Below are 57,173 nucleotides of genomic sequence, written 5' to 3' on the forward strand. Positions count from 1 at the left end.
CGTCGGCGACGTCCTGCCAATCGGTGAACAGCCCGCCGGTTGCCTGCGCGCCGCACTCGATGACATGACCGGCGAGACTGCCGGCCGAAAGCCGGTCGTATTCATCGGCCTGCCAGCCGAACTCGCGCATCAGCGGCCCCAGCACCATCGCCGAATCCACCACGCGGCCGGTGATGACCACTTCGGCGCCGTTTGCCAGCGCTTCCGCAATCGCACCGGCACCGAGATAGGCGTTCATCGAGGCGAATGCCTTCGGCAGCGGCGCACCGGAAAACATCTCCGTCGGCTGCGCATCCTTGATGTCCTGCGCGAAGGGCGTCAGGTCGTCCCCGGTAACCACGGCAACGTCGAATTCGAGCCCCGCTTCGGCGGCTGCCGCCAGAAAAGCATCGCGACAGGCAAGCGGGTTCATGCCGCCGCTGTTGGTTATGAGCTTGATGCCCTGGCGCTTGATCTCCGGCAGGAGCGGTTTCACAGACGCGAGCCAGTCGGGAATGTAACCGCCATCGGGCGCCTTGGCCTTGGCGCGGGCAAGCAGCGCCATCGTGACCTCGGCAAGGTAGTCGCCCACCAGATAGTCGACATTGCCCTTCTCCACGAGCTGCCTTGCACCAAGGATGGTATCGCCCCACGCGGCCGCCGCCCCGCCGATACGTACGATCTTTTCTTCAGTCATTTTGTCTCGCTCCCGCGGTTCAGACGGCCCAGCGCGGCTTGCGCTTTTCGAGGAAAGACGCGACACCCTCGCGGCCCTCCTCTCCCAACAGGCACGAAGCGAAACCCTCTGCCGCGCGGTCCAGCATCTCGTCGCGCGTCAGGTGCGGCGCTGCCAGCACGAGTTCCTTGGTTGCCGCGTTAGCGCCAGGCGCGCACAGGCGCACGCTCTTGCGCAGCCCCGCCTCGAGCGCGGCGAAGTCTTCACCGGTCGGCACCACGGCGTCGGCGATACCCAGCGCCAGCGCCTCGTTGCCGTCGAAACGCGCGGCCGTCAGCATGATCCGCCGCGCCTTCGCGAGCCCGATCCGCTGGACGATGAGCGGCGCGATCTGCGCCGGCGGGATGCCGAGCATCGTTTCGGTCAGCGCGAATTTCGCGTCGGCGGTGACGGCAACGAAATCGCCGGCACAAACCAGGCCGAGCCCGCCAGCCATCGCGGCGCCCTCGACGAGCATCACCGTCACTTGCGGCAGTTCGTTTATGGCATGAAAAAGCTCGCCGGCGCGGCGGCTGAATGCGGCGACGTCGGCCTGGCTCTGCCCGCCTTCTGTGATCGCGCGAAAGCCCTTCAGGTCGCCGCCGGCGCAAAAGGTGCCGCCCTTGCCGCGAAAGGTCACGCCACGAATATCGCGGTTATCGGCGAGCGAGCGGGCCACCGCATGCAGCTCTTCGGCCATCTCGTTGGACAGCGCATTGCGCGCTTCCGGCCGGTTCAGCCATACGGTCAGCCAGCCGTCTTCCTGTTCCAGCAGAAGGGTTTCGGTTTGCGGTAGCGCGGACATCGGTTTCCTCCCGAGGATATGCAGGTTGCCATTACGATACAGAACGAACGTTCTGTTTGTCTAGATGGCAGCGTTGCGTTTATAGATTTGCCGATGACCACGCCTGACGCCGCCTCCGACAGACCGGAACCACCCATCGCCTCGCGCAAGGAACAGCAGGCGATCGTTGCCCGCGATCGTATCGTGCGCGCCGTCATCGACTGCCTCGACGAGCATGGCTACGCGGAAACCAGCATCAACCGCATTCAGGAGCGCGCCGGAATTTCGCGGGGCGCGTTGACTCATCACTTCCCAAGCAAGGAAGAGTTGATGGTCGTCACCGCCGAGCGGCTGTTGCAGCCGACGCTAGTGCCGCCACGCAAAGGCCCGCGACAGTTCGACAGCGCAGAGCAGCGGATTTCGGCCGTCGAGGCGGACATCGTCTGGATGTGGGAAAGGCTCGTCGACACGCGCGAAGGCCGCGCCCTGCTTGAAATCCTCGTCGCAACCCGCACGGACGTCGCGCTCAAAGGCCGTATCTCCGAGACCTTCGTCCGCTGGAACCGGGCGATCAACGAGTCACTGGCCGCCAACTATCTGCTCCACGGGCTGGCCGAGGACGAGCAGCGCGAGCTCTGGACGATGTGCCGCGTCTTCCTGCGCGGCCTGAACACGCAGAGCCAGTTCGAACCGGACCACCACGCACGTAGCGCGCTCGTGCGCAGCTTCGCCAGGATGATCGCCACGCGGTTCGTCTGACCGCGCCGGCGACAGGTGCTCAATCGGCGGTGAAGCGGTCAAGCGCGTTGCGGGTGATCTGCTCGGTGAAGGCGTCGCTGCGGGTCAGCCCCATGATCCATTCGCAGCTACCCGCCGTCAGCACTTCGCCCTTGCCGCGTTTCATGCCCACGACCATGCCCGATCCGTACTGGAACTTGCGCCGCGCGACTGGCGTCTCGTCGGCTGCGAGTTCGGCAAGTCCGTTCAGGTCGCCGTCACGGACATAATAACGCACGCCCTCGCCCTCATGCTCGTACTCGAAGAGGACGGCGGGGCTCATGGCGAGGATATCGATCTCATCCGGTACACCGGGCGCTTCGACCGGATAGGGAAGACCCTGCTTGAAGGTATAGTCGAGCCCGTCAACCTCGTAGCCGAATATGCCAGCCTCGGCGCCGAAGACATCGGCATAGCGCAGGTCGGTACCGGAAAACGCCCAGTGCTCCGGTCGGTAGACGGTGAACCCGCGCGACCCGCGCGGCGCGAAACCGCCCCAGCTACCATACATGCCATGGCACCCGTTCACGCCCACCGTGGACGCGCCCGGCCAGTTGACGCCGCCGCTTTCCCACGAGGCTGTCAGCAGATGCTTGCGCTCAGGATCGTCACGCACCGGGTCCATGGCAGGCGCCTTGAACTTCCAGCAATGCTGCTGGCGGCCGTCGTCCTCAAGCCTGATCTGCCACAGGAAATTGCCGCCGAAGCGCGAAAATCCGCCGCCGCGCTCGACGAAATGCTCCACCGCCTTGCGCATATCCCAAGACCAGTATTCGTCATGGCCGACAGTCACGAGACAGGAATAGTCGTCGAGAATCTCGGGACGGTAATGCAGGTCGGTCTGGGTGATGATGTCGAAATCGTAGCCTTCGCGCTCGGCCCAAACGGCAAAATGCCGGTCGAACTGCGCCCACCCCGCAGCCGCGTAATATTGCCCCCAGCCGCCGGAATAGCCCCATTCCTTGGATGGAAAACGCGGCGCGTCGTTCATGTCGGGAAGCGGCGCGACGGTGATGCGGGCCGCTCCCTTGGGCAGCCATATCATGCCTCGGGTCCACGGCCTCCGGAGCGAGAGGATCGGCGACCCCTCGTTCCTCTTCGGCCCCCACGTGCCGAAATAATGGTTGGCCCCGCCCCAGTCGTTGTAGGCCGTCCAGGTGCCTGTCGCGAGCATGAACAGGATTTTCCCCTTGCGGGTTTGTGCCGTCGGCCGCACCACGACGAAATGATGCTGGACGAAGCGCTCGCCGTCCTTGCGCATGCAGGTGGAGACCACGCGGTAGAAGCCGGAACGCTGGTCGCGGGGTATTTCCCAGCGGTGAAGCACCGGCCAGTCGCAGCCGTCCATATAGGCGGTCTCGGAGGTCTTGGTAAAGCTGCCGGGCAGTCCGAAGGCCTCGTGCACCATCTCGGGGCGGAAGCCGTCGCGATAGATCTGGATCGACCATTCGTCGGCGGTGGTGGAACCGTGAAACTCGACCGTCTCGCCCGGATCGTAAGACACCCGGTCAGTGTAGACGAACACCTCCGCCAGGTCGGGATCCTCGCGCGGAAACTGGAAACGGTAGTCGGACAGGAAATGCTCGTCCGCGTAGCCCTTGCGTACAGCCCATGGCCGCACGGCATGCGGTCCGATTTCGGGAAATTTGAACGGCTGTCTGCTCATGATTGCTCGATGGCTCCTAGTTCAGCGCAAGGGTGGGTGGACTTGGTCGTGAGGCGGCTTCCTGAGAGAAGGGCCCGCCCTCCATCTCGGAGAGCCGGCGCAGCAGGTTGCGCCCACCCTCGATGAGATCGAGCCGGACGGCCATGCGCAGCGCGTAGGCCTCGCGCTTCTTAAGCGCATGCAGGATCGCGACATGCTGATGAACATCAGGGTAGAACGGTCGCGCATCGGGATAGAGTTCGGAGAGCATCGGCCCGACACGCATCCACAGACGCTCGAGCATCTGCACGAGCGTCGGCATGCGCGCATGTTCGAACATCGTGAAATGGAATGCACGGTTTGCTTCGAGCGCGGTACGCCAGTCACGGCGCGCCTCGGCTTCGACAAGCATGTCGTGCAGTCCCTCGAGCCGCGCGAGGTCGACAGGGCGCATGTGTGACATCGCCCGCTCCGCCGCCATCGGCTCCAGCTCGAGCCGTATGTCGCGAATGTCGACATAATCTGCAAGCGAAAGCCGCTGGACGCGGATGTAGAAGCGCGGCTTGATCTCGACGGCGCCGTCGCGCGCCAGTTGCACAAGCGCCTCGCGCACCGGGGTTTCCGACGTGCCCATGCTGCGGGCCAGATCGCGAACCTTCAGGCGCTGATGCGGCAGGAGTTCCGCTCGCATGAGCGAGAGACGAAGCCGGCTATAGACCTCCTCGGCAAGCAAGGCCGCACCCTCCTTGGAAAATCGGCTCGCGACTGGCTTCAACCGACCTGCCATGAACGCAGCGGGTCAGTTTATCGGATATATCAGGCACCGCAAAATCCCGCATGTCAAGCGGCAGCCAGCACTCATAATGATACGTAATTCGATAAACTTCGCGTTGCACACTCCCACAGCTTCACGCGAAGCGGCCTTTACCACGAAACCCGGAAAGGCTTGCACTTGGCCAATTTTGTCTGATTTCGCCTGACGTTCGGATGAGCATCGCTTATTTTTAGATTCCGCCGATTAATAACACCTATCTGCCACCTTGCCTGGCGATAATAGGAAGATAATCAAATTACTTGAGCTTTCTGATATATCGTGTACCGTCTGCATATGGAGCGTCCAACCGCTCCCATTGACACGCACGACGATACGGAGCTTGCCGATGGCCCAGGAAGCCTTGCCGCAGACGAATGGCGCCTCCATCGATATTCGCGCCCTCGAGAAGCGGTTCGGCAACGTGCGCGCGGTGGATGACGTCTCCCTGACGATTGAAGCGGGGAGTTCGTTGCCCTGCTCGGGCCCAGCGGCTCCGGCAAATCGACCGTCCTGATGAGCATCGCCGGCTTCGAAAGGCCGACACTCGGGAAGATCATCATCGACGGCGTCGATTGCACCACCCTTCCGCCCAACAAGCGGAATATCGGCATGGTATTCCAGCACTACACGCTCTTTCCGCATCTCAGCGTTGCCGACAATGTCGCCTTTCCGCTGAAGATGCGGGGCATTTCCCGGTCGGAGCGGCGGCGCCAGGCCGAGGCAGCGCTCGAGACCGTGCGCCTTGCGGGCTATGGCGACCGCATGCCTAAGCAGCTTTCGGGCGGCCAGCAGCAACGTGTCGCGCTCGCCCGAGCGATCGTCTATCGCCCGCGGGTGCTGTTGATGGACGAGCCTCTTTCCGCGCTGGACAAGAACCTGCGTGAAGAAATGCAGCTCGAGATCAAGCGGCTGCATTCCGAACTGGGTCTGACCGTCGTGTTCGTCACCCACGATCAGGGCGAGGCGCTGACCATGGCTGACAGGATCGCCATCCTCAAGGCCGGCAAGCTGCAACAGGTTTCGCCCGCGCGTGAACTCTACGAGCGGCCCTCCAACCTGTTTGCCGCCGGCTTCATCGGCGAAATGAACATGTTGCCTGTGGAATGGGACGGCCAGCGCGCACGGCTCGTGCAGGGCGAGGAAATCGTTTTGCCCGATCAGGCAGCCATCACGCCGGTTACCCCAGGCCCCGCGGTTCTCGCGGTGAGGCCGGAACGCCTGTCCTACGCACGCGCCGGCACCGCAGGCACCTGGGCGGCAACGGTCCGCGATGTTGTCTACGCAGGTGCCGGCACGCTGCTGATAACGAGCCTTGGGGATGGCACGGAAGTGCGCCTTCGCATACCGAGCGCCGGTCAGGAACCGGTCAGCCCCGGCGATGCGATCGGCCTGACCTGCCCGCCCGAGGCAATGCTGCTGTATCCGCAGGAAGGTGCCTGATGGCGCCGCCCGGCTTCCTCGAGGCGGACGGCCGCAACATGTCGCGCGCCACGGTGCTGATGCTGATGGCGCCGTTCTTCGCGCTGGTCATCTTCGCATTTCTCTACCCGCTGGCGAACCTGCTTTCGATCTCGGTCCTTGAGCCGCAGCCGACGCTCGAGCATTACCAGCGCGTAGCCGAAAATCCCGTCTATGCCCGCGTGCTCTTCCGCACGTTGCAGATCGCGCTGCTCGTGAGCCTGCTGTCTCTTGCCCTGTCGCTTCCCGTTGCCGTGCTCATGGCAAACTCGCGCGGCCCGAAGGCGATCTTCCTGACAGCCTGCATCCTGCTGCCGTTCTGGTCTTCGGTGCTGGTGCGGACTGCCGCATGGGCGATCCTGCTGCAGCGTAACGGCATCATCAATCAGACGCTCCAGTTCATCGGCATCACCGACGAACCCGTTCGGCTGCTCTACACGCAGGGCGCGGTGGTCGTCGCCATGACCCATGTGCTCATGCCGTTCATGGTGCTGCCGATCTATGGCGCGCTCAGGAACATCCCTGCCGATTATTCACGCGCGGCGGCGATCTGTGGCGCGGGGCCGCTACGCACCTTCTGGGAGGTGACGCTGCCGCTAGCGATGCCGGGCATCATCGGCGGCTTCATACTCGTCTTCCTAACCGCGCTTGGCTACTTCATCACGCCGGCGCTGCTCGGCTCTCCGCAGGAGATGATGATTGCCACGCTGATCTCGCAGCAGATGCGGGAAAATCTCGACTGGCCGTTCGCCGCAGCCCTCGTCGGCGTGCTGACGCTGATCGTCACCGTCATCACCCTCGCCTTCAGCAAGGTCTTCCGCTTCGAACGGATGCTGGGAGGCCGCGTATGAACGCCCGCTCCCTACTCCTGAACGCGTATGTCTATGCGGTCCTGATCTTCATACTGCTGCCCATCATCATCATCCTGCCGATGTCGGTCAGCGAATCCAACTATCTCGCCTTTCCGCCGGAAGGCTTCACGCTGCGCTGGTTCGAGGACTATTTCGGCGATCGCCGCTGGATGGAGGCGACCTGGTTCAGCATCAGGATCGCGACCTTGACCGCGATCGCCACGGCGGTGATCGGCACGATGGCGACCTATGCGCTGGTCCGTGGCGCCGGCCGCATGGGCACGCTCTTCCAGACCCTGCTGATCGGCCCGATCGTCGTGCCCCACATAGCGCTCGCCGTCGCACTCTACCTGTTCTTCCAGAATACCGGGCTATCCGGCACCACGCTTGGCTACGTCATGGCGCACTCGCTGATCGCCATGCCGTTCACCGTATTCACGGTGGCGGCCGCCCTGTCGAGCATCGACCCTGCGCTTGAGGATGCCGCCATGAGCTGCGGCGCCTCGCGCTTCACCGCGTTTCGTCTCATCACCTTGCCGATGATCCTGCCCAACGTGGTCTCGGGCGGCCTCTTCGCCTTCATCATCTCGTTCGACGAGCCGGTGATCGCGTTCTTTCTCGCCGGCATCCGCGACAAGACACTGCCGCGCATGATGTTCGACGACATCGAACAGAACCTGACACCGGTGATCCCCGCGATCGCGGTCCTTCTGACACTTCTCTCCATCGCCGTGCTGATCGGCGCCGGCATGCTCAAGCGCATGGCCGACCGTCGCGGCGCTGGCGGATGAATCCTGAAGCATACAGGGGAACTCAGCAAAGGAGGCTGAAATGAAAATGAGGAACCATATCAAGGCAATGCTTGGTGCGACGCTGCTGCTCGGGGCAGCAGCACCGACGATGGCCGACGAGGTCGTCATCGCCACCACGGGCGGGCTTATGCGCAACATGCTGGAAGAGCATATGTACCTTCCCTTCCAGGAAGCGACCGGCACCGAGGTCATCCCGTTCGACATCGAAGTACCGGACCAGTGGGCGCGTGCGGAAGGCATGGTGCGCAGCGGCAACATCGAATTCGACATCGTCACCGCCACCGGGCCCGATCTTGTCGACAAGGCCGACATCCTGCTCGACATCCCCTGCGCGGACATGCCGAAAGTTGTCGAATTCGCGCTGGAAGGCGCCTGCGAGGCCAAGGGCGTTGCCCGCACGACCGGCGGCATGGTTCTGACCTACAATGCCGAGGTGTTCGCCGACGAAGCGCCCAAGAACTGGGCGGATTTCTGGGACGTAGAGCGCTTCCCCGGACCGCGCGGCCTTCCAGACACCGGCGATCGCGACTGGTGGGTGCCTGCCGTGGCGCTGCTGGCCGACGGCGTAGCCAAGGAAGAGCTCTTCCCGCTCGACCTCGACCGCGCCTATGCGAAGCTGGACGAAATCCGCCCGCACATCGCCGTCTGGTGGAAAACCGGCAATCAGGTGCAGCAGATCATGCGCGACAATGAAGTCGTCATGACGATGTCCTATTCGGGCCGTTCGCTGGCGACGATCAAGGATGGCGCTCCCTTCGCGATGGCTTGGGATGGCGCGCTGCGCGATACCGGCTATTTCGCGATCCTGAAGGATTCACCCAATCCTGAGGGCGCACTGGCCTTCATCGACTTCTTCTACGGCAACTCCGAAGGCCATCCGGAATTCATCCGCAATGTCGGCTATGCAACGTCCTCGACGGCGGGCCTCGCCCAGTTGCCGGAAGACGAACAGAAACTGTTCGCCACGTACCCGGCAAACTACGAGGTTCTCGTGAAGCCCGATTTCGAATGGATCGGCGCGAACCGCGACATGCTGCGCGAGCGCTGGACGGCGTGGCTGACACAGTAAGGCCGCATCCCTCCCATACTGGCGGCCGGCGTAATGCCGGCCGTCTCTTTTTGGGCAGTTGCTTCAGTCGGCCAATGCGAGGAAGCGCGCCACCAGAAGTGGCTGCGGCTGCATCATCGCCAGCCCCGGCACCGTGCGGCAGCCGATCCTTCCGGCAGCGGCCAGCATCGGCGTGATCGCCGGAGTCATGATGACCTCCGCGACCGTGCTGGATGACCTGAGGAGGCTAGACGACACGGGCATCGCGTCCCCTTCGTGCATGCCAAGAGACGTCGCATTGACCACGAGGTCGAAGGCCTTGTCCGGCAGGTCGTCCTCGTCGGCATGGACGTGAATATCGGCTTGCGGGTTTCGCTCGCGGATCGCATCGGCAACTTGCCTGGCACGCTCCATGTTTCGATTGAGGAGGTGGATCGGCCCTGCCCCGGCTCCAGCGAGCGCGAAGGCTATCGCTCGACCTACGCCACCGGCTCCAGCCTGCAGCACCGACTTGCCAGGGATTTCGACCTGATGTTCGGCCAGCCCTGCGAGAAAGCCTTCGCCGTCTATATTGTGTCCGACCAATCTTCCGTCGGCGTCGCAGCGCACGAAGTTGACGGCACCGATGTCGCGCGCCGCGTCAGTCAATTCGTCAACGAGTTCCACCACGGCGATCTTGTGGGGGATGGTGACGCCAAAGCCGACGATGTTGTCGATCCGGCGGATCATGTCCAGCATGCCGACGAGATCGCCGGGCTTGATCGACAGTGGCGACACGGCCACGTCGAGCTTCAGGTCCGCAAAGGCACGATTGAGCACGTCAGACCCGACGATGTGGTCAACCGCATCGGCCAGGATGAACATGATCCGGGTTTTGCCGGTGATCTTCATCGGCTTCGTCTCAGCGCGGCATGGCGGCTGCGCCATAGGTTCCGTAGCGGGAATGCACATCCCTGAGCTCCTGCTCGTCGAGCAGCACCGGCTCACCGATCTGGCAGGCAAGGATGTACTGCCTTGCCAGCGTTTCCAGCTTCACGGTCAGGTCGAGCGCATGCTGCAGGCTACGGCCCATGGCGATCATGCCGTGATTGGCCAGAAGACAGGCAAGATGCCCCTCGATCGCCTCAAGCGCGACATCGGCCAGCCCCGGCGAACCGAAAGGCTGGTAGCGCGAGCAAGGTATCTCGTTGCCGCCGAAGCTCGCGATCATGTAGTGGAATGGCGGGATGGGCTTGCGCAGGCAGCTCAGCGCCACGCAGCAATCGGCGTGGGTATGCACCACCGCTTCCGCCTCCGGCCGCGTACGAAGAATCCCCGTGTGGAACCGCCATTCACTGGAAGGCTTGCCTGCCCCGCGCACCACACCATCCAGCGAAATGTGCACGATCTCGTCAGCCGTCAGCCAGTTGCTGCGCCCCCCGTCGGCGTGATAAGCGCGCCGTCGCCGAACCGCACGCTGACATTGCCGGCGCTGCCGTGGTTGAGGCCCTTGTCCTCCAGAAAACGTACCGCCTGCACAATGGCTTCGCGCGCGCTTTTTCGTCGGGCTGCATGAGCTTCTCCTGGATGATATATCATAAGTTATTCGAATTACCGTTCGCCGACAATCTCGATCGGGCAAATCGCCGCTATAAAGTTTCGCTTCTTGCTGGTAGAAATTCGAATTGACTATCATTTTGGAGGCTGTCGGCGATGCTCGGCATTGTGGCGGATGATTTCACCGGCGGACTGATGATTGCCGGCTACATAGAAGGTGCCGGCATCGCCTGCCCGGTCCTCTTCGACAAAAGTGAGTTGAACGCCATCGAGCCGGCGGGAGTCGTTGTCGTCGCGACCCGAACGCGCCTCATCCCCGCGGCGGAAGCCGTTGCGGAGGTTGACGATATTGCCGGACGCCTTGACGCGGCGGGATGCGACAAGGTCGCCTACAAGGTGTGCGCCAGCTTCGATTCCACGGACGACGGCAATATCGGCCCGGTTGCCGACCTGCTTGCCCGACGCTATGGACAGTCGCCATTGCTGCTCAGCGCGGGCTTCCCGCGCTTCGGCTCGACCGTTCACCAGGGCTATCTGTTCTACCGCACCCGGCTCGTCTCCGAATCCATCAAGCGCTTCGATCCGCTGACACCGATGACGGACCCTGACCTCGTGCGCGTGCTTTCGCGCCAGACCAGCGCGAAGGTCGGCCTACTGCCGCACGCCGTGCTGCACGCCGGTTTCGATGCCGCGCAGGCTGCAATCGGGGCACTCGCCAGCGACGGCGTGGATTACATCATGGTCGACTGCTCGGATGATTCCGACGCGCGGATGAGCGCGCGGCTCGCCGCGCCGATGCGGACCACGGTCGGTAGCGATGCCCACATCATAGCGTTCGCGCAGGCCGTCGCCGAAAAATCCGCCGCCGGAGCCACCCCTGTACCCGCTCATGCCGATGGGCCGGCGGCCGTGCTGGTCGGCAGTGTCGGCCCGGTTGCAATGGCTCAACTTGGGGCTTTCGCGGCGCGGTATCCGGTCCTCACCCTCGACCTTCTCGACGAACGGCCTGAAGAAGCCATTGTCGACGAGGCGCTGACTTGGGCGGGCACACACATGGGAGATGCTCCCTTCGCCGTCACCACCGCCGACGAAACAGAAGCCGTGGAGCGGGCGCAGAAAGCTCATGGCACGCTGCAGGCCGCGCGCAAGGCCGAGCGTTTGCTGGCAGCCATTGCCAGGGGTGTGGTGGATAGGGGCGTGCGCCGGCTGGTGGTTGCAGGCGGAGAGACCTCCGGATCGGTGGTCGAGGCGCTTGGGGTGCGCCGGGTCCGCGCTATGCCGGAATCGGAACTGGGAACCGGGTTCTGCATCGTCGAAACGCCGCTGCACCTGTCGCTCTTCCTCAAACCAGGTAAACTCGGCGCCGACGACATATTTCTGCGCGCGGTCGACGCGATGCGTGCATAGCTCACTAGGAAAAACGGAGCCCGCCGGTTTGACAGACGCCCAAGCGCCCCGCCCGGACTTCTCGCCGTCTCGCCCGATGCGCAGGCGCGGCGTCGAGCGCTACAACATACTGCTGGACGCAACCGAGCGGCTGCTGGCTGACAGCAGCGACGAGGACATTTCGCTGGCGCAGATCGCCGACGCCGCCGAGGTGCCGCTCGCCTCCGTCTATCACTTCTTCCCGAATCGCAACGCCGCCTTCGTCGCGCTGGCCCTGCGTTTCAACGAGGAGATCTACCAGACCTCCATAACGCCGCTCACCGACCCCGAACCCCAGACGTGGCAGGAGCTGCTGCACATGATCCACGCCCGCGCGGCCGCGTTCCAGAACGGCAGGCCGGCAGCCTTGCGGCTGTTCCTTGGTGCCGGCGTAAGCGTGGCCGTCCGCAACGCCGATCTGTCCGGCAACGCCCGCATCGCCCGCAGCCGCGAACGCTTCTTCGAAGCCTATTTCCACATGCCCTTCATTCCCGATTTCGTCGAAAGGCTCGAGGTCGCCGGCGCCAGCATGGATGGCATCTGGGCGCTTTCCTATGGCCGGCATGGCCACGTCACGGAACACTATCGCCAGGAAGCGACTGCCGGTGCCATCGATTATCTGCGCCGTTTCCTGCCGGAATTCCTGCCGCGCAAGCCGCTGACGCAGAAGGCGCTGGAGCGTATATTCATCCCCATCGAGCACATGGCGGCAAACCCCTTCGCGCGTTGAAGCGCGTCAGCCGGTCAGCGGAAAGTGGCACGCGGCACTGGTGCCGCCAGCCTTCGGGGTGAGCGCGGGCTCGCGCTCGGCGCAGAGTGGTTGCGCACGCGGGCAGCGCGTGCGGAAGCGGCAACCTGACGGCGGCGAAGCCGGGCTTGGAACATCCCCCTCCAGCACCTGGCGCGCGCGGGCGCGTTCCTTCTGCGGGTCCGCCAACGGCACGGCCGATAAAAGTGCGCGTGTATAGGGATGGCTCGGCGCGTCGTAGAGAGCGTCGCGGTGGCCGATCTCCATCACCTTGCCGAGATACATCACCGCCACCCGGTCGCACAGATGATGCACGACGGAAAGGTCGTGGGCGATGAACAGGTAGGAGAGGCCGAACTGGTCCTGAAGATCCTTGAGCAGATTGAGCACACCTGCCTGGATCGAAACGTCGAGCGCTGACACAGGTTCGTCGAGGATGATGAGCTCGGGTTTCAGCGCGAGCGCGCGCGCAATGCCGATGCGCTGCCGCTGCCCGCCGGAAAACTCGTGCGGATAGCAGTCCGCATGTCCGGGGTCGAGCTTAACCAGGTTGAGCAGTTCGTCCACGCGCGTGCGTTTTTGCGCGGCCGACATGCCGACAAGGCGCAGCGGCTCGGCGATGATGTCGCGCGTGGTCATGCGTGGATGAAGCGATGCATGCGGGTCCTGAAAGACGAACTGGATGCGCGCCCGCAGCGGCCGCATCTCCCGCTGATCGAGTGTGGCCAGATCGACGTCGCCGAACCGGATTTCGCCTGAAGTGGGTTTCAGCAGCCGCGAAACGCAGCGCGCCAGCGTTGACTTTCCACAACCGGACTCGCCGACAAGACCCAGCGTCTCGCCGGGCATGATGTCGAAGCTGACATCCGAGACGGCGCGCACTGCGCCCGTCGGACGGCTGAACAGCTCGCCTCGAACGGGAAATTCCTTGACCAGATTGCGAACGGACAGCAGCGGCGCGCGCTCAGCGTCCGTCGGCCCATCATGGCCGTGTGCGACGGGATCAAGCATCGGCGCCGCTCAACTGCATGAGCCTGGTCGAAACCAGCTCTTCCGCACGATGGCAGGCGACCGTCACCGCCCCCACTTCACGCAAGGCCGGACGCTCGGTGCGACACTGCTCGACCGCATGGGCGCACCGTGGATGAAAGGAGCATCCGGCTGGCCTCGCGCTGATCGGCGGCGGCGAACCGGGAATGGCGGTGAGCCTGTCCACCCGCGTGCCGGCTTGCGGCAGGCTTGCAAGCAGCCCTGCGGTGTATGGATGGCGCGGCGCTGCAAACACGTCATCCACCGAGCCACGCTCCACCACCCGCCCCGAATACATGATCGACAGGCTGCGCGCGGCGCCCGCCACCACGCCGAGATCATGCGTGACCAGAACGATGCCCACGCCCTTGTCGCGGCGCAGACGTTCCAGTAGTTCCATGATCTGCGCCTGGATGGTGACGTCCAGCGCAGTGGTCGGCTCGTCGGCGATCAGCAGATCTGGTTCGTTGGCCATCGCCATCGCAATCACGGCGCGCTGGCGCATGCCGCCGGAGAATTCGTGGGGGTATTGGGTGGCTCTCCGTTCGGGTATCGGGATTGCGACCAGCCGCAGCAGCTCGACCGCCTGCTCGCGCGCCTGCGTCCGCCCTACCTGCGGCTTGTGGATGCGGATCGCCTCGGCGATCTGGTCGCCGACCGTGAGCAGCGGGTTCAGCGCCGTCATCGGATCCTGAAAGATGTAGCCGATGCGGGCGCCGCGTATCCTGCGCATCTGGCGATCACTCAGTCCGACAAGCTCGCGCCCGTCGAGCCTGATGGAGCCCGAAAGCCGCGCGCCCGGCGACAGCAGGCCCATTACGGCCAGCATGGTTACGCTCTTGCCCGAGCCGGATTCGCCGACGACGCCGTGCAGCTCGCCCGCGTTGACCGTAAGGTCGACGCCGCTGACCGCCTCCAGCGCTTCGCCGTGGCGACCCGCGAAGGCAACGCTGAGATCGCGTATCTCGAGAAGCGGCGCGGTCATTTCGACCTCGGGTCGAGAAAATCGCGCAAGCCGTCGCCAAGGAAGTTGAAGCCCAGCACGATCGACAAAATGGCAATGCCCGGCCCGGCTGCAATCCACCAGCGGTAGAAATGCAGCGCGCCGTCTGAGATCATCTGCCCCCATTCCGGCGTCGGCGGCACTGCACCGAGGCCGATGAACGACAGACTGGCGGCCAGCAGCACCACTTGGCCAAAATCCATCGTGGCGTTGACGATGATCGGGCTCCAGCAAAGCGGCAGGATGTGTTTTGTCAGCACGCGCGGCCTCGTGGCCCCGGCCGCTATCGCGGCCTCGACATGCTCGCGCTCTCGAACCGACAGCACTTGCGCGCGCATCAGCCTTGCGTAAATCGGCCACCAGACGATGACCATGGCGATCGCGGCGTTGCCGAGGCCAGGCCCCAGTGCGGCCGTCACCGCCATGGCAAGCAGGATCGGCGGGAACGAAAGCGTCACGTCGACCAGCCGCATGATGATGCTATCGACAAGGCCTCCGACGAAGCCGGCGATCGCTCCGAGCGTTCCGCCGATGACCACGGCACAGAAAATCACCAGCGCGGCGATCGGCAAGGAATGGCGGACGCCGTAAAGTGTGCGCGTCAGCACGTCGCGTCCCAGCGCGTCGGTCCCCAGCCAATGCGAGGCGTTTGGCGGCTGGAAGCGCCCACCCGCAAGCATGGTCGGATCGTAGGGCGTCCATAGCGGGATGGTTATGCCCACGACGACCCACAACAGGACGATGATCCCGCCGAAGACGACGGGCAGCGTTGCCCATTGCGGCAGCATCGCCCGCGGCCCTGCGTTGCGCGTCACGGCGGCGCTCATGAACTCTCCTGCTGCGAGAGTTTCACGCGCGGATCCACCAGCGCATAGGCGATGTCGGTCAGCAGATTGGAAATGAGGAAGGCGGCCCCGCCGACGATGGTCACCCCGACGATCGCGGGATGGTCGAGGCCCCGCGCGGCGGCCACCGCATAGGAACCGATGCCCGGCCAGGAAAAGATCGTTTCGGTCAGGATCGCGCCGGTGATCAGATAGGCGAAGGAGAAGCCGAGGATCGTCAGCGTCGGCAGCATGGCGTTGCGCAACGCATGATGGATCAGCACTCGAAGCGGGCCAGCCCCCTTGGCGCGCGCCGCGAGGATGTACTCCTGGCTGAGAACGTCGAGCATCGAGGCGCGCACCATCCGCGAGACGATGCCGGTAACGGTCCAGCCGAGTACGCTGGCCGGCAGCACCAGATGCATGAGCACGCTGCGGAATCCGGCCCAGTCGCCGGCTAGCAGCGCGTCGACGGTGTAGAAGCCGGTGACGAAAGGCGGAGCGACGGCTCGCGTGTCGATACGTCCCGGCCCCGGCAGCCAGCCGAGTTGGACCGAGAAGATGAAAAGGACGAGCAGACCGGACCAGAAGACCGGCGCCGATGCACCGACGAGTGCGAAGAGCCTGGCGATATTGTCGATCGGCCCGTCGCGGAAGCGCGCCGCCAGAACGCCCAGCACGACGCCGAATATCGTGCCGAGAAACATCGCTGCGATCACCAGTTCCAGCGTCGCGGGCAGGCGCACCATCAGGTCCTGCGCAACCGGCTGGCGGGTGCGGAAGGAGGTGCCCATGTCGCCGGTCACGAGGTTGCCGAGGTAGATGAGGTAGCGCTCGGGCAGCGAGCGATCGAGGCCCCACCGCTCCCGCGCGGCCTCGACCACCGCAGGATTGTTCATCTGCCGTTCGCCGATGATCGATGTCAGGGGATCGGCGGCGGTGAAGTAGGTGAGCAGGAAGGCGACCGTTATCACCCCCAGCAGAAGCAGGGGCATCGCGATGAGACGCCTGACGATATATGTCGTCATCCCGATGCCCCTTTGCAGGCCGTGCGTTTACTTGCGGCCGATCTCTGCCAGCGGCAGGTTGCAGCACGCGCTGTAGCGTACGCCTTCGATCTCGCTGCGGTAAGCCAGAATGAGGTTGGGGCTTACCACCGGCACGATGATGCGGTCCTTGATCATCTCCAGCGCGATCTCGCTATAGAGCCGGTTCATCTCGTCTCCGGAGGCAGCGAGCGCCTGCTGGAAAAGGTCTACCTCACTCTTGTTGACGAGATCGACCTTGCCCTGTCCGCTGGCGTTCCGCTCCCAGTAGGTGTCGGGCAGCATGCCGAAGAACTGCACATACTGGGCCGAACCGTAATAGTCAGGGGCGTAGAATCTGGCACTGAACGGAATGCCCGGATTGGCGATCTGCTCACGCCATACGGCCGAAGCTACCGGCTGGATGTTGATCTTCACATTGATGCGCGCGAGATCCTGCTGGATCTTCTGCATCAGCAAAGTCAGATCGACACCGTAGACGTTGAGGGAAGCGACCGTAATGTCGAGCGTAAAGCCGTCCTCAAGCCCCTTCGAGGCGAGGATTTCGCGCGCCTTGTCGAGGTTTTCCTCCGGCATCGGCAGGCCTTCGGTCCCCGGGAAGCCGTTGGGGATCGGCGAAGCCTGCAGCTCGCCCTCGCCGCCGACGGTGAAGTCGATTGCGCCCTGGTAGTCGATCGCGTAGGCGAGCGCCTGCCGCACCTCCAGATCGAGCATGTCGCCGCCCTCGGCACCCGGCGAGAACATCACATAGATGAAGTTGTAGGACGGCACGGTCTCGATCGTGATGTCGGGCGAATTGATCGTTGAAGCGGTATCCGGATCGACCTGCATGGCAATGTCGGCGCCGCCGCTCTGCAGCATCTGCGCCTGGGACACGGCATCGGCGACGTGATCGATGACGATCTCGCCGATCGGCGGCGCATCCCCCAGTAGTTCTCGTTCACGCGAAAGCGCAATTCGTCGTCCGGCCGGTAAGTGTCGAGCACATAGGGGCCGCTGCCGGCCGAGTTTGCCAGAAACCAGGTCTCCGCCTGGTCCGCCGAAGAGGCGTCTTCACCCGCGGTCGCGCCGTTTTCGGATGCAACGTCGCTATTGATGATGCCGACATAAGGCGCGGCCAGAATGCCGATGAATTCCGAGTTCGGGCTTTCCATGTTGACGATGACGGTCTTCTCATCCGGCGTCTCGATGGACGCCACCCCGTTCATCATGAAGGATGGATCGGCCTGCAGGTTCTTGAGCCGCTCGAACGTCCATTTGACGTCCTTCGCCTCAACCGGGCTGCCATCGGAAAACACCGCTTCCGGATCGAGCTTGAAGGTGAACTGCGTCTGGTCCTCATTGGAGGTCCATTCCGTCGCGAGAAGCGGCTCGACCGAGCGATCGTCGGCGGCCAGCTTCACGAGCCCCTGATAGGTGGAGCTAAGATATATCTGGCACGTGTCACAGAAGGCCCGGTGTGGGTCGAGCGAGTTGATCTCGAGATTGCGTGCGATGACGAGCGGCTGGTCCTGCGCGGCAGCCGACCCGGACAGGATGGCGGCGGCGCCGGCACCTGCAAGCAGAAGTGTGCGTATTCCGGTTCTCATGACAGTCTCCCATTGTTTTTGGTCATCAGGGTCCCGTTGCCCTGTTTTTTCTTTTCGGGACCCGCCAGTGCCTAGTTGATATTCTGCAAAAGCTCCTTTGCGACCGCCGTCACACCGTCGGCATCGAGCCTGTAATGCGCATAGAGCGCCGCCGGCGGCCCGATCAGCGAGAACTCGTCGAGTATCCCGTGCCTGCGGAAGGGAATCCGCTCTTCGTCGACCAGCACCTCTGCGACGGCCGAACCGAGCCCGCCGATGATATTGTGCTCTTCCACCGTCAGGATCGCGCGTGTGTCGCGCGTCGCTGCCCGAATGGCCTCTTCATCGAGCGGCTTGATCGTATGCATGTCAATGACCCGCACGCCGACACCGTCTGCGGCCAGGCGGTCGGCCGCTGCGAGCGAAGCATGGACCTGAGAACCGGTCGTGATGATCGTCAGGTCGTTGCCGTCGCGCAGCTTCGTTGCCTTGCCGAAAGCGAAATCAGCAGGCACGTCCTGATAGACCTCGGCGTCGCGCCCACGACCGAGGCGGATATACATCGCGCCCGGATGATCCACCGACGCGCGCAATATCGCGCGCAACTGGTTCGCATCAGCCGCGCAGACCACTGTCAGGTCGGCCACGCTGCGCATCATGCCGAGGTCTTCGGTGGAGTGGTGGCTGGTACCGTAGAACCCCATCGAGATGCCCGAATGGTGCCCGATGATCCGCACCGGCATGCGCGGATAGGCACAATCCGTCTTGATCGCCTCGGCGCCGAGGATCGCCGCGAACGATGCAAATGTCGCGACATAGGGCACGAGCCCGCAGGAGGCCATGCCGGCTGCGGCCGTTATCATGTTGCGCTCCGCAATGCCGAAATCGATGAAGCGATGCGGATGGCGGTTGGCGAAGTCGCGCGTGCGACTTGAGTTGGCGAGATCGGCGGTGGCGACGACGATACGCGGGTCGGTCTCTGCCAGGTCCGCGAGTTCGTCGCCAAGAATGAATGCCGGCATCGACTTCGCCGGCGTGCCGCGCACGGACTTCTCGTCCTTCAGCCGAAGCTCGTTGTCGTCGCCGCGAAAGAGCGTGCTCTGGTCCTGTCCTGCCGCGCCCATCATGCCTTCTCCTTCTCGAGAGGCTGGAGCCCGGCCTCGATCTCCGACCAGGCATCGTCGTAGTCGGCGCCGACGAGGTTGCCGACGTGCCAGTCGAGCGACAGCTCCATGTATTTCACGCCGCGCCCTTTGATCGTATCGGCGATGATCATCTGCGGCTTGCCCTCGCCCGCCGGCTTCAGCGCGCCGAGCGTTTCGAGGATCGTCGGCAGGTCGTGCCCGTCGATGCGCGTGACCTCCCAGCCGAACGAGCGGAAACGGTCGTCCAACGGCTCGACGGACATGACCTTTTCCGTCGGTCCATCGATCGAAAGCTGGTTGCGGTCGACGATGCCGACGAGCCCCTGGAGCTTGAAATGACCGGCGGCCATCGCCGCTTCCCAGATCTGGCCCTCGTTCAGCTCGCCGTCTCCGAGCATGCAATAGGTGCGGTAGACGCGGCCCGCGACCCTGCCCGCGAGCGCCATTCCCAGCGCAACCGAAAGGCCGTGCCCCAGCGAACCGGACGAAAAGTCGATGCCGGGAATCTTCTTCATGTCCGGATGGTCGCCGAACGCGCTGCCCAGCCGGGTGAAGTCGTCGAGCTTGGATGGCGGATAGAAGCCGAGATCGGCCAGCACCGGGTAAAGCCCGATGGCCGCATGCCCCTTGCTCAGCACGAAGCGGTCGCGATCCTCCCATTTCGGGTTGGCCGGATCGATACGCAGATGCGCGTAATAGAGCGCGGAGAAAAGTTCGGCCGCAGAGAACGTGCTGGAATAGTGCCCTGCACCGGCGATACGCGTCAGGCGAAGCGTTTCAAGCCGGATGAATTTGGCTCGATCCGCCAGATGGGCCACCGAGAAATTCCGGCGGTCGGCATGGTGCGACTGGGCGCTCACGGCAATACACCTCCCATGGGATACATGATATATCTAACGCAAGTCCGGTCAACCGGCTTTCGCGGCCAACTCCTCGTGAACGTGCGCAACGGCCTTGAATGCCTCCTCGGTGATCTCCAGCGTCTCGTCGATGATCTCGCTGGTGTGGGCCGCCGACAGGAACATCGTGTGCGTCGGATGGAAGTAGACGCCGCGATTGAGCGCTTCGAGGCAGAATCGGCTGCCGAGACTGCGATCCTCGTCGCCCTCGAACAGGAAAACCGGCATCTGCGCGGGCCCGCTCTGCCGCAGCGCCAGGCCGTATTTCCGTGCCTGTGCCTGCAGCCCCGCACGAAGGCGCTCGCCCGACGCGCTCATCAGGCCAACCGCATTCGTGTCCCGCAGCTTGGTGATCGTGGCGATCGAGGCCGCCATCGAAACGCCTGCCGTCCAGAATGAGCCAGTCGTGAAAATCGACTTCGCTCCCTCGCGGAAGCGGTCATTGCCGGTAACCGCAGCAAGCGCGCGGCCATTGGCAATGGCCTTGCTCCATGCCGAGAGATCGGGCTTTACGCCGACCAGCTCCCAGCTACCGCCCATGTCGAGCCGGAAACCCGCGCGCACGTCATCCACGATCAGCGCGGCGTCGGCCTCGTCCGCGACCCTGCGCGCGGCATGCGCGAATGCGCGCTCGGGCAGCACGTGGTCCTTGCCGAGGTCGTGCTTGAAGGCGGATACGATGATGGCCGCGAGATCGCCTTTTACCGATCCCACCGCCGCCTCCAAGCTGGCCGCGTCGTTATAGTCGTAATACACCAGATGGGCGCGATCCTCTTCGGTGACCCCGGCAACCGAGGGCGTGCACCACGGTATCGCCCCATGATAGGCGCCGCGCGCCACCAGCACCTTGCGCCGTCCGGTTCCGGCCCGCGCGATCGTCACGCAGGCCGTGGTGGCGTCCGTGCCGTTCTTCGAGAACATCGCCCAGTCGGCATGCGCGACAGTATCGACCATGAGTTCAGCGAGTTCGACCAGCCGCGGTGTCGGCCCATTGAGCCCGTCGCCCTGCGCCCGCTGGCGCGCCGCTTCCTCGACATCGGGATCGCCATAGCCGAGGATCATCGGCCCCCAGGCGCACATGTAGTCGATATAGCTGCGGCCATCCGCGTCCCAGATGCGGCAGCCCTCGCCGCGCGAAAAATATTGCGGATAGCCGGCCGGCACACGGGTGGCATTCTGATGTCCCCACATCCCGCCTGGGATGACCTTGTCCGCGCGCGCCCTGAGTGCCGCATCGATAGATTGCTGATCCATGTTTCCTGCCCGCATCGCATTGCTCATAAATTTGATATATCATGTATCTCATCATGGCAAGCGTTCGCCGTCATGACTCGACCAAGATGCTGGACCTGCCAAAACCCCCAATGGTAGGTACGATTGGAATGCGGGCGTTCCGCACTGGAGTTGACGATTACATGCAAGGCCCACCGGACATTCAGTCGAAGAGCCTCTCCGCTCAGATATACGCCCAGTTGAAGTATCAGCTCATGGCCGCGCGCCTCCAGCCAGGTGACCGGTTGAAGATACGCGACATGGCGCACAGCCTTGGAACAAGCGAGACGCCGGTGCGCGAGGCGCTGCTTCAGCTCGTGCGCGACGGCGCGCTGGAAATGAAGCCGGGTTACTACATTCGCGTGCGCCGGCTGACCTTGCGCGAATACCTGGAACTCCGCGAGATCAGGCTGCTTCTCGAGCCCCACGCGGCAGTAAAGGCCCTGCCGAACGTGGACGATGCTTTCATCGCCGAACTCGAACAGGTCCACGAGACCTTGATCCGCGCCGAACTGGAGAAGGACTATCCGACGGCGCTGCTGGCCAACTACGAGTTCCATTTCTCCGTCTATCGCAGATCGGAAATGCCGCAGCTCATAGACATTCTCGAACGGCTGTGGGTGCAGATCGGACCGCTGCTCAACTTCCTCTACCCGTTCGGCCACCCGAGCTACGACGGACCACACCAGCATCTGAATGTGATTGCCGCGTTGCGGAACCGGGATGCGGACGCACTGGCCGATGCATTCCGCGACGACCTGATCGAAGGTGTGGCCGCAGCTTCCTGAAATACCTCGAAAGCATCGAGCCCGAAAAACAACCCTGAGGCCGATGGGCAAACAGGTCGATTGAAACCCGTACCGCTCTCTGGCATTGCGTCATCCGCTACCGCGCGTGGACGCACGACATGCGGTGGAGGGGATAAAGCATCATGAATGAAGCCGCATATATCGACTGGATCGGCGTCGATTGGGGCACCACCAACCTGCGGGCCTGGGCCATGCGGGGCAGCGAAGTCGTGGCCACTGCCGCCGCCCCGATCGGTATGGCGAGCCTCACGCGCGACGGGTTCGAGCCGGCGCTGCTGAATGTCATTGAAAAATGGCTCGCCGCGAGCAGAATGACACCGTTGCCCGTCATTGCCTGCGGCATGGTCGGCGCCCGCCAGGGATGGCAGGAGGCACCATACGTCGCCGTGCCCTGCGCGCCCTTGGTGCGCAACGCCATGATACCCGTCGGCTGTGAGGACGATCGCATTACGGTCACGATCATCCACGGACTGAGCCAAGCGAACCCGGCAGATGTGATGCGTGGCGAAGAAACTCAGATCGCCGGCCTTCTCGCCATGGACCCGGATTTCGAGGGCCTGGTCTGCCTGCCGGGAACGCACAACAAGTGGGCCTTCATCCGCGGCGGAGAGATCGAACGCTTTCGTACGTTCATGACCGGCGAGCTGTTCGACATAATCGCAAGGCAATCGGTCCTGCGTCACGCGTTGGGCGACGCCTCGGCGTTCGACGATGAAGCTTTCGACGCGGCCGTGCTAAAGGCAGCCGCAGACCCAGCGGCACTTTCAGCCGCCCTGTTTTCGATCCGCGCCGCATCGCTGCTCGAGGGAACCGCACCGGATGTCGCTCGCGCCCGCCTGTCCGGGCTGCTGATCGGACTTGAGATTGCCGCGCTCGGCGACGAAGTTCGCACCGCCAGGCCGGCCATCGTCGGTTCGCACACGCTGTCCAGCCTTTATGAACGCGCTATCCGGCTCAACGGCGGCGATGCGCAGCGGCTGGACGGCGATGGTCTGGCGCGCGCAGGCCTGCAAATGGCTCATGACCTCATGATTGTGGAGAAGACGAATTGACCTTGCCGCTGATCGCTATCCTGCGGGGCATCCTGCCCGAAGAAGCCCGCGACGTTGCCGAGGTGCTGATCGGCGCCGGCATCACGCGCATTGAGGTGCCACTCAATTCGCCCGATGCGCTGCGTTCGATCAACACCATGTCGAAAGCCTTCTCCGCAGTCGCGGGAATCGGGGCGGGAACCGTGCTGACGCTCGACGAGGTACAGTCCGTCGCCGATGCAGGGGCCAGCTTCGTGGTCTCACCCAACTGCGAGCCAGCAATCATAGAGCGCACCCGCGCACTGGGCCTTGGCTCCTTTCCCGGCGTGTTCACGGCAAGCGAATGCTTCTCGGCCCTGAGATCCGGTGCCAACGCTTTGAAGATTTTTCCGGCTAATGTCATGCGGCCCGAGGGGCTTTCCGCCTTGCGTGCGGTGCTGCCTGCAGGCGCCGAAATGTACCCCGTCGGAGGCATTGGCCCAGACGACTTCGCAGCCTGGCGGCGAGCGGGAGCCACCGGCTTCGGCCTCGGCTCCTCGCTGTTCAAGCCCGGCTTCTCGCTGGACCGCACCGCCGATGAGGCTGCGCGCAGCGTAGCGGCATGGCAATCGTCGGCTGATCCGACCTGAGCGTGCAAACGCGGCTTTCAACCGTTCCGACGAAAGGATTGATATGACCGATCGTGTGGACTTCCTGCTGCTCTCCGATCTTCACGTCTCGCACCGGCCATTGGCGGAAGCAGGCTTATTGACCGACACGAGCCGCACGCTTGAAGAGGTTGTTGCCTGTATCGACAAACTTGCGGAGAAGCCGGCATTCATCGTCATCGCGGGCGACCTCACCAACCATGGCGAGCCTGATGCCTATCGCAAGCTGGGCAAATTGCTGGAACCCCTGTCGCTACCGATGGTCATGGCGCTTGGCAATCACGATACGCGGCCGGGCTTCCGGTCCGTCATGCTCGCACAACCGGGTGACCCGGATGCGCCCTACTTCCACGACACGGTCATCGCCGGCGTGCATGTGATTGTACTCGATTCCAGCATTCCCGGCCGCATTTCGGGAGCGCTGGGCGACGACCAGTTCGCGTTTCTTGAAGCCGCGCTGAAGCGCGAACCGGACATCCCGAAGGTGGTCGTGTGCCACCATCCGCCACATCTCCAAGACGGCGACGCCGGTTGGCACAGCCTCGATGCCGCAAGCAGTGCCCGGCTTGCGGAAATCGTGGGCGGCGGTCGGGTCGCAGCGATCCTGTCAGGCCACGTTCATCATGACAGCGTGATCCACTGGCACGGCGTGCCAATCATTATCGGAACCGGCCTCCATAACGCCGTCGACACGACTTACATCGCCGGCCTCCGTGTCGTTGACGGCGCCGGTTTCACGATCTGCACCCTGAGACCGAGCGGTCTTGCAGCAACCTTCGTCCCTCTCGCGCGCAGCCGGGCCGAACTGGCGATCCACGATCTGGCGATGCTGGATGCCATGGACCGCGCGGGCGGTCACGGCTGACTACGTGGCAGGCACGACCTGAACCGTGCCCTCCCAGGCACCTTCGGCAACCAGCGAGAACACCACCTCACGACACAGTGCCTCAACCGCTTGCACCGCATGTGGCGCCGGCTTGTCGCCGGGACGTGCCAGATGAACCTCCCTCTGCACGACCGGGTTGACGATCGACCAGCGACGCAGGCGTTTTGCTTCCAGTTCGGCTGCAACGGCATGCAGCGGCAGAATCGAAAAGCCGACCCCGCGCTCGACGAGGAGCTTGATGGCCGCATAGGAATCGACATCGATCTCGCTGTTGAGTGAAGCGTTGCGCGACAATGCGAGGCGCTCCAGCATCTCACGCAGTCCATGCGCGCGGCCGGGCAGTATCAACGGCAGCTCGATCGCGTTTCCGAAGTCGATCGACGATCCATGCGGCCGCGCCGGACCTGATCTGGAGCCGGCCGGACCAAGAAGGCAAAGCTCCTCCACGCACAGGCATTCCGACGCAAGCCTCCGGTCGACCGCGGGAATGTACAGGATCGCGAGGTCCACATGGCCGGCGCGCAGCCAGTCCAGTACGAAGCCGCTCATCGCCTCTGCGATCCGCAGCTTGATTCCGGGGTATCGTTGCCGAACGGCGAGGATAAGCGGCACCGCCAGCTTCTGGCTGATCGTGCCTGGAATGCCGATATGCACCTCGCCCCGCGGCTCGGCGGCGTGCCCGCGCACCTCTGCCTCCGCCGTGGCGACTTGCTCGATCACCAGCCGTGCATTGCGCAGCAAGGTCGTCCCCGCCTCCGTCGGCATCACGCCCTGTGCGCTCCGCAAGAGCAATTGCATGCCAAGGTCCGCCTCCATGTTGCGGACATGGGCACTGAGGGCCGGCTGCGCGATGTTCAGAACCTGTGCCGCTCGCGAGAACGACCCTTGTTCCACGATCGCCACGAAATAGCGCAACTGTCTCAGGTCCAACGCCACCTCCGATAAGAGTCCGTCTCAAGCGCGCGTCCTTGCGACGGCCGGAGCGAAAACTTTCAAGCGTTTTCATCGTCGCAGATATAACATTATCCTATAGACACCGACGCAAAACCCTATTTCCCTTCTGTGGTCCTGCTATTCATGCTTGGGAGCTGCATGAGGAAAAACATATGACAGTGCCAGCGCCGTCCCAGATCACCCAGCGCTTGGCTGCATTCGCAGCGGCTCTGCATTATGACGCGCTGCCACCGGAGGTCCCCTTGCGGGCCAGCGATCTGGTGACCGATCTGGTTGGCAGCATCGTACGTGCCGGCGCGGAATCAAATTCCACCCCCGCACTCCTGGCCATGGCGGCCCGTCTCAGCATCGACGGTCCCGGCGAGATCACCGTGTTCGGTTTCAACCGTCGCTACACGCCCGCTACCGCGGCCCTTTTCAACGGCATGCTCGGCCATTCGCTCGACTTCGACGACACGCATTCCGACAGTTCCACCCATCCGAGTGCACCGGTCGTTCCCGCAGCCCTTGCTGCTGCGGAGATGACTGGCTGCAGCGGGCGGGAAGCGCTCAGCGGCATCGTAGCCGGCTATGAGGTGATGATACGCATCGGCAACGCGCTCGATCCGACCGCGCATTACGCGCGCGGCTTCCACCCGACTGCGACGGCCGGCGTCTTTGGCGCGGCGGCGGCAGCCGGGCGCATCTTCGGCCTCGACGCGCAACAGATCGCCTCGGCATTTGGGGTGGCGGCAAGCCAGGCCGCCGGCTCGCTTCAGTTCCTCGTCAACGGCGCCTGGAACAAGCGTTTCCAGGTTGGGGCAGCCGCCATGAACGGGCTGATCGCCGCGTCACTCGCGCGCGAAGGATTTCTCGGCGCAGCCGACGCGATCGAGGGCAAGCACGGCCTGTTGGTCGGTTACACCGACGGCGCCGATCCCGAACGCGCCGTTGCCGGACTGGGCTCCGTCTGGGAGACGATGAACATCGGGCTCAAGCCTTACCCGACATGCCGCTACACGCATGCCGCTATCGACGGGCTCGTGGCACTGCGCACAGAACTTGGCCTCACGACGGAACAGGTGAAATCCGTCACGGTAGGCCTCCATCGAAACGGCATAACATTGACCGGAACACCCCTGGAAGAAAAGCGCAGGGTGCGCGGCATCGTCGAAGGTCAGTTCTCCATGCCGTTTGCGGCCGCCGTGGCGCTGACGTTGGGCCGTTTCGGCTGGGACGACTACGCGTTGCTGGCCAAGCCCGAAATCGACGCGCTTTGCGACCGGGTCGACGTCATCCGCGACGAAAGCCTCGAGGGCCTGCGCCACCCGTTCGGTGCGACGCTTGAGGTTACGACACCGCAAGGAACCATTAGCCGCCGCATCCCCGATCCGTCCGGTGAACCGGATACCTTCCCGTCGCCCGAGGCGCTCTCCGCCAAGTTCATGACACTTGCGCGACCGGTGCTGAACGATGATGCAGCGATGCTGCATGAACGACTCTCGCGTCTGGCCGACATGCCGACGCTGCGAGAGCTGGGAGGACAAGCAAACATATGAACAGCGCCGCAACCGAATACCGTGAAATCCGCGAAGAGGTCGCCAAGCTCTGCGCCGAATTTCCCGGTGAATACTGGCAGAAGCTCGATCGCGAGCACGCTTATCCGAGCGAATTCGTCCAGGCACTCACGCAGGCGGGCTATCTCGCAGCGCTGATTCCCGAGGAATATGGTGGCGCTGGGCTGCCGCTGTCGGGGGCCGCTGCGATCCTGGAAGAAATCCAGCGTGCCGGCGGCAATGGCGGCGCATGCCACGCGCAGATGTACATCATGGGTGCGATCCTGCGGCACGGCTCGGAAGAGCAGAAGCGGGAATATCTGCCGCGCATCGCCAGCGGCGAACTGCGCCTGCAGGCCTTCGGCGTCACCGAGCCGACCAGCGGCACCGACACCACGTCACTACGCACGACGGCGCGACGCGAAGGCGACGAATATGTCATCAACGGCCAGAAGATCTGGACCTCCCGCGCGGAACATTCCGACCTCATGCTGCTTCTGGCACGCACCACCCCGCGCGACCAGGTGGCCAAGAAGACTGACGGGCTTTCGGTCTTCATCCTCGACATGAACAAGGCGAAGACCGCAGGCCTGACGATCCGCCCAATCCGCACCATGATGAACCACGCGACGACCGAGGTGTTTTTCGAGAATGTGCGCGTGCCTGCCCGCAACCTCGTCGGCGAGGAGGGCAAGGGGTTCCGCTATATCCTGTCGGGCATGAACGCGGAGCGCATTCTGATCGGCGCCGAGTGCATCGGCGATGCCAAGTGGTTCATCGACAAGGCCCGTGGCTACGCCTGCGAGCGCGTCGTCTTCGGCCGTCCCATCGGCCAGAACCAGGGCATTCAGTTTCCCATCGCCAGAGCACATGCCCAGATGCGCGCCGCCGAGCTGATGGTCCACCACGCGGCCCAACTCTACGAGGCCGGCGAACAATGCGGAGAGGAAGCCAACATCGCCAAGATGCTCGCCGCCGAGGCGTCCTGGGCGGCCGCCGAAGCCTGCGTGCAGACCTATGGCGGCTTCGGTTTCGCGGAGGAGTACGACGTGGAGCGCAAGTTCCGCGAAACGCGCCTCTATCAGGTGGCGCCGATCTCGACCAATCTGATCCTGAGTTACATTTCCGAACATGTTCTCGGCATGCCACGGTCGTATTGATGGGAACAGAAGACATCGACATCGAACATCTGCGCGGCTGGATCGGCAGGAAGCGGACGCTCGAAGACACGATCACGCCGCGTCTCGCCGCCAGTCTCGGTGCCATCCTGGATGAGGGCGTGGATTTCACCGAGGGCGCGCCGGCGCCCACCGGCATCCACTGGTGCCTTTGCCCCGACATTGCGCCGATGTCGGGGCTGGGCCCGGATGGCCATCCCGCGCGCGGTGACTTCCTGCCGCCGGTTCCCTTTCCCCGCCGCATGTGGGCGGGCGGCGAGCTTCGGTTCAGCAGCGAGTTCCGCGTAGGTGACCGGGTGACGCGCATCTCGCGCATCGACGATGTCTCGGTGAAGCACGGACGCTCCGGTTCGCTCTGTTTCGTGCAGGTCTCGCACCGATACGAAACGCCGCGCGGTCTCGCATTGAGCGAGCGCCACGACATCGTCTATCGCCAGATGGAAAGCGCGCCAGCTGCATCGACGGCGCCCGCACCGCAGACGGGAGAGGCTGCCCGCCGCATCAGCGTCACGGCCGATCCGGTGCTGTTGATGCGCTACTCGGCGGCAACCTTCAACGGCCACCGTATCCACTACGATCGCGACTATTGCGCAAACGTGGAAGGTTATCCGGGATTGATTGTGCATGGCCCGTTGCAGGCGACCCTGCTCCTTAATCTGGCAAGGCAGGAGAATGGTGGTGCCTATCCCGCCAGCTTCGCGTTCCGAGGCGTATCGCCGCTCTTCGACGGCCAATCTTTCACCGTCAACGCAGGCCGTGGCGCCCCGCTCGAGCTGTGGGTCGCGGATGCTTCCGGCAAGACCACCATGACGGCGACCGCGACGCTTTCGTCCGATGCCGGCGAACAGCCAACGGTGCCAGCATGACCGCTCTGGAAGGTAAGCTCGTCCTTACAATCGAACAGGCGGTGGCAGCCCCTTTCTGTACCTCACGGTTGGCCGACGCGGGCGCTCGCGTTATCAAGGTTGAGCGCCCCGAAGGCGATTTCGCACGCGGCTACGACAAGGCCGCCAACGGTTTGTCGAGCTATTTCGTCTGGCTCAACCGTGGCAAGGAATCGGTGGTCCTCGACCTCAAGGACGCTGGCGATCGTGAGCTGCTCCTGCGCATGATCGAGCGGGCCGACGTACTTGTCCAGAACCTGAAGCCCGGCTCTCTCGATCGCATGGGACTGGGTCCACAAGCGCTGCTCGCGCGAAACCCTGGGCTGGTCTGCTGCTCGATCAGTGGCTACGGCGACACAGGTCCCTATTCCGGACGCAAGGCCTACGACCTCCTCATCCAGGCCGACAGCGGTCTGTGCAGCATTACCGGCGGGCCGGAATCAGCGGCGCGCGTCGGCATCTCGCTGGTCGACATCGCGACCGGCGCAACCGCTCATGCCGCGATCCTGGAGGCCCTGCTTCAGCGGGATCGTACCGGCAGGGGGTGGACATCCGAATTTCGATGTTCGACGTCATCGCCGACTGGCTTGCGGTGCCGTTCCTGCACGCACGCGCCGGCACGCCACCGCAGCGCATCGGGCTCGCCCACCCATCGATATCGCCCTACGGCGTATTCAGCACCCGCGACGGGCGAGAAGTCCTCGTGTCGATCCAGAACGACCGCGAATGGGCGATCTTCGCGCGCGACGTGCTTGCGCGGCCCGACATGGCGGCCGATCCGGACTTTTCCTCAAACAATGGACGGGTCCAGAACCGCGCGGCGGTTGATGCGGCGGTGGCCAAGCGTTTCGCTGCACTGGATCACGATGAGGCAGTCAGATTGCTCGTCGAGACGGACACTGCCTTTGCCGACGTCAACGGCATCGACGATCTCCTGACACATCCGCATCTCGTCCAGACCGGCGTCGAAACCGAAACGGGGCCGCAGACAGTTCCCGCGCCGGCGGCGGTCAGGGATGGTGAGCGCCATGTCGCCCGTCGCGTGCCCGCCCTTGGTGCCGACAGCATGGCAATCCGCCAGGAATTCGCGCCTGCACCTGACCGCTGAACGGCAGTTAGGAGCAGGCCCACCGATCTCGCTACCAGTCCGATCACCTCAGTGATCGCCTCGTCGAGCGACCGGCGTATCATGCTTGTCGAGAATTCGGAGGTCGTCGCCGAAACGTCGCTCATAATCGACGGGCAAGGGCCACTGGTAAACCACGTCTATACATTGCAACAGTCCAACGAGGTTGCCAAGGGTATGCAGTGGATAGCGATCACGCACGAGGCGCAGGGAAGACCGCTCGGCGGACAGGTGAGAGCCGTTGACAGGCTGCGCGCCGATAACGCTTTTCTTCTCCGGGTGCAGAAACATATGCACCCGGGAACCCCGATGATCCTGACCGAAGCGCCGCTTCATCCCGATACGCGTTCGGCAAAGGACTTCGTCATCATGTCCTAGGTCCGGACCGGCCGCAGCATTCGATACCAGGTTGAGGTAGGCGCGGTTCGCGGCGGCAACACACGCTTATATATCAGCCGCCGTAGACGACGGCCTCCGGTATCTCGTAGCGTTCCGAACCATCGATGCGGATGAGGTAAAGGTCGGAAATCTTCTCGAACGAGATCTGCATTCCCGCGTCGGTGGTCTCAGGCCTGCCATCGACAAACTCGACATAGCGTTCGCCACCTGCTGGCAGCTCGATCCACACTGCCGCGTTGCCGTTGCCTCCGCGCGTAACGCGGAAAGCGCAGTTCGTGGTTGGTTGCCCGGCCACGGGTGAGCAGGGAATCTGTCCAGTGGCTTGAGAATTGATACCATTGTTCGGCTCAGCGCCTGCTTCCACGAGGTAGCGGCCGCTCACCCAACCGGTCAGCGCCTGCCCCGAAGCGGCTTCAATCCGGCACCAGCGGGCTGTTCCAGCCATCTCGCAGCCGAGATTGCGGACACGGTCACCATTGGCCAGCGCACCCACGACACGGTTTGATGTGCCCGCCCCCGAACGCACGTTCAGTGTGTCGCCAGCCGGAACGCCCTTGACCTGCCAGAAGTCCGGACCTCCAGCCAGCCCGTCAGCGTAGTCGGGTGAAGGTGCCGTGGCCTTTCCGCCGGTAATGGCGACGGAGAGCGTATAGTCTGCCGTCTCGTCACGCCGCGCCGCGTTGCGCATCAGGTAGACGCGGATACGATAATCGGCGTCGTCGGGGAGAACACCGGCATAGTCGTTGCCTTCCGTGGATCCGACATAGATTGCCGTGAGATCGCTTCCTGCAGAAGGTTGAAGTAACTCGACAGGTTCGACGTCTTCAGCGAAATCTCGATCGTCTGACCCGCCCGCGCATCGATCAGATAGTCGACGATCTCGTAGCCGCGGATCGATCCCCTGATATCGGCCCCCGATCGTCCGGGCTGGAACGACACACGTTCTTCGCGGACATCTTGCGCAATTGCAGGTAGCGAAAGGAGCATCGCCGCCACCAGGATGAGAAGGTTGGACATGGTTCTCACGGGAATACTCCACTTCGCCCGTAGCGGCGGTGATCTTTATCTGCCGCAATCGCTTCGGCTGGCTGCGTCAACGCTCTGATAGCGCCCCTCGCCCGTCACGACTTGGGCACACACACCAGTGCCCGCATTCCACCAGTAGGCGGTCAAGCCGGCCGTGCGGGCCAGCGTGTAGCCGCGCGCCATGAGCTGCATCTCGCCACTAGAGCCACGCGCACCGACGAGGTCGGCGATATCTGTCGGCACGCCAACCACAGCAGCCGTTGTTGATGCCCCACACTCCGAAGCGCTCACGCTGCGAATACTCTGGTAGCGCCCCTGCCCGGTGACAACGGCGGCACATGTGCCGCTGCCGGCATTCCACCAGTACGCGGTCAGACCGGCCGTGCGCGCCAGAGTGTAGCCGCGCGCCATAAGCTGCGTCTCGCCCCCGGCCGCACGCGCATCGACAAGATCAGCAATATCCGAAGGCACGCCCGGAGCGGACGAAACGATGGGCGAGTTCATAGGTTGAGGGTCGGTCTGGCATCCCGCTATAGCAAGCGTGACAGCGGAAAGAATGAGGATTCTCTTCATGATACTTCCTCCACTCCCCCACATGAACACTTTACCTTGAAAGACTGAAAACAGCAAAGATGACGCCGCCTTATTTTCGATATTGAAGAATTTTTGCTTGTCAACAGCCGGCACCTGCCAAAGCATCGCCACAGCCCACGCCAGAGGCCAGCGAGATGGCAGCTTCAGGTCATCCGGCCGGCTCAACCAACGTCACAGCGTCTTCAGATACTCCACCAGTTCCCAGCGCTGCTGCTCGCTCAGCGCATCGGTGCCATAATCATGGCCGGAATTGTAGTTGCCTGGAACGGGCGAACCGTCGCCTCCATAGACTTTGAACTCGAACGTCTCGACCACCTCTCCATCGCTGCGCACGAGCAGCTCGGCCGGTTGTGTCGAGAAGCCCACCTTGGTCGGATCGAAGACGCGGCTGCCGACATGGAAGGATGCGGGGCGATTGCCAGGCCCTGGTGCAGCAAGCGTCTCGCCGGCGGGCACGACGACCCGCAGCGGCGACGGCAGCAGCAGGTCATAGAGCGTCGGCACCGAGCCGTTATGCAGATAAGGCGCGGTAGCCCAGATGCCGTTGAGCGGCCGTGCCTTGTAGGCGAGGATGCTCTCGTCTCCCGGCAGGCCGGCGTCCTGTGAAGTCAGACAGGCCTGCGCAATCTCCTTCTTTACGGGATCGGTCACGCCAGGAAGATAGTCGAAGCCAGCGCCCGATTCACGGGATTCCGGGGATCCGCCACGGCGGAAAATGTCGTCGAACAGGCTTCCGACCAGCTCGTCGGAGCGCCCGATCACGGCGCCCACGGCAGCGTTCGTGAGCATGTCGCGGGTGAAATCCTCACTGTCAATCCTGTCGCCTTTGACGACGAACGGACGGCGGCCTTCGAATTTGCCGGCATTCGACCAGTGCAGAAACGTATTGCACGCCAGGAATATGTCGGTCCCGCCCTCCCTGATCGGCTGCATCGGAACCTTGATCGGAGTGGTAAGGTCGTCCGAGGCAAGATCGGCGTGGCATCTGGCGCACTGGGTCTCGAAAAGTGCGCGACCGCGCTCCGCGCTATCCCAGTCGATGGGCGGCAACACGTCCTCCGGCCAGCGTGGCGACTGCAGGCGGGCAAGCTGTTGTTCCAGATCCACCATCTTCTCGACGCGCAGGCTGGATTTGTAGCCGAGCAAGGTCGTCATCCAACGCGGATTGATTTCGATATGGGCGAACACGCCGATCACCTCGGAGGTGTTGCGCACCAGCGCGCCGATGTCCGTGTTCTTGCCGAAAAGCGGGATGTTCAGAATGTTGCGCGCGATCCCGTTCCACTGGATCTTGTCCTGCTGCGCGGTATTCCAGATGTGCGGATAGCTTGCCGGCGCATCTGAGGCGAGCGGTCCCGACATGGGTGCACCGCCACCCACGGCAGCCACCTTGTTGAGGATATGACCCTGTGCGTCGAGGCGACCGTAACCATAGCGCAGGTCGGTATGGTTGGCATCGATCAACCGTGTCTGCCAGGCGATCTGTTCGACGAGTTGGGCGCGAAGCGCGACGCGTGACGGCACGCTGAGCTCGGCACCGAGCACGGAGCGCGCGAAGCGGTCGAACTTGGCCTCGTCCGCCGCGGTGGATTCGAGTGCGGCCAGGATACGCTCCAGAAAGCTCTGGAAATCGGCAAGCGTCGGCGCACCTTCGATGCGGATGCGCGAGCCGTCATACTCTATGTCGTTGGTATGGCATGCCGAACACGTCATTCCGAGCCATGGCTTGCGCATCAGGAAACCGTTGCAGGTTTCCGGGAAAGTTTCGCACATGATGTCGGCGCGGTTCGAATTCTCCTCGTCGACCACGAAGCCGATCGGCAGGCCGTGCGGGTTGGCCGCGCTCGCCTGTGCCGGCAGATAACCCAGCGCTCGCATGTTCTCGTAGGCGAAGAACGGACTTTCCCGCCCCGCCTCCTCCAACGCCAGCGCCCAGCTCAGAGGAAGCAACCGTGAGCCCTGGCTGGTTCTGTACCACTTTGTGCGATCGCGCTCGCTCCAGCCTTGATCCAGACAGACGAGACCGGCGGCGCAGGTTTCTTGTGCCTGCGCCGCCATTTCGATCTTGCCGCCACCAAGCCCACTCGCCAGAAAGGCGACGGCAAAGATCGTCAGCCCCCGCCAGTTATTGATCCACTGCCTGCTGCCCGTCATTTGCCTGCTCCCCCGCATTGACGACATGGTCTGCAAGAAACGCGTTGATCAACCCGGCGCGAACCGCCCGGTTGGATCCACTGTAGCGGCCCACGATCGACCGCCCCCAATGATGAAGTCCCGCCACCTCGCCGGCGGCATTGAAGACCGGAGAACCAGACGAACCGCCCAGCGTGTCGCACAGATGGGCAAAGTCGGTCTGGCCAGAGCGGCCGGGCGAAACCGCCTCGAACACAGCGCAACCCACTTCCGAAATCTGCTTGGCCTCACCCAGCGGATGCTGCAGGACGAAAAGCTGCTGGTCCGCCAATACATCCTCGTCGGCGAGTGCCAGCGTGCCCCAGCGCAGGCCCGGTTTCTCCGCGATCCTCAGCACCGCAATATCCAGCGGAACGTCGACGGCCAACACCGATTGGCAATCGTACTGCTCAAGGCCGGGCGTCTGGCCGATATTGTTGTAGACGAAGCCGAATATGACCTTGGTGGCCAGGCATGTCGGCTGATCCGCCACGCAGTGCTCGTTGGTCACCAGCACGTCGTCGCCGATGAGGAACCCCGAACAGACCTCGCGAATTTGCCGCCCGCCTTCAGTCTTGATCATCGAGAGTTTCGCCACCGCACCCTGCACGCGATCGACAACCGGCAGGAACTGCCCTTCGTAGCGGTAGAGATGCTCGCGCTCGTCCTCGCCTATGATCGATTCCAGCACCGGCCCACGCTTGTCGAAGCTCACGGCGTCGATGGTAAAGGCAAGAGTGCCGCCCCGATTGCCATAGACCGAAACGCCCAGCGACTGGCCCCATCCGATATTCGTCCAGATCGCGTCGACACCGGCCAGTGTCTCATTGGTCAGCTTCTGGACGACCTCACCGTTGCGGTTGACGATCTCGATCTCGAAATACTCGTCCGGATCAAAACTGATGTCGGAAAAATGAAGCTGCATGAGCGCGGCGCCCGCGCGCAGGAAGGATTGCGCCCACTGTGCGGGGCCGGTGGTGCCGCCGCCGCTCTCGTCCGGAGGCGGCGGGAAGGATGCGGCAATCTGTTCCACGACACCCTCGGTATGCGGAACTGAAAGCGGCGGCGGCTCCTCTTGCGCCAACGCTGGGCCGAGCGTGGCGAAGGTGAAACAGATGGCGACGAGCAGGCGCATTCGTCTTCTTCCTCAGCGCGAGGCCAACATCAGGTCGTGGACATCGGCAAGCTTGAACCTGGCGACGGCATCCGCCTCCTGGTCCCCGCAGTTTTCCAGCGTTGCGGGCAGGAACCGGAATTCCCGCTGCAGATGATCCGGTTCGATCTGGTAAGCACGCCGCAGGAACTCATGTCCGCGCACATGCATCATCAGGTGCCAGTCCTCGCGCTCGTTGTAGAACACGCGCCGCAGGTCAGGCTCGCTCAGATAAAAATGGCCACCCGATTCGACGTCGGCAGCGACAATGTCGCCAACGGTGACGAAGCCCCTGAACTCGCCGCGCATCTTGCAGCCGTTGTTCAGTTCGAGGAAGTCGACGTCGAAATCCATCGCCCGCCGCATATCGATCATCGTTGCCTTCGAGGCCTCAAGCAGCTTGCTGTCGAGAACCGCCGTCGTCATGATCCGTTGATAGATATCCTCGATGCCAGTCTTTCCGCGCCGGATCAGGTGGCCAATTGCGGCCGACACCAGAGGTGCAGCCTGGGAGGTTCCGGAAAGGGGACCAATCATTCCCCGTCCACCGACGAGACCAGATTTGCGCCGATAGCGCCGATGTCGTGGTAACGGGAGCCGTAATTGCTATCCTTGAGAATCTTGAGCTTGTTGTTGTCGTCCAGGTCGAGGCCGATCACTGAAATGACATTGCTGCTCTCGATGCATGCGGGGCTGACGCTGCATCCGCTCGTCTCATCGTGATTGCCGGCGGCCGCGACGAAGATCGTGTTGGGCAGCCTGACGATCGCATCCTCGATCGGCCTGCTGTCAGCCTTGTTCCAGGCAATGCTCATGTTGACGACCTTGACGTCCCACCACGGCAGAAGCTGCACAACCTCTTCCAGCGCCTCCATGCCGATCTGGTTTGCCTGCGAGAGGCCGATTGGGACGTGGTATATGGTGATCGGTGGTTCGCCGGCGGCAGCGGGCGTCTGGATGTTCCCGCCGAGGGTCAACAGATCGACGAGCAACCCGAGCGTATGGGTGCCATGGCTCTTCTCGACAAGAGGCGTGCTGTTGAGCAGGCCGCAAGCCGGACCGGCGTCAGTCGCACCACCGGCAGCGGCAACAATTTGCGCCGGCCGTTCAACGTCTTCGAGTTCCTGCGTTTCGAAGTTCCAGCGCTTGAGCGCCACGCCCTGGCCGAATGCGCAGTGCGTCAACTCGGCTGCGGCATCTATATGCGCGACCTTCACGGGCGATAGGTTTTCGCCTTCCCGCCACGGCCGGCTCGGCTTGCCGTTCTCGTCCACGAACCCCATCGGTCTGAACCGCTTGGCGTTCGTCTCGAAAAACGATTGCAGCCTCAGTTTCTGGTCAACAAGTACGTTATTCGACAAATCCTGTATGACGCGCGAGAACTCACCTTTCGACGCCGCTCCGGTCCCTACCCTCGCTTCCACGACCGGGACCGCAACCATTTTCACCGGGGATTCGCTCGCGCCCAGCTCCTTCAACGCGGATGGGCTTGCTACCTTGGCAAACCGCTCCACGTCCACGTTGCTGTCGTAGACATACTGGTAGATCGCAGGCGTTTCCTGGGTCCAGCCTCCCGAGATTTCGTTGTCCTTGCAGAGCTCATGCTGCGGGCCGGTGCGCCGGCACCACAGAGCGGAAAGATCGGACGTCTCGACGACTTCGACATCGGATCGCCCAGCTGTCAATTCGGCCGTGTTCCGGACACCAACCTTGTAGGACAGTTCAAGCGAAACGTCCGGCAGGTTGAGCGTGCGCCCTGGCCAGGCGCGCGTCCAGTCGCTGCCACCCTTGCGGTCGGACCGGCAGATATCGGTATTGAGATCGCACAGCATCGCGTCGACGCTGAGCGGCATCCTGTTTTTCAACCAGTGCGGCCACACCGTTGCGGATCATCACATCGGTCGGCGTTTCGCCCTTTTCGATGCTCACCTGTTTCGTAGTCAACGCGCCGTTGGTCTGCAACGTCACATAAAGATCGCCGAGTTCGGCCTGAACATCATCGCGGTTGAGTACTTCCGAGCGCCAAAGGAATTTTTCGGGGCCGTCCTGGGTAAAGACCGCGTCCTGGGCACCGGCGCTGCCAGCCGGCGCAATCGCCACAGCGGCGAAACACATCCATTTATGCAGCTTGCTGAACCTAGCCATATCAGGCCCTCCGATCCGAAGCCTATTTCGTGTGCACCTGCTCCTCATCACCCGTATGGGGGACGGTCTGGTCGACAAACATCCGCGGATTGAATTCCGTCGCCAGCCGGATCAGTTGCGTCCGGTTCTGCGACATCGTCTTGGCCAGCACCGTCTTGACCTGGCTGCTGACAGTCTCCAGCGAGCGGTCACGCCGCTCGGATATCTGCGCGTTGGTAAGTCCTTCCGCCAGCATCGACAGGATCGCTTCCTCCGACTTCGTCAGCGAAAACGCCTGCGCCAGAAAGCTGGTATCGATGTTGTAGGTCTGGCTTGTATCCAGGCTGAAAAGGGCGAACCCGCTGAAAGCCCTCTCGCCCAGCATATCCGGCATGAACAGCGGGGTGACTTCAAGGCACAGCGCCATGCCTTCCTGCTCAAGAGGGTGCAGGATGGCTTCCTTGCGCGGCCGTGCCCCGAACTTGCCGTGATTGCCCGCACTGGCGAAGAGGTTGCTGAGTTCCAGCCTGACGCTCTCGTTGCGGGCAACCAGACGCTTCGTGTGATCGACCCGGAAAGCGCCGACCTCGTCGAGTTGCCGCTCGAACTCCTTGTTGGCCATCACCACCTCGCCCGAAGCAGTGACGATGCAGATACCGATCCTCAAGAGATCGAAGACGTCGAGTATGGCGTGGCGCGCCGTGAACTGCCGGCTCGTATGGCGCCCGACATTGAGAGCCTTGGCTATATGCGGCATCACCGCGTGAAGTGCGCGCAGTCGATCGCCGCTTGGCGGGCCCGCGCGTTGGGAAAACTGCACCGCGAAGCGATCCGAATAATAGTGGTCCTTGTTCAAAAGCGCGCCGGCGCGGTGATGGATGCCATAACTCGCCATGGTCTGCGCATTGGCGTGCTGCATCAGCTCCTGCCGCGATGGGGCAAGAACCGTGTCGGGAACGAGCTCCACCTGGTCTCCGCTCCGCGAAAACGCCGCAAACGTGGCCTGATCGCGCAACTCTTCTTCATTGTGCGCCTTCAGATAGGCTTCGATGAGCGGGCGTTCATAGTTCGTGGTGTGATAGGTGGCGCCGACACGTGGCCCGTCGCGCCGTGACGTGTCGATATCGAATATGAATGCGCCGCGGGCATCTGCCAGTTTCGCTATGCGGTCCAGCACCTCCGGCCAGCGGTCTGGCTCGACGGCAGCATCATAGATCGACAGTATTACGCGATCGACACCCTGATTGTCTTGCATGGCGCTCCCAATCAGCAAGCGACAACTTTAGCAAACACGCTAATTCATGCAAAGAGATGCGATCCATCTCTCATATCCGACAATCTCCATTTGTTGGATCGCTACTGCTTTGGAAGGATCCCATGCTCCTTCTGCAGTAGGTCAGCGGGTTTTATGAAGCAGTTTCACTATCGTCCGAAGCACGACCTGAGCTCGGAGAGATGAGCTGCAAAGCCGATGCACCCCTTCTCAGCCCAGACCCAAGCCTACCCAAGGGCCTGTGCGACATCGGCGATGATGTCGTCGATATGTTCTATGCCGACCGAGAAGCGGACCAGTCCATCGACGATTCCCATCGCCTCGCGTTCCTGCGAAGGAATGTCGAGGAAAGCCATGGTGCCAGGGAGCTGCGTCGTGGTGCGCAAGCCGCCGAGGCTGGCGGCGAAACAGCATAGCTGCAGCCGCTTGAGCACCTGGACGCCATAGTCTTCGTTCTCCACCTGGAACGAGAGCATGGCGCCGAAATTGCGCAACTGCGCCTTGGCGTTCTCGTGATTGGGATGCGATTCAAGACCCGGATAGAAGACCCGCTTCACCTTGGGGTGGGTTTCCAGATAGCGTGCCAGCGCTGCTGCGTTGGCGCATTGCTTTTCCACTCGCAGGGCGAGCGTCTGCGCGCCACGCAGCAGAAGCCAGGCATTGAAAGGCGACAACGCGCCGCCCAGCTTGTTCAGCGTGTTCCACCGGACATCTTCCAGCCAGTCCGCAGGCAGCAGATCCGATCGCTGGGTGATGACGCCGCCAACGGCATCGTTATGCCCGCCGATGAACTTGGTGGCGCTTTCGACAACCACGTCGACGCCGAACGCGTGAGGCTGGCAGACTGCTGGGCTTGCGAAGGTGTTGTCGCACACAACCACGATGCCGCGCTGATGCGCCAGCTCCACGAGCGCCTTCATCGGCGGCACCTTCATGGTTGGGTTCGCCAGCGCCTCGAAGTAGAGCACCTTCGTACGGTCGTTGAAGGCGCGCTCGACCTGGACCGGATCCGTCGTATCCACGAAGCTGACGGTAATGCCGAAATCGCCAATGCGGTGATCGAAGAATTCGTGGGTGCTGGAATAGGTGGTAATGTCCGTGACGATGTGGTCGCCGGCCTTCAGGATGCCAAACAGCGCGTGGGATATGGCTGCCATGCCCGAGGCTGTTGCGAGGCAACCGTCAGCACCGGTGAGGCGCGCAACATGCTCCTCGAATTTGTATTCGGTCGGGTTGCCGCAGCGGCTGTAGATATTTACTTCCTTGCGGGCCCCGGCGACGATCTGGTCGTAGATATCGCCGCCGTACTGGAAATTGGCCGACATATAGATCGGATAGCTGATCGACTGCGACTCGGGTTCCGGCTCGTAGAAGACCGCCTGGCTGGCGAAGTCGAGCTTTTTGGACGACATGACATGCTCCTTCTGGAGCGCGGCAGGAGCTACAGATCAGCTCGCCACGCCTTGAGTGCTGGTTTCCATGCAAGACGCGGCGCGAAGACCCGTTCGGGCTTCGGTCGGCGTGCAAGTTTGTGTTGCATTGGCAAAGGTCAAAGCACACGCGAAAGAAATTCCGCCGTGCGAGGCGATTTGGGATTGGCGATCATCTCGCGCGGATCGCCACGCTCGACCACGACACCTTCGTCCATGAAAAGCAGCTGGTCGCCCACCTCGCGCGCGAAGCCGATCTCGTGCGTGACGACGACCATCGTCATGCCTGTCTGGGCCAAGTCCCGCATGACCTGCAGCACCTCGCCCACCAGTTCGGGATCGAGAGCCGATGTCGGCTCGTCGAAGAGCAGGACCTTTGGCTTCATCGCCATGGCGCGCGCGATCGCCACGCGCTGCTGCTGCCCGCCGGACAATTCGCGAGGATAGCTATTGATCTTGTCGACGAGCCCAACGCGCTCGAGCAGTCTCACCGCATCCTGGCGAGCTTCGGCGGCCGGCGTTCGGCGCACGCGCATCGGCGCCTCGACGATGTTTCCCAGAACGGTCATGTGCGAGAACAGATTGAAATTCTGGAACAGCATGCCGATCTCGGCGCGCTGCTTGCACAGATCGACATCCTTCAACTCATAGAGCTTGTCCTGGCGAAGTTCGTAGCCAACGAATTCGCCGTCGACCAGCAGGATGCCGCCGGTCAGTTTTTCAAGATGGTTGATGCAACGCAGGAACGTGCTTTTCCCCGATCCCGACGGGCCGATGATGCAGGCCACGGTCCCGGTGGGCACGACGATGTCGACACCCTTGAGCACTTCGAGCGGGCCGAAGGACTTTCGAACGCCGCGCGCGAAAACCATGGCGTCTTCCGGCGCGCCGAAACGGCTGCGGGGATCTATCGTCATGACGTCGCTCCGCGTAGCCCGATGGCATTTCGCAGGATCCTGCCCACGGAGAAACCTGTTCCGTCGCTGCGTCCGAAATGGCTTTCGAGCATGTATTGCCCGACCGACATGATGCTGACGACCGTCAGGTACCAGAACGCGACGACGATCAGCAGCGGGATGGTCTCGAAGGTGCGCGCGTAGATGGCTTGCGCCGAATAGAACAGGTCGTCGACCGCGATGAATGTGACCAGCGACGTCATCTTGAGCAAATTTATGGCTTCGTTGCCTGTTGGCGGCACGACGAACCGCATGGCCTGCGGCAGGACGATGCGCTTGAGGATCATGCGGTAGGGCATACCCAGCGCGCTCGCCGCCTCTGACTGGCCGGGCGGCACGGACTTGATGCCTGCGCGGATGATCTCGGCCATGTAGCCGGCTTCGCATAGCGCCAACGCCACGACGGCCGAGAAGAACGGCGTCATGAAATCGTTCGTGCGGATGGAGAAGACCGTGCCGACAAACGGCAGGGTGAGAGAAAACTCGCGCACCAGCAGCGCGAGGTTGAACCAGAAAATCAGCTGGATCAGCGCCGGAACGCCCCGGAAGAACCAGACATAGGCGCTCGCGAAAGCCCGCAGGATGGGGCTGCGTGATACCCGCATGATCGCGACAATTGTTCCGACGACGATCGCCAGGGCCATGATGATGACCGTGAGGATCAGGGTATTGCCAAGCCCGCGCATGATCTGGGGGTGAAACAGATAACGCCCGGCCGTATCCCAGGCAAACGCCGGATTCTGGACGAATGCCTGAACGATGAAGAACGCCACCAGCAAGGTGACGGCCGTGCCTATCCAGATGCCGTACTGCCGCCTTGGGACGACTATGAGATCGTCAGCCGCCGGGGCGGCTGACGAGTTGGCATCCGGATGTCTCGACGTATCCATGCTCTCTCCCTGAGGATGGCGGCGCGGCCAGGGCTCAGTCGCTACGAAGCTGCGACATGTCGTTGACGAAATACGGTTCCTTGATCGCGTAGGCGCCCATTCCGTATTTGTCGAGAATGGCCTGGTAGCTGCCGTTCTTGAACATCTCCGAGAGCGCGCCGACCATCATGTCGGCGGTTTCCTTGTCGTCCTTGGCAATCGCCATTCCCAAGGGCGCCACTTCGTAAAGCGTCGGCAGGACGACGAGCTGGCCGTTGCTGGTCACCTCGAAGTAGCTCGATGCTGTGGCATCGTCGAGCCGAGCGTCGATGCGGTCGGACAGGACCGCCTGGACCATGTCAGTGGAGTTGTTGAACACGGATTTCTCGAGGGCTGGCTGTCCCTTGTCGGTGCACTCCTTGCTGAGCGTGTCAGCGAGAAAGTCCGAGCCGCTGCCGACCGAAACGCCGATGCGCTTGCCGCAAAGTGGCGTATCGCCGGTAAAGCTGTCCCTTTTCTCGGGGCTAGTGGAGGCGGCGATGCCTGCCTTGAGGAACATGACGAAATCGACCTGCTGGAGGCGCTCGGGGTTCGCCGAGAATGTTTCCCACGCGATGCTGAAGCGGCCAGCGGCGATGCCCGGGATCATGGACGGGAACGGTGTGCGCTGGATATCGAGCTCGACGCCCATCGTCTTGGCAGTCTGCTCTGCCATTTCGACGATGATGCCGGCCTGCTTGCCGTCAGCGTCCAGATACTCGAACGGCGCATAGTCCAGCGTGTTCGCAATGATAAGCGTTCTGCTTTCCTTGACTTCAGACGACGGGGTGACCTGGGCGAAAGCCGAGGAGGCAACCGTTGCTGCCAGCGCGAAAAGTGCTGATCCCAATGCGTATTTCTTCATGTTCTCCTCCAGTGTTGTTCTGTCGCTTCAGGCCGCGCCTTCAGCGGCAAGCTTCTTGCGGTAGTGATAGTTCTTGTCGATGCGTTCCATCAGGTATTCGCCATACTCTATGGGCGCATATTTCGGCTGTTCGCCCGCCGGCACGCAAACGGGCAACGCCTCGATCATCGCTTCCATCGACGGGTCGAAGAAGAAGGGCTGCGAATATCGTTCGCGGCCCGAACGGTTGATGACGCGATGAGGCGTGGAAACGAAAACGTCGTTGGACCAGCGCGCAAGGATGTCGCCGACATTCATCACGAACGAGTTTGGAATGGGAGGCGCCGGCACCCAGTCGCCGTTCTTGTTCTTCACCTCAAGACCGCCGACGTCGTCCTGCGCCAGCAGCGTGATGAAGCCGTAGTCGGTATGCGGCGCTGATCCGAACAAGCCTTCCTCTGCGGGCTGTGTCGGATAGTGCAGCAGGCGCAGGAACGTGGTGGGCTCGTCAAAATGGCGGTCGAGACTGTGGGCCGGCAGGCCGAGCGCCGTCGAGATCGCACCGACCATCTTGCGCGACAGAACGGTCATCTCATCGACATAACGCTCGATGGTCTGGCGGAAGTCCGGCAGCTTCGTCTCGTCCGGCCACTGGTTCGGGCCCTGCAGAGGCCGCCCCGCCTGGGCGCGGGGATCGTCTGCATCGACTTCATGCATGAAGAAGATCGACTCGCTCTGGTTGGGCTTGCTGATCGTGGCAACCGAGGAGGTGACGATGGTCGATCCGGCGAACGGAAGGTAACCACGGAAATTCTTGTCGATCTTGAGCGCCAGCTTCTCCTCTTCAGGCAGGGCGAAGAACGCCCGGCTGGCTTCGCGTACGGCCTCGATATCCGCCTGAGCGATGGGGTGGCCGACGACATAGAGAAACCCGATGTTTTCGAGATACCCCCGCAGCGTGTTCGCCACCGCGTCGATGGCGTCCTGATCGTCGCCATAGAGCGCCGAAACATCAAGGACGGGGATATTGGAGAAATCGCCGCGGGCGTTGGCGCTCATGTCTGTCTCCTACCTTGAACATAAAATACAGTACTGTATTTCTACACATCGGAAACCGCTCGGCAAGACCCCTTGTCGGCACTGTGGAGGAAAGAGGTTCGCATGCCACCTCGCAAGATTATCATCGACACCGATCCCGGTCAGGATGACGCGTTCGCAATCCTGTTCGCGCTCGGGTCTCCTGCGGAACTGGAGGTGGTCGGTATAACGACTGTCGGCGGCAACGTGCCGCTGCCGCTGACGACGCTCAATGCGCTGAAGGTCATCGAGCTGGCCGGCCGGCCGGACATACCGGTTTATGCCGGTTGCCCAGCGCCGATGGTGCGGAAGCTCGTTACCGCCGAGTATGTCCACGGCGAAACCGGCCTGGACGGTGCGGAACTGCCGGAGCCACGGATTGCCGCGCAGTCTGAGCATGCCGTCAATTTTCTTGTGCGGACAATCATGGACGCGCCGGAAAAGGAGCTGACCGTATGCACGCTCGGGCCGATGACCAATCTGGCCATGGCCATGGCGATGGAACCGCGCATCGTTCCTCGCTTACGCGAAGTGGTGCTGATGGGCGGCGGCTTCTTCGAGGGCGGGAATGCGACACCTGCGGCAGAGTTCAACATCTTTGTCGACCCGCATGCCGCGCATAAGGTCTTTCATTCCGGCGTGCCGGTGACCATGGCCTCCATCGATTGCACCTACTCGGCACAGATGACGCCCCAGTGGCTCGACAGGTTGCGCGCTACGGGCAAGCGCGCCGCGATCGAGGCGGCGAACCTCGCGGACTTTTTCCGGCAGTATGGCTCACACAAGTTCCCGACCGACGCGCGCCCGATCCACGACGCGTGCGTGACCGGTTATCTCCTGGCGCCGGAAATCTACGAGCAGCGAGACTGTCACGTCACCGTCGATATCGTCTCGCCGGAGACGATCGGCATGACCGTCGTCGACTGGTGGCACGTCACCGGCCGCCAAAAAAATTGCAAAGTGCTTCGGCGTATCGACCCGCCACCCTTTTTCGAGTTGATGCTGGAGCGCATCGCAACTCTGGACTGATCGATCCGGGATGACTTGGCCGCCGAGTTTCTTTAAGCCTCCGGCAAATCGGCTGAGTATCGCTCGGCTGCAAGATTCGCGTTGAGGGAGACACAGGGGCTTTTGAAGACCGACCCGCAAACGACCAGAAGACGCCCATCGCAAGCGCGCCGGCAAACGCTGACCCGGGACGCCTGGGTTGCCGCGGCGCGCAAGGTTCTGGAGAAGCGCGGCATCGCCGAGGTTAAGATCGATCGCCTGGCGCAACGCTTCAAGGTGACGCGCGGCAGTTTCTATTTCCATTTCTCCAGCCTCAAGGATCTCCACGACGCCTTGATCGAGGAATGGCGGCGCAACAATTGCGCGCCTTTCGAGGCCTTGCGCGGCGCCCAGATTACGGACGGGTTCTCGTTCTTCTCCACTATCGTGCATGTCTGGGTGGACGAAAAACCGTTCAGCCCGCTGCTGGATCTGGCGATACGCGACTGGGCGCGCACCTCGCGCTCGCTCCATGGCGAGGTCTCCGACATGGACGACCTTCGGCTCGAACTGCTGCAACGCTCCTTCGTCGCCATGGGCTATGACGAGGACGAGAGCCTGGTCCGGGCGCGCATCACCTATTTCCACCAGATCGGCCAGTACGCGATTGCCTTCAAGGAAGACCCGGCTCGCCGGCGCGCCTTGCAGCCGCTATTCGGCCAGGTATTGGTGGGCCCGCTGGTGGTCCATCCAGACGGTGAGCGGTAATCTTTGCTATAGCCGACTATCAGCTGTAAGGGGGCTTGTCCGCTCGCAGCTTTCGGATACCGCGCCGGTGGTCTGCCACCTCGCGCCATTGTCTCGCGCAGATCGGACCGAATAGTGGTTCATACGCGCTGCTCGCGGACGACCTATGCCAAAAAGACGGCGCTGTTGATAATCCCCACCTGTACGTAGGCGAAGTGGCCATTCAGAAGCCGCCTTGTACCCGCCAGCCTTTCTCAACATCGTTCAACGGAGACTGCGGGTCGATTGCCTATCGGAACGCCGAGAAACTTGTCTTCTGACATCCGTCGTTTTGCCCCTTTTTGGATAGAGCCAAGACGCCAGGCCAAACGCAAAAAACCCGCCGTGAGGCGGGCGTTTCGACAGAAGATCAAAGAGAAATTGGTTGCGGGGGCCTGCAATCATCATTACTTGCGACCGCCCTCTCCTCTTCTCCCCATGATGCTCGAGATGGACAAAGCGCTCCTTGACGAGATATTTCGCACAGCAGCGTAGAACCTTGTGCATCTATCAGCGCTGCACATTTGCTGGCGCGATAGCTGCCGACCATAGAGTTGTGGTCGGTCAGCGCTCATGCCCTCTGATCGCCCATAAGCGACGGAAGCTTTCAGGCGGCCGCAGGCTGAGGATCAGCTACCTACCGAGTATCGGCAGCGCGACGTTATTTAAACAATCTCGCCAAAATTAAATAACAGAGATCCCAATGTAAGCGCGCTTAAATAAGCTCGTCGCTCTCCGCCTACTCCAACAGAAGGGTAAAAGCCGTCCGTTCGACATTGGACGGGGCATCCGATGCGACGAATCGGATAGGACCGCCTTCCTCAACAATCATCGCAGAGAATGTTCATAGCCTACCCACATGCCTGACCTTCAGCATACCAAACTGCTTGCCCGCAAGATCTCCGACTTCTGCCGCCTCCGTGTCGAACCAGTATTGCCCCCGCAGGAAAGCACACGGATCAAGGAATTTCTCCTCTGTCTGATCGCCCAGTCGCAAACCCCGCCTCGCAAGCCGCGTGGCTACGATTGGGACGAAATCGCCCTTCAATGCGGCCTCGGCAGGGATGCTCTTCGGGGCGCGAGAGCGGTGATCGAGCCGGCTCTGGATGCAATTGTGCGGAACACGAAAAGCCCAACCAATCGCCCTCCCGCCAAGATCCGAACGACAGAGGATTCCAAGCCGCGTCCGCGACGCGGCCGTCCTCCGCGACAGCCAGTGGAAAAGCCGAGCGCTGCCGCGCAAATTGACGCGACGGATCGATCAGAACGGCAGCCCGCAACGAACCGGCGGAAGCCCGGCATCAAGCCGCGCGCGATCGAGGAGTTCCCAACACCTCTCTTCGATGATTGGCTCGACCCACCAACCTTTCGGGAGGCGCTTGAGCTGCACATGCGCCGCCACGGTGACAGCTATTGGCATCTACACCGTGCCGTCGTTCGCGATGACGAAAAGCTCGACCATTCGACCATCCGCCACTGGCTGCAGGGATCGAAGGCGCCCCGCAGCGTGGCCAGCATGGAGGTTCTCAGTCGCATCGAGCGCCGCTATCGCCTCCCGGCGGGATATTTCAAGGCGAAGCTCCCGCATCAGACGCGGTCCGCCTCCGGCCACATTCTCGATGACATCGACCCCGCCGAGCGGCGCAGGCTCGCCTGGCATTTGCCTGACGATTTCAACACACGCCCACGCCAGGAACAGGAGGAAATCCTCGAATGGGTGCGTCGTGTCATCATCAGGGGCTCGACCGACTACAGGCGGTTCCAGGCGGCCGCGATGAAGCAGCGTTACGCAATCCGCTTTCCAGGGATCACATACGGTCAGTCTGACGCTGCGGATGATCACCATCGAAACAAATATGAGGAGCAGGACGAAGACCGCACTTCCTTCACCGATCCAGACCTGCGATCCGGCGTCATTGACGCTCCACCCGTCCTGGCCATGGAAATGGCCGAGCTGATCCGGTTCAAGACCGCGACGCTCACCGCATTCGGCCTGCAGCGGAACGGTGTCTGGGGCGAGGAGACGGCATCGCAGAAGGTCGAGCATCTCGGCCTGATGTTTGGCGCATTGGCCGCCCACCCGCGCGGCCCGGTCCGCGGCTACGGAGTGCCGCTGCAACACCTGACTTTCGGTCTGCTCGTCTTCCCCTCGATCTGGGACTGGTACGTGCAGTGGCGCGAAAAGCGGCGTGGTTTCTATACCGCCTGGGAGGTGGATATGCTGCGCATTTCGCTCGCCCTCACCCGGAGAGAAACGGGCTGGCTGCGGCAGCACCCTCGTCTCGGATCACGGCTCCGGCCGATCGAGGGGCTGGTTACACAGGCGGACATCGACCGCGCCTGTGCCGACTGGGACGATGCCTGCGACGTCTATTTCAAGCATGCATCCTCCCGCGTGAAGGAGATCCAGCGCGTCGCCCGTGTACACCGCGATCCGTTCGAGCCGATCATGCCGGTATTGGAGGCCGAAAGCCCTGTCGGCGAATATCGGAAGATCACGGAAGAGATCCTCCGGCTCATGCCGGACGAGCGGCTCTATCGTCGCCCGGCGGCAGAAGCCGTCCGCTCATTCCTGATGCTGCGCTTCGGGCTGCATCTAGGATTGCGACAGAAGAACCTGCGCCAGTTGATGGTCTGTGGACGCGGAAAACTGCCACGATCCGACCGCCAGCTCGCCGACATGAGGCGCGGCGAGATCCGATGGAGCGAACGTGACAAGGGCTGGGAGGTGCTAATCCCGTCGGTCGCCTTCAAGAACGCCAATTCGTCTTATTTCGGGAGCAAGCCGTTTAGACTGATCCTCCCTGACCTCGGCGGCCTCTACCATCACATCGAGGCCTATGTCGATCGGCATCGGCGTGTGCTTCTTGGCGAAGCCGAGGATCCAGGCACGTTCTTCGTCAAGACGGTGAAGACGACGAGCAAGGACGCCTCGTACGACCAGAACACGTTTTATGAGGCCTGGCGCCTGACGATCCAGCGATATGGCATCTACAACCCCTACACCGAACGCGGCGCCATCCCCGGTCTCCTCCCTCACGGCCCGCATAATGTCCGAGACGTGCTGGCAACGCATATCCTCAAACAGACAGGTTCCTATGAGCAGGCGAGCTATGCCATCCAAGACACTCCTGACATGGTCGCGCACCACTACGGTCGTTTCCTGCCACAGGACAAGGCGGCTCTGGCTGCGCGGATTTTGAACCAGGTCTGGAAGGCGGCGTAGGCGGTTCGGGTAAGGCCGACGGTAAGCAGCACTGCATACGAAGCTCATAAATGGCCCAGGACATTGAGGCAGAGCCCGCAACACTCCGACGGACCTTCACCTCGAGCGAACCTGTGGTATTGGCGCACGACGAACTTCAAGACGCGCTTTCAATCTGCCGCGCGACCCACTGTGTATGTTCGCGCGAAAATGCCCGTTCCGCTTCATTTACGAAGGCAGAAAATTTCTCTTCGCTGTCTATCGTGCCGAGCCGTGTCTGAAGGATGCCGATTTCGTGAGCGGTGAGATTGTAAGCAGAAGCAAGCTCGTTGAACTTTTTCAGCTGAATCCAACCTACGACGGATGATGCGATAACAAGGAGAGGTTCGGTTGGCCATATCATCCATGGTGGGTCATAGCGAATACGAAGAATAGCTAATGCTATCGCCCCACCCTGCACAACAACGCATAGAATAATCCATAGTCGGAAATGCCGCCTATTCCATTTCACTTTCGCAACATACCATTCACGTTGATCCGTGATCCGATCCGCCTGGTATTTTTGAATACGTTCCGCCAGCGGCAGAGCACGAACCGCGTTCATTTGATCGGTAATCTGATCGCCCGTCACCGGCCGACGGCTGATAGAATCGCGCACGTGACTGTTGGCATCGAGAATAGCCTTCAGGAAATCCGAGAACTTGCCCGCAACGTCCGATAATTTCGGCGCATCTTCGAACGGCTCAGCACGCATCATATAGCGCCAAGTTGATGTCTTGATCGACTCTGCCAGCGCACGACAACCATACCAATCCTTCTCGGGCTTTTGGACTGCCATGTAGAGCAGAAGCCCAGTGGATGCGGCCAACACCAGTGCGTAGCCAATGTACAGATCAGGTGAGCCGCCAAACCAGATCGATATTGTCGCAGCGACGGTCAGGAGTAGATACTGCGACCGAATGAGCCATAGATAGGTGCCCTGTGCGTCTGCGGCCGACCCATCGGCAGACCGGTACAAAGCAGGGAAATTGTCAGGCTCCATATCGGACAGGTCTCCAGTGGGTGATAGTGGCGGGACTATTTCAGCTCGGCAGCTAGTTTATTCCATTCGACAACTTTTACGCCGTGTTTCGCGACCCACGAGGGTTCTTGCCTAGGAGCACCTTCCTTAGGGTGAACGGCAATTACCTTTTTCCGAGAGCGAGGCTGGTTTCCACCTCCCAAGTTACCCACCGGCTTTGTGCAGTATTGTCGGATATATATACGACACAAATCGAGGACCGAGATATCCGCTCACTGATCTTTTTCTTGATATACTCGGCGCGTTCGCTGTCGTAGGGCTCACGAACGGAATGATCGTTAAATTCTATGTCGCTATTCTCGTTCTTCGCATGCGCTCGAAGCAGATTGACCTCGTTCATGTCTTCTGTTGCGAAACTAATGAAGACATTACGCTTGCCCCCTGGAGAGCCGCTTTGGCCTTCTCCTCAAGTGACCGTATGTCCCCTAGTCTGCTCCAGCTACCGCTGCTACCGCCGCCCATCTCAGACTCCCTCCGCCTTAAATTCATTGCATGCGATGCATGCTCCACAAGGAGCCTCACCGCCTAGATGACAGGAATAAGTGCCTTCAATGCCCTTTAGCGTGGCGAGCTCGATCACTTCCGACTTGTGGAAGGAAGAGAGCGGCGCAAGAACCTTTATCTCCCGCCCCATGCTACGTGCGATCATGACCTCAGCCTCCTGCAAGAATGCTGAGGTTTGATCGGGAAACAGGCTGGTTTCTTCGTGCAGTAGTCCGATCGATATGGCATCCGCATCTTGCTGAAACGCGTAGGCCGAAGCTACGAGCAGGAACAGCAGATTTCGACCAGGCGTGAAGGCGTCTTCCAGCACACGCTGCCTTGGGTCGGTTAACCCCGATCTGATAAGGCGCCCATAGCCTGATAGCTCGGCAACCTCCAATTTTGGGAGTTGCAGCTTTCTCATCGCTGATCTACAGGCCGCTAGCTCTCTGTCTCGCGATCGCTGCCCATAGTCGATAAAAAGAGGGTACTGCTGGATGCCTTCCTCTTTAGCGAGGTAGGCGACCAAGGTGGAATCGAGCCCACCAGAAACTAGAGTGACAATGCTCATGCTAGCGCGCGCCCCGTACCTCGATTTCCGGCGACTCGCATGACTATCCAGATGGCCCAGTCCAGTAGCCCGACTGCGAACCCGAGGCGGTCAGCATGTGAGATCAGCGCGGTTTCATGTCTATGATATTGGGGGAGTTTTGAGATAGCGCGCTCTGCGCCATCATAGAGGCCAATCGCCGTCATGTAGTTCAATACGTGACGATCTATGACCGCGAGGTCATAGCTGATGCCTGAGTTTCGCAGGAACATACTCGCTTGCTTGGGCCCGATTCCTGAAACATTCGACACGAGCCACGTGCGGGCGCAGGTGGCATTTTTGAACTCGCCCATCAGCGAGCAAAGTTCGCCGCTTTCTTGAGAAACCGAGGCACGGGCTGAGGCGAGTTGGACCGATTTTGATCCAGGAAAGCGATAATTCCGGAAGGAGCCGTTCACCAAGACCGGCTGGCGGAGGACCTCGAAGATCTCTTTCGACAGCTCATCTTGGTGTCCCGATGCACTAGTGAGAAGCTGTCGTTTATCGAGGGCATCCGCAGTGGCTACGGCGAGAGCATATGGCACCTGACTGCTGAGTAAGCAGCATGAGAGTTCCCACCAAAGATTTCGTTCATCAAGCGCTGTTTGAGAACGCTTGGCTCGCTCCTCGATCTCCGGGCATATGGTGGCGACGGCATATTCCAGCCTTGCGGCATCGTTTCTCATTTGAATAAGTCCGGCATTTGATCCCTGAGCTGCTTTGAATTCGCCTGTCCCAGAAGGCCCACCGCGAACGCTTCTAAGCGGTTCGTTGAAGCGGAAATCTGTAGGTCATGGGTGAACTCGCGATAGTAGTCCAAATTATGGAAGGCCACTTTACCAGCATAATCGATATCTTTGTCGGAGAGAGCAGACACGGTAATAGGCGACGCCGCCATCTGAGCTTGGTAGGCAAAGAAATCGAAGTGCTGGTAGTGATTTAGTCGGTGTTGTTGCCGGTCAACTGCAACTCGGCACCATTCCAGCCCATCAAAGCTATCTGCGCCGGCGGCGGTTAGAACCGCGATACTCCAAGGGTTACCCGTACCCAAGAGATGTACCGGTTGATAGAAGGATAGGAGGTCGAGCTCGCTGCGAATACGTCGCATGGTCCGCGCGCGCTCGATGAGACCGCGCCCCAATTCCCGCTCGGCCAACGCGATCATAGGTGGTTGAAGTTGATCGGCCACTTCTCGGACAACGTATGGGAGGTTTGTGAGATCGTACCCCTTCGAGCGAACGGCAGGAGCGTGGATAATTGGAAGAACAGGGGCCTTGGTAAAATTCTTGTCGCGCTCAACAGCGGCAATGATCTGACGAACCGCACGCCATTTATCCCTGGACGGCTCCATTTCATCAAAGCAATAGGCCCAATCGTGTGGGATCCCTTCTAATGCCGAGTCAAGATTCTGGGGATTCCAGCTGTCATCGCCGCGTCGGGTCGCTTCATAATTGCCCGAGTCCACGAGCACAAAGCCGCCTTGTGACCGAATCCTCCGAAGTTCCTGCTGAATTCCGCGGGGCCGCCGTGATGGCAGCAAGTCGTAAGCCGAGACGAGGATCGTTGGCACTCCAAAGACACGAAGAGCTTTGACAGCCTCAAGAGGGAGGAGTTGTGTCTCATGGGATGATACGGAAAGGAACAAGCTAGGGAGGGGAACTTTCCCCGCTGCGATGGCGGGAGGGCGGCTCGGTGCCTCCCTTGGAGGGGCAATGGTAGAGATCTTTCGCATCAGGTGCTGGACACCGGGATGCTCCGCGTCACCATTCCAATTTAGAAGATCGACAGCACTGTATCCTCCGAACCCGTACGGAGCATTCGTTGGCGCAATCTTCGCTGGAACAATAGGAATTGAGTGTTGTTCCGCAAGACGGAGCTCGTCTTTTACGTTAGCGCTCGCTTTGGCGGAGGGGGACCAGATTGGAATAATGCACTTTGTCTTGCGAATCTCTCGCTCGATAACGGTAGAGAAATCTCCGACTATCTTGTCGTCCCACCAGACCTCCCACCGCGTCGAAAGTATATTTACCAGTCGTTCCGCTTGCCTGACGTCTTTCCGGGAATAGACAATATAGACGTCCGACATCGTTGATTACTCCCCCAGAGTAGCTTATCAGAAGTCTCACATAATAAGTGGGTCCGCAACCGCGCCCGCCTTAAAGATCCCGGCGGCCAAGCCGCATGATATAAGGCAGAAGTGAAGTCGGGGATAATTTTGGCGCCGACATCCGAGAAAGTGTCGACGTGGAACCGTCCCTCTTCGTCCAAGACAATCAGATTCGCATATGGATGCCTCGCGCACATCTCGCGAATGTCTGTTTGGCTCAAGCCGTCCGCGATAATAACCGATGATGCGTGTTCGATATTCGCTGGTGCCGTCTCACCGTCAATTGGCGGTGAGAGAACGTCCAAGCCCAGCTCCTTCAACCGGAAGCGCGCCTCCTCCAAGGTATATCGTCTCCCGATCGTGCTGACCGAGCCATTCAGAACAATACGGCTCGGCGCCTTCCCCATCAATGGAGCGCGGCTATTAACGAGCTCAATTTCGACGGGGAGTCTCATCGTCTCGCAGTATGCGGCTACCGAACGTGAAGCGAAGTCTGCTGCAGCAAGTGCAGAAAGACCGGCTTCTCCCCACTGGTGCGCAAATATAGCGGTGAACACGTCTCCAGATCCGATTTTGAAGACGCGTGATGAATAATATGCGGGAACATGTGCTGGTGCGGCGTTTGACTCATAAACGGTAACCCCTCGGACGCCCCTCTTAACGATGACAACGGTATCCTGATTACCTTGGGCTATGACACCCGCCGCCGCCGCGGCTAAGTCGGAGCAGCCTGCATACCGGCGCAACTCATGTTCGTTCATGACGAGAGCGAGACGCGTTGCGGTTGATCCATTCGCTGCGAAGGGCTCAGGAAGGCGAGCTGTCTGAGGATCATAAATCGCGTGGGTAGCATGCACGATGGCTGATCCCTCAAGGAAGCCGAACCTCAGGACGACATCCCCGGAAATCTGAATCGGCGGCTGTTGGGGTACGGATCCAGGATCTGGCTCGATATGCGGCTGAGAGAGAGGGTGGAAATATGCGAATGCGATCGCAACATCGGAATGACTGGAGCACAACTGGATTCCTAGTGCTACTAAGCCATCGGAACCAGGGCCATTCTTGTCACGAATATAGGTGTGGAGAGTGCTCCCAGGTGAAAGGGAACTGACCGCGGCCGCTGCGCGGCCGCCAGATCCAAGCTGGGCGTTCCACGTGGGAGTTTCGCACAATTCGTAATATAGCCCGCCCGCGATATCCATGTCAGCGGCCCACGTGGAACTCAAACATCATCTTTCTCTCTCAACTTTTGCGGTTGCGCCACATTAATTGGCTGCATTGAATTCAGTTGTCAGCCCGCTCGAAACCGATGCTCCGCAATCAGACGCTTAGTTTGCGGTTCTGCCTCGTCCCAGCGAAACATGTCGGCTCGGAGGTAGCGGGTCTCGTCATCGGAGATATCCTCGTCGACCTCAGTCCACCATGCCTTCGGACAAGTGTACTCCGCGTGACGATTAGTGCCCTAAGATGGTTTGCATCCTACCGCGCAAGGCGTCCGTCAAACTGGCGCGGCCTTCATTGTTATTGAGGTACCGCAAGTGGCGGAGATGGCGGAGGTCAAACGGAATATCGTGCTCGCTTTGGGTGATGATTATTACCTCGCGCCCCAACGTGTGCGCGATCCCCGCCTCGTAGAACACATTGGGGTTTCGACCGGTCAGATCGCAGATCACTATTCGGGCGCGGTCGATCAGGCTAACAACATCCTGAATGATACCGGGTGCTTCCCAGATTTCATCAGCTCGCCTCGATACGAGATTGCACGCTGCACTTGCCTGCTGAATCGCCTGGTACACCGGTCCAAACTCGGCCCCAAAGGGCATCATGACCGATACTAGTTGGTGTTCGATCGACTCGTGCTCAGGAATATTGAACACCGAAGGCCGCTGACGCCGAGGGTTCACGCTGCGGAGCAACGTGCGGTAAAGGTCCACATCTTTAACGGCCCAGTGGTTTCGGTGCCAGTCGAAGTCGTGCCTGTGCCTGTTCATATCCAAGCGGTTCTTTTGCGCATACAAAAGCGAGTTCCGCATCGGCGGCACATCAGGGTCGATCGCATATTCAAAGAGGACCTGGCCGTTGTTTATTCGAGCCTCGGTGACTTGTCCGACTTTGCAAATCTCATCTCCAGTGCCCTCTGGAATGAACAGGCATGGTAGGCGTCTCAATGCCACTAAGTGTGGAAGATCACCGTCTTTGAACTGGCCAGCCAAATGCTGCTCAGTGTTTTCGAACATCCGGCCGAGCTCCATGGAGCCCGTAGGATCACTCCAATCATAATGCCGCATTATCACGTTGAACAACTGGTCTTCCCCCATGCTTCGCCCGGATAATTACTTAAACTGTGCGTGGGGGAAAGAAGAGTCTGATTTTTGCAGGCACATGGTTGCGGGAGGGCGCGCACATCATAACTTGCCACCGGGCGGCCGGCACATGGGGCCGGAGGAGGTTAGGAATGTCGCCAAGCAAGTAGCGGTTGTTGCGGGGGCATCCAGCGCTCTGCGATTGCTATTCCGAGCGGCGGCTTAGCGCTGGCGAGAGCGCTACAGCACACACTTGAGCGCTGCCCTCCGAAGGCTGATGTCAAGGGGGTTGGCGACAAAGAGGAGACGAAAAAAGGTTGTAAGAACAAGGATTTGCGAGGTCGTCATTCTGATCTTTCAACTCGCGAAAAGTTCACGTAAGCACTGCGTAAGCAGTTGCGACCCGGTAAGCACCCGTAGCTCAGCTGGATAGAGCGTCGCCCTCCGAAGGCGAAGGCCACAGGTTCGAATCCTGTCGGGTGCGCCACTTAAAACAGAACTATGAACGTCGAACGCCCGCGTTCTATGCTGAATGCCGCGACTAACATTCACGGTTTATTCCGACTTCGCTATACGAACCTCTTCGTCCGCGACCCCGACGCGCTGTGCGAGCGCACGCTGATGATCTCGGCGGTAGCCGCCATCTTCGGCGTGTCGGTTCTGCGTGCGCTCATCGGGGGCTAATCGACGTCAAGTTCTGTCAGCTTCCTGGGAGCCAAAGCGGTTGTTTCCCAAGCTCCGGCTGGTACGTGCTCAGTAGAATTCATCAAGTAGCCGGTAGAAAGCCGCGCGGTCGGAATCAAAATCGCTAATGCCATAGTGACCGAGGAACGGTTTGACCCATTCGCGACCGAGCTCCTCGGCGACGTCCCGTGTGGTCAATGCTAAATCCTGATAGCGGTCTGCTAACCCCAGGCGGCCGCAATCGATGACGCCGGAGAAGCGGCCGCTCTCTACCATAACATTTGGCAGACAAGCGTCGCCGTGCGTGACTACCAAGTTCTCACGAAGCGGCTTGCGGGCTTGCAGCCGTGCAAACAGCTCAGTCGGCCCTAGACCCTGATGCTCATCATCGAGATCATCCTGATCTACCAGGCCGGCCTCCATTCGCGCCCGTGCCAGCTCGATGCGGTGCTCTGCTCTATGATCAAACGGGCAGGTTGTCGGGTCGAGTTGATGAAGCTGGCGCAAGACAGCGGCCATCATCGCCACTTTCTCCTCCGCACCCATCGAGGCCGAAAGCAGGTT

Annotated in this window: 52 protein-coding genes, 1 tRNA gene and 4 pseudogenes (2 of these 57 cut by a window edge); 21 read left to right on the forward strand and 36 right to left on the reverse strand. The window is 61.6% G+C overall.

Annotated features, from left to right (window positions below):
* Together HK436_RS30700 and HK436_RS27300 are read right to left on the reverse strand one after the other, a co-directional pair.
* Positions 1-676, reverse strand: partial view of an acyclic terpene utilization AtuA family protein gene (locus HK436_RS30700; protein WP_206680596.1) — the 5' portion only. 380 nt of this gene lie to the left of the window's left edge; only the first 676 of its 1,056 coding nucleotides appear in the window; the start codon lies at positions 674-676; its stop codon lies beyond the left edge, outside the window.
* Between the two features lie 19 nt (positions 677-695).
* Complete coding sequence (locus HK436_RS27300; RefSeq protein WP_173194786.1) at positions 696-1,499, reverse strand: enoyl-CoA hydratase/isomerase family protein; 804 nt, start codon at positions 1,497-1,499, stop codon at positions 696-698.
* Between the two features lie 93 nt (positions 1,500-1,592).
* Here HK436_RS27300 and HK436_RS27305 point away from each other — a divergent pair, with 93 nt between their 5' ends.
* On the forward strand, positions 1,593-2,237 hold the full coding sequence (locus tag HK436_RS27305) for a TetR/AcrR family transcriptional regulator (RefSeq protein ID WP_173194787.1): 645 nt from the start codon (positions 1,593-1,595) through the stop codon (positions 2,235-2,237).
* A 19-nt stretch (positions 2,238-2,256) separates the two neighbouring features.
* Here the strand turns inward: HK436_RS27305 and HK436_RS27310 are convergent, their stop codons facing one another.
* Positions 2,257-3,921 carry a N,N-dimethylformamidase beta subunit family domain-containing protein gene (locus HK436_RS27310; RefSeq protein WP_173194788.1) on the reverse strand — a complete coding sequence of 555 codons (1,665 nt, stop codon included), beginning with the start codon at positions 3,919-3,921 and terminating at the stop codon, positions 2,257-2,259.
* Positions 3,922-3,937: 16 nt separating this feature from the next.
* Positions 3,938-4,633, reverse strand: a complete 696-nt coding sequence (locus tag HK436_RS27315; RefSeq protein ID WP_244649469.1) for a GntR family transcriptional regulator — start codon at positions 4,631-4,633, stop codon at positions 3,938-3,940.
* Between the two features lie 427 nt (positions 4,634-5,060).
* Here HK436_RS27315 and HK436_RS27320 point away from each other — a divergent pair.
* The 4 genes and pseudogenes from HK436_RS27320 to HK436_RS27335 all read left to right on the forward strand — a co-directional run bounded on the left by HK436_RS27320 (position 5,061) and on the right by HK436_RS27335 (position 8,904).
* Positions 5,061-6,154: pseudogene (locus HK436_RS27320) on the forward strand (ABC transporter ATP-binding protein).
* Between the two features lie 38 nt (positions 6,155-6,192).
* The gene (locus HK436_RS27325; RefSeq protein ID WP_376769225.1) at positions 6,193-7,023 is read left to right on the forward strand and encodes an ABC transporter permease; all 831 of its coding nucleotides are present in this window, start codon (positions 6,193-6,195) and stop codon (positions 7,021-7,023) included.
* A complete protein-coding gene (locus HK436_RS27330; RefSeq protein WP_173194791.1) occupies positions 7,020-7,814 on the forward strand; it encodes an ABC transporter permease in 795 nt (264 codons plus the stop codon). Before HK436_RS27325 ends, HK436_RS27330 begins: the two co-directional genes overlap by 4 nt.
* Positions 7,815-7,860: 46 nt before the next feature.
* Positions 7,861-8,904 (forward strand): extracellular solute-binding protein, encoded by a 1,044-nt coding sequence (locus tag HK436_RS27335; protein WP_173194848.1) that lies wholly within the window; start codon positions 7,861-7,863, stop codon positions 8,902-8,904.
* 63 nt (positions 8,905-8,967) lie between these two features.
* On the opposite strand, the gene HK436_RS27340 is transcribed toward HK436_RS27335, so the two are convergent.
* Positions 8,968-9,774, reverse strand: a complete 807-nt coding sequence (locus HK436_RS27340) for a shikimate dehydrogenase family protein (RefSeq protein WP_173194792.1) — start codon at positions 9,772-9,774, stop codon at positions 8,968-8,970.
* Between the two features lie 10 nt (positions 9,775-9,784).
* Positions 9,785-10,461, reverse strand: a pseudogene (locus HK436_RS27345) (class II aldolase/adducin family protein).
* 114 nt (positions 10,462-10,575) lie between these two features.
* On the opposite strand from HK436_RS27345, the gene HK436_RS27350 reads away from it, so the two are divergent.
* Positions 10,576-11,826, forward strand: a complete 1,251-nt coding sequence (locus tag HK436_RS27350) for a four-carbon acid sugar kinase family protein (RefSeq protein ID WP_244649470.1) — start codon at positions 10,576-10,578, stop codon at positions 11,824-11,826.
* 28 nt (positions 11,827-11,854) lie between these two features.
* A complete protein-coding gene (locus tag HK436_RS27355; RefSeq protein WP_173194793.1) occupies positions 11,855-12,574 on the forward strand; it encodes a TetR/AcrR family transcriptional regulator in 720 nt (239 codons plus the stop codon).
* A gap of 6 nt (positions 12,575-12,580) precedes the next feature.
* Here the strand turns inward: HK436_RS27355 and HK436_RS27360 are convergent, their stop codons facing one another.
* The 8 genes and pseudogenes from HK436_RS27360 to HK436_RS27395 form a co-directional block, all read right to left on the reverse strand.
* Entirely contained in the window at positions 12,581-13,603 is a 1,023-nt protein-coding gene (locus HK436_RS27360) for an ABC transporter ATP-binding protein (RefSeq protein WP_173194794.1), read from the reverse strand.
* Complete coding sequence (locus HK436_RS27365) at positions 13,596-14,606, reverse strand: ABC transporter ATP-binding protein (RefSeq protein WP_173194795.1); 1,011 nt, start codon at positions 14,604-14,606, stop codon at positions 13,596-13,598. Before HK436_RS27365 ends, HK436_RS27360 begins: the two co-directional genes overlap by 8 nt.
* Positions 14,603-15,451, reverse strand: a complete 849-nt coding sequence (locus HK436_RS27370) for an ABC transporter permease (protein WP_173194796.1) — start codon at positions 15,449-15,451, stop codon at positions 14,603-14,605. The genes HK436_RS27365 and HK436_RS27370 overlap by 4 nt, the downstream gene beginning before the upstream one ends.
* Entirely contained in the window at positions 15,448-16,476 is a 1,029-nt protein-coding gene (locus tag HK436_RS27375) for an ABC transporter permease (protein ID WP_173194797.1), read from the reverse strand. The genes HK436_RS27370 and HK436_RS27375 overlap by 4 nt, the downstream gene beginning before the upstream one ends.
* 27 nt (positions 16,477-16,503) lie before the next feature.
* A pseudogene (locus HK436_RS33850) lies at positions 16,504-18,083 on the reverse strand (ABC transporter substrate-binding protein).
* A 71-nt stretch (positions 18,084-18,154) separates the two neighbouring features.
* A complete protein-coding gene (locus HK436_RS27385; protein WP_206680597.1) occupies positions 18,155-19,189 on the reverse strand; it encodes a transketolase family protein in 1,035 nt (344 codons plus the stop codon).
* Positions 19,186-20,067: a transketolase gene (locus tag HK436_RS27390; protein ID WP_173194798.1), complete on the reverse strand. Its 882-nt coding sequence runs from the start codon at positions 20,065-20,067 to the stop codon at positions 19,186-19,188. The genes HK436_RS27385 and HK436_RS27390 overlap by 4 nt, the downstream gene beginning before the upstream one ends.
* A 48-nt stretch (positions 20,068-20,115) precedes the next feature.
* The gene (locus HK436_RS27395; RefSeq protein WP_173194799.1) at positions 20,116-21,375 is read right to left on the reverse strand and encodes an aminotransferase class III-fold pyridoxal phosphate-dependent enzyme; all 1,260 of its coding nucleotides are present in this window, start codon (positions 21,373-21,375) and stop codon (positions 20,116-20,118) included.
* A gap of 146 nt (positions 21,376-21,521) precedes the next feature.
* Here HK436_RS27395 and HK436_RS27400 point away from each other — a divergent pair, with 146 nt between their 5' ends.
* The 4 genes from HK436_RS27400 to HK436_RS27415 all read left to right on the forward strand — a co-directional run bounded on the left by HK436_RS27400 (position 21,522) and on the right by HK436_RS27415 (position 24,730).
* Positions 21,522-22,166, forward strand: a complete 645-nt coding sequence (locus HK436_RS27400) for a GntR family transcriptional regulator (protein ID WP_173194800.1) — start codon at positions 21,522-21,524, stop codon at positions 22,164-22,166.
* 143 nt (positions 22,167-22,309) lie between these two features.
* Positions 22,310-23,239, forward strand: a complete 930-nt coding sequence (locus HK436_RS27405; protein ID WP_173194801.1) for a 2-dehydro-3-deoxygalactonokinase — start codon at positions 22,310-22,312, stop codon at positions 23,237-23,239.
* Positions 23,236-23,847 (forward strand): 2-dehydro-3-deoxy-6-phosphogalactonate aldolase, encoded by a 612-nt coding sequence (locus HK436_RS27410; RefSeq protein ID WP_173194802.1) that lies wholly within the window; start codon positions 23,236-23,238, stop codon positions 23,845-23,847. The genes HK436_RS27405 and HK436_RS27410 overlap by 4 nt, the downstream gene beginning before the upstream one ends.
* Before the next feature lie 43 nt (positions 23,848-23,890).
* Complete coding sequence (locus HK436_RS27415) at positions 23,891-24,730, forward strand: metallophosphoesterase family protein (RefSeq protein ID WP_173194803.1); 840 nt, start codon at positions 23,891-23,893, stop codon at positions 24,728-24,730.
* On the opposite strand, the gene HK436_RS27420 is transcribed toward HK436_RS27415, so the two are convergent.
* Positions 24,731-25,681 (reverse strand): LysR family transcriptional regulator, encoded by a 951-nt coding sequence (locus HK436_RS27420; protein ID WP_173194804.1) that lies wholly within the window; start codon positions 25,679-25,681, stop codon positions 24,731-24,733.
* A 176-nt stretch (positions 25,682-25,857) separates the two neighbouring features.
* Here HK436_RS27420 and HK436_RS27425 point away from each other — a divergent pair, with 176 nt between their 5' ends.
* The 5 genes and pseudogenes from HK436_RS27425 to HK436_RS27445 all read left to right on the forward strand — a co-directional run bounded on the left by HK436_RS27425 (position 25,858) and on the right by HK436_RS27445 (position 30,806).
* Entirely contained in the window at positions 25,858-27,243 is a 1,386-nt protein-coding gene (locus tag HK436_RS27425; protein ID WP_173194805.1) for an MmgE/PrpD family protein, read from the forward strand.
* The gene (locus HK436_RS27430) at positions 27,240-28,400 is read left to right on the forward strand and encodes an acyl-CoA dehydrogenase family protein (RefSeq protein ID WP_173194806.1); all 1,161 of its coding nucleotides are present in this window, start codon (positions 27,240-27,242) and stop codon (positions 28,398-28,400) included. The genes HK436_RS27425 and HK436_RS27430 overlap by 4 nt, the downstream gene beginning before the upstream one ends.
* Positions 28,400-29,284 carry an HTD2 family dehydratase gene (locus HK436_RS27435; protein ID WP_173194807.1) on the forward strand — a complete coding sequence of 295 codons (885 nt, stop codon included), beginning with the start codon at positions 28,400-28,402 and terminating at the stop codon, positions 29,282-29,284. Before HK436_RS27430 ends, HK436_RS27435 begins: the two co-directional genes overlap by 1 nt.
* Positions 29,281-30,410, forward strand: a pseudogene (locus HK436_RS27440) (CaiB/BaiF CoA transferase family protein). The gene HK436_RS27435 and the pseudogene HK436_RS27440 overlap by 4 nt, the downstream one beginning before the upstream one ends.
* A 51-nt stretch (positions 30,411-30,461) precedes the next feature.
* Complete coding sequence (locus tag HK436_RS27445) at positions 30,462-30,806, forward strand: hypothetical protein (protein WP_173194808.1); 345 nt, start codon at positions 30,462-30,464, stop codon at positions 30,804-30,806.
* Between the two features lie 73 nt (positions 30,807-30,879).
* On the opposite strand, the gene HK436_RS27450 is transcribed toward HK436_RS27445, so the two are convergent.
* From HK436_RS27450 to HK436_RS27510, 13 genes are all read right to left on the reverse strand, one after another.
* On the reverse strand, positions 30,880-31,515 hold the full coding sequence (locus HK436_RS27450; protein WP_173194809.1) for an SH3 domain-containing protein: 636 nt from the start codon (positions 31,513-31,515) through the stop codon (positions 30,880-30,882).
* Positions 31,515-31,844, reverse strand: a complete 330-nt coding sequence (locus HK436_RS27455; protein WP_173194810.1) for a hypothetical protein — start codon at positions 31,842-31,844, stop codon at positions 31,515-31,517. Before HK436_RS27455 ends, HK436_RS27450 begins: the two co-directional genes overlap by 1 nt.
* A 45-nt stretch (positions 31,845-31,889) precedes the next feature.
* On the reverse strand, positions 31,890-32,552 hold the full coding sequence (locus HK436_RS27460) for a hypothetical protein (protein WP_173194811.1): 663 nt from the start codon (positions 32,550-32,552) through the stop codon (positions 31,890-31,892).
* A 66-nt stretch (positions 32,553-32,618) separates the two neighbouring features.
* Positions 32,619-34,601: a di-heme-cytochrome C peroxidase gene (locus tag HK436_RS27465; RefSeq protein ID WP_173194812.1), complete on the reverse strand. Its 1,983-nt coding sequence runs from the start codon at positions 34,599-34,601 to the stop codon at positions 32,619-32,621.
* Positions 34,573-35,754 (reverse strand): trypsin-like serine peptidase, encoded by a 1,182-nt coding sequence (locus HK436_RS27470; protein WP_173194813.1) that lies wholly within the window; start codon positions 35,752-35,754, stop codon positions 34,573-34,575. Before HK436_RS27470 ends, HK436_RS27465 begins: the two co-directional genes overlap by 29 nt.
* A gap of 12 nt (positions 35,755-35,766) precedes the next feature.
* Positions 35,767-36,267, reverse strand: coding sequence for a hypothetical protein (locus tag HK436_RS27475; protein ID WP_173194814.1), 501 nt, complete (start codon positions 36,265-36,267; stop codon positions 35,767-35,769).
* Between the two features lie 38 nt (positions 36,268-36,305).
* Positions 36,306-37,625 (reverse strand): S8 family serine peptidase, encoded by a 1,320-nt coding sequence (locus HK436_RS33280; protein ID WP_173194815.1) that lies wholly within the window; start codon positions 37,623-37,625, stop codon positions 36,306-36,308.
* Between the two features lie 314 nt (positions 37,626-37,939).
* Positions 37,940-39,151 carry a helix-turn-helix transcriptional regulator gene (locus HK436_RS27485; RefSeq protein WP_173194816.1) on the reverse strand — a complete coding sequence of 404 codons (1,212 nt, stop codon included), beginning with the start codon at positions 39,149-39,151 and terminating at the stop codon, positions 37,940-37,942.
* Positions 39,152-39,396: 245 nt separating this feature from the next.
* A complete protein-coding gene (locus tag HK436_RS27490) occupies positions 39,397-40,581 on the reverse strand; it encodes a trans-sulfuration enzyme family protein (RefSeq protein WP_173194817.1) in 1,185 nt (394 codons plus the stop codon).
* 137 nt (positions 40,582-40,718) lie between these two features.
* Positions 40,719-41,471, reverse strand: coding sequence for an amino acid ABC transporter ATP-binding protein (locus tag HK436_RS27495; protein WP_173194851.1), 753 nt, complete (start codon positions 41,469-41,471; stop codon positions 40,719-40,721).
* Positions 41,472-41,512: 41 nt separating this feature from the next.
* Positions 41,513-42,445, reverse strand: a complete 933-nt coding sequence (locus HK436_RS27500; RefSeq protein ID WP_173194818.1) for an amino acid ABC transporter permease — start codon at positions 42,443-42,445, stop codon at positions 41,513-41,515.
* A gap of 34 nt (positions 42,446-42,479) precedes the next feature.
* Positions 42,480-43,328 (reverse strand): ABC transporter substrate-binding protein, encoded by an 849-nt coding sequence (locus tag HK436_RS27505; protein WP_173194819.1) that lies wholly within the window; start codon positions 43,326-43,328, stop codon positions 42,480-42,482.
* A 27-nt stretch (positions 43,329-43,355) separates the two neighbouring features.
* Positions 43,356-44,366, reverse strand: a complete 1,011-nt coding sequence (locus HK436_RS27510) for an isopenicillin N synthase family dioxygenase (protein ID WP_173194820.1) — start codon at positions 44,364-44,366, stop codon at positions 43,356-43,358.
* 102 nt (positions 44,367-44,468) lie between these two features.
* Between HK436_RS27510 and HK436_RS27515 the strand changes: the two genes are divergently transcribed.
* From HK436_RS27515 to HK436_RS27525, 3 genes are all read left to right on the forward strand, one after another.
* Positions 44,469-45,413: a nucleoside hydrolase gene (locus HK436_RS27515; protein WP_173194821.1), complete on the forward strand. Its 945-nt coding sequence runs from the start codon at positions 44,469-44,471 to the stop codon at positions 45,411-45,413.
* Between the two features lie 81 nt (positions 45,414-45,494).
* On the forward strand, positions 45,495-46,139 hold the full coding sequence (locus tag HK436_RS27520) for a TetR/AcrR family transcriptional regulator (RefSeq protein ID WP_312860778.1): 645 nt from the start codon (positions 45,495-45,497) through the stop codon (positions 46,137-46,139).
* An 877-nt stretch (positions 46,140-47,016) separates the two neighbouring features.
* Positions 47,017-49,383 (forward strand): hypothetical protein, encoded by a 2,367-nt coding sequence (locus HK436_RS27525; protein ID WP_173194822.1) that lies wholly within the window; start codon positions 47,017-47,019, stop codon positions 49,381-49,383.
* A gap of 136 nt (positions 49,384-49,519) precedes the next feature.
* On the opposite strand, the gene HK436_RS27530 is transcribed toward HK436_RS27525, so the two are convergent.
* From HK436_RS27530 to HK436_RS31980, 7 genes are all read right to left on the reverse strand, one after another.
* Positions 49,520-50,404 carry a DUF4231 domain-containing protein gene (locus HK436_RS27530; RefSeq protein ID WP_173194823.1) on the reverse strand — a complete coding sequence of 295 codons (885 nt, stop codon included), beginning with the start codon at positions 50,402-50,404 and terminating at the stop codon, positions 49,520-49,522.
* A gap of 142 nt (positions 50,405-50,546) precedes the next feature.
* Positions 50,547-50,783, reverse strand: a complete 237-nt coding sequence (locus HK436_RS31975) for a TIR domain-containing protein (RefSeq protein ID WP_244649473.1) — start codon at positions 50,781-50,783, stop codon at positions 50,547-50,549.
* A gap of 123 nt (positions 50,784-50,906) precedes the next feature.
* The gene (locus tag HK436_RS27540; protein ID WP_173194824.1) at positions 50,907-51,497 is read right to left on the reverse strand and encodes a 7-cyano-7-deazaguanine synthase; all 591 of its coding nucleotides are present in this window, start codon (positions 51,495-51,497) and stop codon (positions 50,907-50,909) included.
* A complete protein-coding gene (locus tag HK436_RS27545) occupies positions 51,494-52,201 on the reverse strand; it encodes an 8-oxoguanine DNA glycosylase (RefSeq protein WP_173194825.1) in 708 nt (235 codons plus the stop codon). The genes HK436_RS27540 and HK436_RS27545 overlap by 4 nt, the downstream gene beginning before the upstream one ends.
* Positions 52,198-53,601 (reverse strand): toll/interleukin-1 receptor domain-containing protein, encoded by a 1,404-nt coding sequence (locus HK436_RS27550; protein WP_173194826.1) that lies wholly within the window; start codon positions 53,599-53,601, stop codon positions 52,198-52,200. The genes HK436_RS27545 and HK436_RS27550 overlap by 4 nt, the downstream gene beginning before the upstream one ends.
* On the reverse strand, positions 53,541-54,824 hold the full coding sequence (locus HK436_RS33855; protein ID WP_173194827.1) for a PfkB family carbohydrate kinase: 1,284 nt from the start codon (positions 54,822-54,824) through the stop codon (positions 53,541-53,543). The genes HK436_RS27550 and HK436_RS33855 overlap by 61 nt, the downstream gene beginning before the upstream one ends.
* A 252-nt stretch (positions 54,825-55,076) precedes the next feature.
* Positions 55,077-55,859 (reverse strand): hypothetical protein, encoded by a 783-nt coding sequence (locus HK436_RS31980; RefSeq protein WP_244648674.1) that lies wholly within the window; start codon positions 55,857-55,859, stop codon positions 55,077-55,079.
* Positions 55,860-56,335: 476 nt separating this feature from the next.
* Here HK436_RS31980 and HK436_RS27565 point away from each other — a divergent pair.
* Together HK436_RS27565 and HK436_RS27570 are read left to right on the forward strand one after the other, a co-directional pair.
* Positions 56,336-56,412 (forward strand) — tRNA-Arg (locus HK436_RS27565).
* A gap of 14 nt (positions 56,413-56,426) precedes the next feature.
* A complete protein-coding gene (locus HK436_RS27570) occupies positions 56,427-56,609 on the forward strand; it encodes a hypothetical protein (RefSeq protein WP_173189803.1) in 183 nt (60 codons plus the stop codon).
* Positions 56,610-56,678: 69 nt separating this feature from the next.
* Here the strand turns inward: HK436_RS27570 and HK436_RS27575 are convergent, their stop codons facing one another.
* On the reverse strand, positions 56,679-57,173 hold the 3' portion of the coding sequence (locus HK436_RS27575; RefSeq protein ID WP_173190126.1) for an APH(3')-II family aminoglycoside O-phosphotransferase. The gene runs 300 nt beyond the window's last position; the window shows 495 of its 795 coding nt (coding positions 301-795); its start codon lies beyond the right edge, outside the window — the gene reads right to left on this strand; the stop codon is at positions 56,679-56,681.

Source organism: Neoaquamicrobium sediminum (assembly GCF_013240295.1).
GTDB classification, from domain to species: Bacteria; Pseudomonadota; Alphaproteobacteria; order Rhizobiales; family Rhizobiaceae; genus Aerobium; species Aerobium sediminum.

Excerpts from the sequence above, each read along its gene's own strand:
- HK436_RS27365 (WP_173194795.1), bottom strand. The coding sequence starts at position 14,606 with ATGACCGCGCCGCTTCTCGAGATACGCGATCTCAGCGTTGCCTTCGCG.
- HK436_RS31975 (WP_244649473.1), bottom strand. The coding sequence starts at position 50,783 with ATGAACGAGGTCAATCTGCTTCGAGCGCATGCGAAGAACGAGAATAGC.
- HK436_RS27500 (WP_173194818.1), bottom strand. The coding sequence starts at position 42,445 with ATGGATACGTCGAGACATCCGGATGCCAACTCGTCAGCCGCCCCGGCG.
- HK436_RS27570 (WP_173189803.1), top strand. The coding sequence starts at position 56,427 with ATGAACGTCGAACGCCCGCGTTCTATGCTGAATGCCGCGACTAACATT.
- HK436_RS27470 (WP_173194813.1), bottom strand. The coding sequence starts at position 35,754 with ATGCGCCTGCTCGTCGCCATCTGTTTCACCTTCGCCACGCTCGGCCCA.
- HK436_RS27490 (WP_173194817.1), bottom strand. The coding sequence starts at position 40,581 with ATGTCGTCCAAAAAGCTCGACTTCGCCAGCCAGGCGGTCTTCTACGAG.
- HK436_RS27540 (WP_173194824.1), bottom strand. The coding sequence starts at position 51,497 with ATGAGCATTGTCACTCTAGTTTCTGGTGGGCTCGATTCCACCTTGGTC.
- HK436_RS27450 (WP_173194809.1), bottom strand. The coding sequence starts at position 31,515 with ATGCGCAACGCGGCGCGGCGTGACGAGACGGCAGACTATACGCTCTCC.
- HK436_RS27305 (WP_173194787.1), top strand. The coding sequence starts at position 1,593 with ATGACCACGCCTGACGCCGCCTCCGACAGACCGGAACCACCCATCGCC.
- HK436_RS27405 (WP_173194801.1), top strand. The coding sequence starts at position 22,310 with ATGAATGAAGCCGCATATATCGACTGGATCGGCGTCGATTGGGGCACC.
- HK436_RS27300 (WP_173194786.1), bottom strand. The coding sequence starts at position 1,499 with ATGTCCGCGCTACCGCAAACCGAAACCCTTCTGCTGGAACAGGAAGAC.
- HK436_RS27515 (WP_173194821.1), top strand. The coding sequence starts at position 44,469 with ATGCCACCTCGCAAGATTATCATCGACACCGATCCCGGTCAGGATGAC.
- HK436_RS33280 (WP_173194815.1), bottom strand. The coding sequence starts at position 37,625 with ATGCCGCTCAGCGTCGACGCGATGCTGTGCGATCTCAATACCGATATC.
- HK436_RS27385 (WP_206680597.1), bottom strand. The coding sequence starts at position 19,189 with ATGATGGGCGCGGCAGGACAGGACCAGAGCACGCTCTTTCGCGGCGAC.
- HK436_RS27415 (WP_173194803.1), top strand. The coding sequence starts at position 23,891 with ATGACCGATCGTGTGGACTTCCTGCTGCTCTCCGATCTTCACGTCTCG.
- HK436_RS27330 (WP_173194791.1), top strand. The coding sequence starts at position 7,020 with ATGAACGCCCGCTCCCTACTCCTGAACGCGTATGTCTATGCGGTCCTG.
- HK436_RS27325 (WP_376769225.1), top strand. The coding sequence starts at position 6,193 with ATGTCGCGCGCCACGGTGCTGATGCTGATGGCGCCGTTCTTCGCGCTG.
- HK436_RS27460 (WP_173194811.1), bottom strand. The coding sequence starts at position 32,552 with ATGCTTTGGCAGGTGCCGGCTGTTGACAAGCAAAAATTCTTCAATATC.
- HK436_RS27335 (WP_173194848.1), top strand. The coding sequence starts at position 7,861 with ATGAGGAACCATATCAAGGCAATGCTTGGTGCGACGCTGCTGCTCGGG.
- HK436_RS27455 (WP_173194810.1), bottom strand. The coding sequence starts at position 31,844 with ATGTCCAACCTTCTCATCCTGGTGGCGGCGATGCTCCTTTCGCTACCT.
- HK436_RS27375 (WP_173194797.1), bottom strand. The coding sequence starts at position 16,476 with ATGACGACATATATCGTCAGGCGTCTCATCGCGATGCCCCTGCTTCTG.
- HK436_RS27485 (WP_173194816.1), bottom strand. The coding sequence starts at position 39,151 with ATGCAAGACAATCAGGGTGTCGATCGCGTAATACTGTCGATCTATGAT.
- HK436_RS27425 (WP_173194805.1), top strand. The coding sequence starts at position 25,858 with ATGACAGTGCCAGCGCCGTCCCAGATCACCCAGCGCTTGGCTGCATTC.
- HK436_RS27430 (WP_173194806.1), top strand. The coding sequence starts at position 27,240 with ATGAACAGCGCCGCAACCGAATACCGTGAAATCCGCGAAGAGGTCGCC.
- HK436_RS27310 (WP_173194788.1), bottom strand. The coding sequence starts at position 3,921 with ATGAGCAGACAGCCGTTCAAATTTCCCGAAATCGGACCGCATGCCGTG.
- HK436_RS27435 (WP_173194807.1), top strand. The coding sequence starts at position 28,400 with ATGGGAACAGAAGACATCGACATCGAACATCTGCGCGGCTGGATCGGC.
- HK436_RS27510 (WP_173194820.1), bottom strand. The coding sequence starts at position 44,366 with ATGAGCGCCAACGCCCGCGGCGATTTCTCCAATATCCCCGTCCTTGAT.
- HK436_RS27545 (WP_173194825.1), bottom strand. The coding sequence starts at position 52,201 with ATGAGAAACGATGCCGCAAGGCTGGAATATGCCGTCGCCACCATATGC.
- HK436_RS27340 (WP_173194792.1), bottom strand. The coding sequence starts at position 9,774 with ATGAAGATCACCGGCAAAACCCGGATCATGTTCATCCTGGCCGATGCG.
- HK436_RS27370 (WP_173194796.1), bottom strand. The coding sequence starts at position 15,451 with ATGAGCGCCGCCGTGACGCGCAACGCAGGGCCGCGGGCGATGCTGCCG.
- HK436_RS27400 (WP_173194800.1), top strand. The coding sequence starts at position 21,522 with ATGCAAGGCCCACCGGACATTCAGTCGAAGAGCCTCTCCGCTCAGATA.
- HK436_RS31980 (WP_244648674.1), bottom strand. The coding sequence starts at position 55,859 with ATGTTCGAAAACACTGAGCAGCATTTGGCTGGCCAGTTCAAAGACGGT.
- HK436_RS27530 (WP_173194823.1), bottom strand. The coding sequence starts at position 50,404 with ATGGAGCCTGACAATTTCCCTGCTTTGTACCGGTCTGCCGATGGGTCG.
- HK436_RS27465 (WP_173194812.1), bottom strand. The coding sequence starts at position 34,601 with ATGACGGGCAGCAGGCAGTGGATCAATAACTGGCGGGGGCTGACGATC.
- HK436_RS27505 (WP_173194819.1), bottom strand. The coding sequence starts at position 43,328 with ATGAAGAAATACGCATTGGGATCAGCACTTTTCGCGCTGGCAGCAACG.
- HK436_RS27350 (WP_244649470.1), top strand. The coding sequence starts at position 10,576 with ATGCTCGGCATTGTGGCGGATGATTTCACCGGCGGACTGATGATTGCC.
- HK436_RS27360 (WP_173194794.1), bottom strand. The coding sequence starts at position 13,603 with ATGCTTGATCCCGTCGCACACGGCCATGATGGGCCGACGGACGCTGAG.
- HK436_RS27395 (WP_173194799.1), bottom strand. The coding sequence starts at position 21,375 with ATGCGGGCAGGAAACATGGATCAGCAATCTATCGATGCGGCACTCAGG.
- HK436_RS27550 (WP_173194826.1), bottom strand. The coding sequence starts at position 53,601 with ATGTCGGACGTCTATATTGTCTATTCCCGGAAAGACGTCAGGCAAGCG.
- HK436_RS27495 (WP_173194851.1), bottom strand. The coding sequence starts at position 41,471 with ATGGTTTTCGCGCGCGGCGTTCGAAAGTCCTTCGGCCCGCTCGAAGTG.
- HK436_RS27525 (WP_173194822.1), top strand. The coding sequence starts at position 47,017 with ATGCCTGACCTTCAGCATACCAAACTGCTTGCCCGCAAGATCTCCGAC.
- HK436_RS33855 (WP_173194827.1), bottom strand. The coding sequence starts at position 54,824 with ATGGATATCGCGGGCGGGCTATATTACGAATTGTGCGAAACTCCCACG.